The 57,671-nt window shown below is 61.6% G+C and carries 50 protein-coding genes and 1 pseudogene (1 of these 51 running past the window's edge); 29 read left to right on the forward strand and 22 right to left on the reverse strand.

The window, feature by feature from the left end:
• Both ACZYTC_RS27000 and ACZYTC_RS27005 read right to left on the reverse strand, forming a co-directional pair.
• On the reverse strand, window positions 1–942 hold the 5' portion of the coding sequence (locus ACZYTC_RS27000; RefSeq protein WP_434954958.1) for a type III PLP-dependent enzyme. It extends 189 nt beyond the left edge of the window; 942 of the gene's 1,131 nt are visible here — the first part of the coding sequence; its start codon is at window positions 940–942; the stop codon falls past the left edge of the window.
• A 672-nt stretch (window positions 943–1,614) separates the two neighbouring features.
• On the reverse strand, window positions 1,615–2,238 hold the full coding sequence (locus ACZYTC_RS27005) for a DUF2239 family protein (protein WP_434954959.1): 624 nt from the start codon (window positions 2,236–2,238) through the stop codon (window positions 1,615–1,617).
• A gap of 187 nt (window positions 2,239–2,425) precedes the next feature.
• On the opposite strand from ACZYTC_RS27005, the gene ACZYTC_RS27010 reads away from it, so the two are divergent.
• The 6 genes from ACZYTC_RS27010 to ACZYTC_RS27035 all read left to right on the forward strand — a co-directional run bounded on the left by ACZYTC_RS27010 (window position 2,426) and on the right by ACZYTC_RS27035 (window position 7,053).
• The gene (locus ACZYTC_RS27010) at window positions 2,426–2,914 is read left to right on the forward strand and encodes a DUF305 domain-containing protein (RefSeq protein WP_488990983.1); all 489 of its coding nucleotides are present in this window, start codon (window positions 2,426–2,428) and stop codon (window positions 2,912–2,914) included.
• Between the two features lie 11 nt (window positions 2,915–2,925).
• Entirely contained in the window at window positions 2,926–4,380 is a 1,455-nt protein-coding gene (locus tag ACZYTC_RS27015; protein ID WP_488990984.1) for a YncE family protein, read from the forward strand.
• A gap of 54 nt (window positions 4,381–4,434) precedes the next feature.
• A complete protein-coding gene (locus ACZYTC_RS27020; protein WP_488990985.1) occupies window positions 4,435–4,962 on the forward strand; it encodes an RNA polymerase sigma factor in 528 nt (175 codons plus the stop codon).
• Complete coding sequence (locus tag ACZYTC_RS27025) at window positions 4,959–5,735, forward strand: anti-sigma factor family protein (RefSeq protein WP_488990986.1); 777 nt, start codon at window positions 4,959–4,961, stop codon at window positions 5,733–5,735. Before ACZYTC_RS27020 ends, ACZYTC_RS27025 begins: the two co-directional genes overlap by 4 nt.
• Before the next feature lie 115 nt (window positions 5,736–5,850).
• Window positions 5,851–6,255, forward strand: coding sequence for an ester cyclase (locus tag ACZYTC_RS27030; protein WP_481273731.1), 405 nt, complete (start codon window positions 5,851–5,853; stop codon window positions 6,253–6,255).
• A 210-nt stretch (window positions 6,256–6,465) separates the two neighbouring features.
• Window positions 6,466–7,053, forward strand: a complete 588-nt coding sequence (locus ACZYTC_RS27035) for a GNAT family N-acetyltransferase (protein WP_434954965.1) — start codon at window positions 6,466–6,468, stop codon at window positions 7,051–7,053.
• A gap of 30 nt (window positions 7,054–7,083) precedes the next feature.
• Here ACZYTC_RS27035 and ACZYTC_RS27040 read toward each other — a convergent pair whose 3' ends face one another.
• The 5 genes from ACZYTC_RS27040 to ACZYTC_RS27060 form a co-directional block, all read right to left on the reverse strand.
• The gene (locus ACZYTC_RS27040) at window positions 7,084–7,770 is read right to left on the reverse strand and encodes a DUF1523 family protein (RefSeq protein ID WP_434954966.1); all 687 of its coding nucleotides are present in this window, start codon (window positions 7,768–7,770) and stop codon (window positions 7,084–7,086) included.
• 119 nt (window positions 7,771–7,889) lie between these two features.
• On the reverse strand, window positions 7,890–9,224 hold the full coding sequence (locus ACZYTC_RS27045) for a DUF6638 family protein (RefSeq protein WP_488990987.1): 1,335 nt from the start codon (window positions 9,222–9,224) through the stop codon (window positions 7,890–7,892).
• 160 nt (window positions 9,225–9,384) lie between these two features.
• Window positions 9,385–11,334, reverse strand: a complete 1,950-nt coding sequence (locus ACZYTC_RS27050; RefSeq protein WP_488990988.1) for an ATP-binding protein — start codon at window positions 11,332–11,334, stop codon at window positions 9,385–9,387.
• A 64-nt stretch (window positions 11,335–11,398) separates the two neighbouring features.
• The gene (locus tag ACZYTC_RS27055; RefSeq protein WP_488990989.1) at window positions 11,399–12,541 is read right to left on the reverse strand and encodes a hypothetical protein; all 1,143 of its coding nucleotides are present in this window, start codon (window positions 12,539–12,541) and stop codon (window positions 11,399–11,401) included.
• 187 nt (window positions 12,542–12,728) lie between these two features.
• Window positions 12,729–13,808, reverse strand: coding sequence for a coiled-coil domain-containing protein (locus ACZYTC_RS27060; protein WP_434954970.1), 1,080 nt, complete (start codon window positions 13,806–13,808; stop codon window positions 12,729–12,731).
• An 848-nt stretch (window positions 13,809–14,656) separates the two neighbouring features.
• On the opposite strand from ACZYTC_RS27060, the gene ACZYTC_RS27065 reads away from it, so the two are divergent.
• From ACZYTC_RS27065 to ACZYTC_RS27075, 3 genes are read left to right on the forward strand one after another with little or no spacing between them, the layout of a single operon-like run.
• Window positions 14,657–15,025: a hypothetical protein gene (locus ACZYTC_RS27065; RefSeq protein ID WP_488990990.1), complete on the forward strand. Its 369-nt coding sequence runs from the start codon at window positions 14,657–14,659 to the stop codon at window positions 15,023–15,025.
• Window positions 15,022–15,306 carry a DUF1488 family protein gene (locus ACZYTC_RS27070; protein ID WP_454812587.1) on the forward strand — a complete coding sequence of 95 codons (285 nt, stop codon included), beginning with the start codon at window positions 15,022–15,024 and terminating at the stop codon, window positions 15,304–15,306. Before ACZYTC_RS27065 ends, ACZYTC_RS27070 begins: the two co-directional genes overlap by 4 nt.
• Window positions 15,306–16,112 (forward strand): transglutaminase-like domain-containing protein, encoded by an 807-nt coding sequence (locus tag ACZYTC_RS27075; RefSeq protein ID WP_441771380.1) that lies wholly within the window; start codon window positions 15,306–15,308, stop codon window positions 16,110–16,112. The genes ACZYTC_RS27070 and ACZYTC_RS27075 overlap by 1 nt, the downstream gene beginning before the upstream one ends.
• Before the next feature lie 109 nt (window positions 16,113–16,221).
• Here the strand turns inward: ACZYTC_RS27075 and ACZYTC_RS27080 are convergent, their stop codons facing one another.
• From ACZYTC_RS27080 to ACZYTC_RS27090, 3 genes are read right to left on the reverse strand one after another with little or no spacing between them, the layout of a single operon-like run.
• Window positions 16,222–16,485: a hypothetical protein gene (locus ACZYTC_RS27080; RefSeq protein WP_434954974.1), complete on the reverse strand. Its 264-nt coding sequence runs from the start codon at window positions 16,483–16,485 to the stop codon at window positions 16,222–16,224.
• Window positions 16,485–16,925: a hypothetical protein gene (locus ACZYTC_RS27085; RefSeq protein WP_441771378.1), complete on the reverse strand. Its 441-nt coding sequence runs from the start codon at window positions 16,923–16,925 to the stop codon at window positions 16,485–16,487. The genes ACZYTC_RS27080 and ACZYTC_RS27085 overlap by 1 nt, the downstream gene beginning before the upstream one ends.
• Window positions 16,922–17,161 (reverse strand): hypothetical protein, encoded by a 240-nt coding sequence (locus ACZYTC_RS27090; RefSeq protein ID WP_488990991.1) that lies wholly within the window; start codon window positions 17,159–17,161, stop codon window positions 16,922–16,924. Before ACZYTC_RS27090 ends, ACZYTC_RS27085 begins: the two co-directional genes overlap by 4 nt.
• A gap of 754 nt (window positions 17,162–17,915) precedes the next feature.
• Between ACZYTC_RS27090 and groL the strand changes: the two genes are divergently transcribed.
• From groL to ACZYTC_RS27105, 3 genes are all read left to right on the forward strand, one after another.
• Window positions 17,916–19,538 carry a chaperonin GroEL gene (gene groL, locus ACZYTC_RS27095; RefSeq protein WP_434954977.1) on the forward strand — a complete coding sequence of 541 codons (1,623 nt, stop codon included), beginning with the start codon at window positions 17,916–17,918 and terminating at the stop codon, window positions 19,536–19,538.
• A 140-nt stretch (window positions 19,539–19,678) separates the two neighbouring features.
• Window positions 19,679–19,906: a hypothetical protein gene (locus tag ACZYTC_RS27100; RefSeq protein WP_481273735.1), complete on the forward strand. Its 228-nt coding sequence runs from the start codon at window positions 19,679–19,681 to the stop codon at window positions 19,904–19,906.
• 128 nt (window positions 19,907–20,034) lie between these two features.
• Complete coding sequence (locus ACZYTC_RS27105) at window positions 20,035–20,169, forward strand: hypothetical protein (RefSeq protein ID WP_488990992.1); 135 nt, start codon at window positions 20,035–20,037, stop codon at window positions 20,167–20,169.
• Window positions 20,170–20,317: 148 nt separating this feature from the next.
• Here ACZYTC_RS27105 and ACZYTC_RS27110 read toward each other — a convergent pair whose 3' ends face one another.
• From ACZYTC_RS27110 to ACZYTC_RS27150, 9 genes and pseudogenes are all read right to left on the reverse strand, one after another.
• On the reverse strand, window positions 20,318–20,539 hold the full coding sequence (locus tag ACZYTC_RS27110; RefSeq protein ID WP_441771374.1) for an agmatine deiminase family protein: 222 nt from the start codon (window positions 20,537–20,539) through the stop codon (window positions 20,318–20,320).
• 28 nt (window positions 20,540–20,567) lie between these two features.
• Window positions 20,568–20,867: pseudogene (locus tag ACZYTC_RS27115) on the reverse strand (agmatine deiminase family protein); the annotation flags it as partial.
• A gap of 164 nt (window positions 20,868–21,031) precedes the next feature.
• Window positions 21,032–21,346 (reverse strand): MocE family 2Fe-2S type ferredoxin, encoded by a 315-nt coding sequence (locus ACZYTC_RS27120; protein WP_434954980.1) that lies wholly within the window; start codon window positions 21,344–21,346, stop codon window positions 21,032–21,034.
• 26 nt (window positions 21,347–21,372) lie between these two features.
• Window positions 21,373–22,386, reverse strand: coding sequence for a sterol desaturase family protein (locus tag ACZYTC_RS27125; RefSeq protein WP_488990993.1), 1,014 nt, complete (start codon window positions 22,384–22,386; stop codon window positions 21,373–21,375).
• Between the two features lie 12 nt (window positions 22,387–22,398).
• Entirely contained in the window at window positions 22,399–23,190 is a 792-nt protein-coding gene (locus ACZYTC_RS27130; RefSeq protein ID WP_488990994.1) for a 3-methyl-2-oxobutanoate hydroxymethyltransferase, read from the reverse strand.
• A gap of 94 nt (window positions 23,191–23,284) precedes the next feature.
• Entirely contained in the window at window positions 23,285–24,292 is a 1,008-nt protein-coding gene (locus ACZYTC_RS27135; RefSeq protein WP_488991105.1) for a LacI family DNA-binding transcriptional regulator, read from the reverse strand.
• A 261-nt stretch (window positions 24,293–24,553) separates the two neighbouring features.
• On the reverse strand, window positions 24,554–25,837 hold the full coding sequence (locus ACZYTC_RS27140) for an HlyC/CorC family transporter (protein WP_434954983.1): 1,284 nt from the start codon (window positions 25,835–25,837) through the stop codon (window positions 24,554–24,556).
• 111 nt (window positions 25,838–25,948) lie between these two features.
• Window positions 25,949–27,067 carry a 3-dehydroquinate synthase gene (gene aroB / locus ACZYTC_RS27145; protein WP_454812599.1) on the reverse strand — a complete coding sequence of 373 codons (1,119 nt, stop codon included), beginning with the start codon at window positions 27,065–27,067 and terminating at the stop codon, window positions 25,949–25,951.
• Window positions 27,064–27,681, reverse strand: a complete 618-nt coding sequence (locus tag ACZYTC_RS27150) for a shikimate kinase (protein ID WP_488990995.1) — start codon at window positions 27,679–27,681, stop codon at window positions 27,064–27,066. The genes aroB and ACZYTC_RS27150 overlap by 4 nt, the downstream gene beginning before the upstream one ends.
• A 132-nt stretch (window positions 27,682–27,813) precedes the next feature.
• Between ACZYTC_RS27150 and ACZYTC_RS27155 the strand changes: the two genes are divergently transcribed.
• The 17 genes from ACZYTC_RS27155 (at window position 27,814) to ACZYTC_RS27235 (ending at window position 51,528) form a co-directional block, all read left to right on the forward strand.
• Window positions 27,814–27,978: a hypothetical protein gene (locus ACZYTC_RS27155; RefSeq protein ID WP_434954986.1), complete on the forward strand. Its 165-nt coding sequence runs from the start codon at window positions 27,814–27,816 to the stop codon at window positions 27,976–27,978.
• 164 nt (window positions 27,979–28,142) lie between these two features.
• Entirely contained in the window at window positions 28,143–28,814 is a 672-nt protein-coding gene (locus tag ACZYTC_RS27160; protein WP_488990996.1) for a methyltransferase family protein, read from the forward strand.
• Window positions 28,815–28,950: 136 nt separating this feature from the next.
• Entirely contained in the window at window positions 28,951–31,008 is a 2,058-nt protein-coding gene (locus ACZYTC_RS27165) for an FUSC family protein (protein WP_488990997.1), read from the forward strand.
• A 76-nt stretch (window positions 31,009–31,084) separates the two neighbouring features.
• Window positions 31,085–31,780 (forward strand): acid phosphatase, encoded by a 696-nt coding sequence (locus tag ACZYTC_RS27170; protein ID WP_434954990.1) that lies wholly within the window; start codon window positions 31,085–31,087, stop codon window positions 31,778–31,780.
• Window positions 31,781–31,839: 59 nt separating this feature from the next.
• The gene (locus ACZYTC_RS27175; RefSeq protein ID WP_434954991.1) at window positions 31,840–32,778 is read left to right on the forward strand and encodes a site-specific tyrosine recombinase XerD; all 939 of its coding nucleotides are present in this window, start codon (window positions 31,840–31,842) and stop codon (window positions 32,776–32,778) included.
• 786 nt (window positions 32,779–33,564) lie between these two features.
• Window positions 33,565–34,146 carry a dTDP-4-dehydrorhamnose 3,5-epimerase gene (gene rfbC / locus ACZYTC_RS27180; RefSeq protein ID WP_434954992.1) on the forward strand — a complete coding sequence of 194 codons (582 nt, stop codon included), beginning with the start codon at window positions 33,565–33,567 and terminating at the stop codon, window positions 34,144–34,146.
• Window positions 34,146–35,198 (forward strand): dTDP-glucose 4,6-dehydratase, encoded by a 1,053-nt coding sequence (gene rfbB / locus ACZYTC_RS27185; RefSeq protein WP_434959582.1) that lies wholly within the window; start codon window positions 34,146–34,148, stop codon window positions 35,196–35,198. The genes rfbC and rfbB overlap by 1 nt, the downstream gene beginning before the upstream one ends.
• A 149-nt stretch (window positions 35,199–35,347) precedes the next feature.
• Window positions 35,348–36,286, forward strand: coding sequence for a dTDP-4-dehydrorhamnose reductase (rfbD, locus tag ACZYTC_RS27190; protein ID WP_488990998.1), 939 nt, complete (start codon window positions 35,348–35,350; stop codon window positions 36,284–36,286).
• Between the two features lie 62 nt (window positions 36,287–36,348).
• A complete protein-coding gene (gene rfbA, locus ACZYTC_RS27195; protein WP_434954994.1) occupies window positions 36,349–37,230 on the forward strand; it encodes a glucose-1-phosphate thymidylyltransferase RfbA in 882 nt (293 codons plus the stop codon).
• A gap of 168 nt (window positions 37,231–37,398) precedes the next feature.
• Window positions 37,399–38,433: a hypothetical protein gene (locus ACZYTC_RS27200; protein WP_488990999.1), complete on the forward strand. Its 1,035-nt coding sequence runs from the start codon at window positions 37,399–37,401 to the stop codon at window positions 38,431–38,433.
• Window positions 38,434–38,605: 172 nt separating this feature from the next.
• Window positions 38,606–40,423 carry a Hint domain-containing protein gene (locus tag ACZYTC_RS27205; RefSeq protein WP_488991000.1) on the forward strand — a complete coding sequence of 606 codons (1,818 nt, stop codon included), beginning with the start codon at window positions 38,606–38,608 and terminating at the stop codon, window positions 40,421–40,423.
• A gap of 47 nt (window positions 40,424–40,470) precedes the next feature.
• Entirely contained in the window at window positions 40,471–41,061 is a 591-nt protein-coding gene (locus ACZYTC_RS27210) for a helix-turn-helix domain-containing protein (RefSeq protein WP_488991001.1), read from the forward strand.
• A 426-nt stretch (window positions 41,062–41,487) separates the two neighbouring features.
• A complete protein-coding gene (locus tag ACZYTC_RS27215) occupies window positions 41,488–41,964 on the forward strand; it encodes a hypothetical protein (protein WP_488991002.1) in 477 nt (158 codons plus the stop codon).
• Between the two features lie 564 nt (window positions 41,965–42,528).
• The gene (locus tag ACZYTC_RS27220) at window positions 42,529–46,410 is read left to right on the forward strand and encodes a glycosyltransferase (protein WP_488991003.1); all 3,882 of its coding nucleotides are present in this window, start codon (window positions 42,529–42,531) and stop codon (window positions 46,408–46,410) included.
• A 119-nt stretch (window positions 46,411–46,529) separates the two neighbouring features.
• Window positions 46,530–49,505 carry a glycosyltransferase gene (locus tag ACZYTC_RS27225; protein WP_488991106.1) on the forward strand — a complete coding sequence of 992 codons (2,976 nt, stop codon included), beginning with the start codon at window positions 46,530–46,532 and terminating at the stop codon, window positions 49,503–49,505.
• 105 nt (window positions 49,506–49,610) lie between these two features.
• Window positions 49,611–50,264: an ABC transporter ATP-binding protein gene (locus tag ACZYTC_RS27230; RefSeq protein ID WP_488991107.1), complete on the forward strand. Its 654-nt coding sequence runs from the start codon at window positions 49,611–49,613 to the stop codon at window positions 50,262–50,264.
• Window positions 50,265–50,271: 7 nt separating this feature from the next.
• Window positions 50,272–51,528, forward strand: a complete 1,257-nt coding sequence (locus tag ACZYTC_RS27235) for a KpsE/RkpR family capsule polysaccharide export protein (RefSeq protein ID WP_488991004.1) — start codon at window positions 50,272–50,274, stop codon at window positions 51,526–51,528.
• 20 nt (window positions 51,529–51,548) lie between these two features.
• Here ACZYTC_RS27235 and ACZYTC_RS27240 read toward each other — a convergent pair whose 3' ends face one another.
• From ACZYTC_RS27240 to ACZYTC_RS27250, 3 genes are all read right to left on the reverse strand, one after another.
• Complete coding sequence (locus ACZYTC_RS27240; protein ID WP_488991005.1) at window positions 51,549–55,166, reverse strand: glycosyltransferase; 3,618 nt, start codon at window positions 55,164–55,166, stop codon at window positions 51,549–51,551.
• Between the two features lie 106 nt (window positions 55,167–55,272).
• Window positions 55,273–56,583 carry a KpsE/RkpR family capsule polysaccharide export protein gene (locus tag ACZYTC_RS27245; protein WP_488991006.1) on the reverse strand — a complete coding sequence of 437 codons (1,311 nt, stop codon included), beginning with the start codon at window positions 56,581–56,583 and terminating at the stop codon, window positions 55,273–55,275.
• 92 nt (window positions 56,584–56,675) lie between these two features.
• Window positions 56,676–57,416, reverse strand: a complete 741-nt coding sequence (locus tag ACZYTC_RS27250) for a class I SAM-dependent methyltransferase (protein ID WP_434955004.1) — start codon at window positions 57,414–57,416, stop codon at window positions 56,676–56,678.
• Window positions 57,417–57,671 lie beyond the last annotated feature (255 nt).

Consider the following 57,671-nt stretch of genomic DNA (forward strand, 5'->3'; position numbering starts at 1 on the left):
CTTGGCATCGCCGTCCCGCTCGGTGCGGATCGGATAGCGGATGGCCTCGTCCATGGTCTCGGCGAGGCCATGGAACTTGCCGATGTCGAGATAGACCCAACGGATCTCGTCCGTTTCGGCCTTCTTGGACACCAGCACCACCTCGGCCTCGATCATGCCGGCATCGCCGACCATGCCGCGGCCTGGCTCGATGATGGTCTCGGGCAGCTGGTTGCCGAAATGGGTACGCAGCGAGTTGAAGATCGCGTCGCCATAGGCGGGAACGCCGGGCATGGCGCGCAGATACTTGGCCGGGAAGCCGCCGCCCATGTTGACCATCGACAGCGTGATGCCGCGCTCGGCCATCTCGCGGAAGATGCCGGCAGCCGTGGCGAGGGCGCTGTCCCAGGCCTGAACATTGCCCTGCTGCGAGCCGACATGGAACGACACGCCATAGGCAGTGAGGCCCAGGATCTGGGCATGCTCGAGCACGTCGGGGGCCATGGACGGGGCGCAGCCGAACTTCTTCGACAGCGGCCATTCGGCGCCGGCGCCATCGCACAGGATGCGGCAGAACACGCGCGAACCAGGGGCGACGCGGGCGATCTTCTCGACCTCGGCCACGCAATCGACGGCAAACAGGCGCACGCCGAGCTGGAAGGCGCGAGCGATGTCACGCTCCTTCTTGATGGTGTTGCCGAAGGAGACGCGATCGGCACCGGCGCCGGTGGCCAGGGCCTGCTCGATCTCCACCACGGAGGCGCAGTCGAAGCTGGAGCCGAGGCCGGCCAGCAGGTTCAGGATCTCAGGAGCCGGGTTGGCCTTGACGGCGTAGAAGACGCGGGTGTCCGGCAGCGCATGCGCGAACGCCCGATAATTCCGCTCCACCACGTCGATGTCGACGACGAGTCGGGGGCCGTCGGCGGGGGTGCGTCGGAGGTAGTCGAGGATGCGGTCGGTCATGGCGGGTCTCCCCAAAATCCAAAAGTCTCAAGGATCGGTGCGTCGCCGCGGCCGCCGCGGGGTGGAGCCGCGGACGATCGATGCTGATGCGCCGCCCACCGCCGGAAAGGCCGGATGCCTCGCCGCGACGGGATGCAAATCGCCACGCAACGGAACAAGCCGCCGCATGGTTCGGAACTGCCTTGGATTGGATCGGGATACCCGGTCCGCACGCCTGGCAAAGAGAAACAAGCCTCTTCAGTCGCTGGATATGGAAACCAGCCGAGACCAAAAAAGCCCGCTTCGTCGTTGCTTCAAGCTGCGTCCCCCGCGGAGTACGGGGTTCACCGGTCGCCTCCGGCTGCCGATCGTTGTTCGGGATTCGATGACTTTGGCACCTCAGTGCTTGATCACCTCAAGAGACCACTGCCGCGATCCCTAGTCCATCCCTGGCGACCGTCCAGCCTCTTGTCTGGATGTCCACCGACCGACACGCGGCCACAGGCACGTGCGAAATTGGGCAAGGCGGGAAATAGGAAGAATGGGCGTCATATGCAAGAAAAAATTTTCGCCCGGGCCGAAATTTTTCTGCGTTGCAAAAAGTGAAAATTCGCGTGGCCGGCAAAGGAGTTACGTCAGGGGCGCCCGGCAGGTTTGTCACGGAGGCTGGCCGGAGCCCGATCTTGGCCTGTTTCAGGCGTGCAGGCTCCCGATTGCGGGCTTGTATCGCTCCTGCCCCTTGCCATTGCCTTGCGGTGCAAGCGTGAAGGCCGCCTCCGCCAGCTTGTGCGCGTGCCTGCTGATGTCATCGGGCCAGCCGGCGATCATGGCGGTGAATTTTTCGTTGTCGCCGGCGAACAGGGCGCGAATCGCTTCCTCGTAATGTGGTTCGTTGCCGGCCATGGCGCTCATGAAACGATAGGCAGCCTCGCGCGCTTCACGCAGCCGATCCGTCGCCTCGGAGGCATGGCGCGCTTCGTCCACCAGCCGGCGCAGCACCACCGAGGCGCCGCCCGGCTGTGAGGCCAGCCAGTCCCAATGACGCGGCAGCAAGGTGATTTCGCGGGCGACGACGCCGAGCTTCGGACGCCCAGGCCCACGTGGCGGTGGCTCGATCAAGGCATAGCGGGCGCGGATGTCATCCGGCGTGCCGCGCAAATCCAGGTCAACAGGCCGACCGGTGGCATCTTCGAACACCTGTACGGGCAACGCCTCACCCGAATCCTGGGCCTGGCGGATGGCCAGGGCAACGGTGGTAGCGTCACCTTCGGCCAGACGCTGGCGCCCGGCAAAGGCGATAAGGGCAAGATGGGTCATGATCCCGGATCCTGTTGGGCGCGCAGGATAGGCTTGGGTCGAATGGATGTCAATATTATCCGGGTGAATATGGGTCCGATAGGGAGCCCGAGACAGCAAAGCAGAAAATTTCCCGCGCGATGGAATAAACGCTGCCCCCGGTTGTCCACCCAGTTGAGCTCGTTCGAAACACCACGGGACACCAAACATGATCGTTCAGCGCAAGGCCGCCCTCGTCGTGCTGGCCTGGATCCTGGCTGCCGGCTTCGTGCCGGCTGCCGCCCACGATACCGAGCACCATGGATACGAGGCCATGCCGGCCTCCGCCGAGGCACCGTTCCTCCGGGAAAACGATGCCGCGATGTCGAAGATGATGAGCGCGATGGCGGTCAAGCCGACCGGCAATGTCGATCGCGACTTCATCGAGATGATGATCCCGCATCACCAGGGCGCGATCGACATGGCCCAAACCTATCTGCGTTACGGCAGCAATGAACAACTCAGGCGCATTGCCCAGGAAATCATCGTCGAACAGCAACAGGAAATCGCCGCCATGCGCCTGGCAGTGGGGGATCCGGTGCCTCCTCCGGCCTCCGCTCCGACGCAGGCCCGGCCCTTTACCGGCGTTCTCCTCAATCCGCCCGCCAACGACAATCCCCCGCCTCCTGCCATGTCGATGACGGGAGCGGGCAAATGAAGGACTCATCCATGCGCCGCACCCTTTTTGCCTTCGGCCTTCTCGCTGGCACCATGCTGGCACCGGTTGCCGGTTTTGCTGGGCAGGTGCCAGGATCGGCGTCGGGTGCCGACATTCCGATCAGCCACAGGGATCGCCTCTATGCGGCCGAGCAGTTCTCGAACACCGTCTCGGTCAGCGATCCCGTGGACAACAAGCTGCTCGGCGTCATCCGGCTCGGTGATCCCCAGCCGGGCAATCTCAGTCCGCTCTACAAGGGTCAGGTGCTGGTCCACGGCATGGGCTTTTCTCCCGACCATAAAACGCTGGCCGTCGTTTCCATCGGCTCCAATTCCGTGACCTTCATCGATACAGCGTCCAACGCGGTCAAGCACACCACCTATGTCGGGCGTTCCCCGCATGAAGCCTTCTTCACACCGGATGGCAGCGAAGTCTGGGTGACGGTGCGGGGTGAGGATTATGTCTCCGTCATCGATGCCGGCACCTTCGAGGAAAAGCTAAGGATCAAGGTTCCCGGTGGGCCGGGCATGCAGATCTTCTCGCCGGACGGCAAATACGGCTATGTCTGCTCGTCATTCAACCCGCAGACGGTCGTCGTGTCCACGGCCGATCACAAGATCGTCGGGAGCGTCAAGCAGGCGAGCCCCTTCTGCCCGAACATTGCGGCCTCGGCCGATGGAAAGCAGGTGTGGTTCATCCTCAAGGACATCGGCAAGACGCAGGTCTTCAAGGCCGAGCCTCCCTTCGATCTCGTCAAGACGCTCGATACGGGGCCGATCACCAATCACGTCAACCTCGTGGTCAACAAGAATGGCAGCTTCGCCTATGTCACCATTGGCGGGTTGAACGAAGTGAAGGTGTTCCGCACCGATGATTTCCGGCAGGTCGCGACCATTCCGGTCGGCAATCTGCCGCATGGCATCTGGCCCTCCGGCGATGGCAGCCGGGTCTATGTCGGCCTCGAGAATGCCGACCAGTTTGCCGTCATCGACACCTTGACCAACAAGGTGATCGCCACCATTCCGATCGGGCAGGCGCCGCAGGCCGTCGCCTATGTCCCCAATGCCGTGCCTGAGGGCGACGGCCTGCAGAACCTGGTGCCGCTCGGCACTTCCGGTGAGGCCGCCCATCTGAAGCTTGCGCCCGGGGGAAGCGGGGACAAGACCGCCCCGACCAGCGTATCCTTGTTCGACCAGGGCCTGACTCAAATCCTCCAGGCCGCCGTCAGTGGACTCGAACCGAAGAAGTCCTATGTCCTCGCGCTTTCGAGCCAGCCGGATGGAGGAGGGCCGTTGCAGCCGCTTTCGGCCTTCACCACGAACCCGGCCGGCTCCGCCATCGTCAATGCCGTCGGACCGATACGCCAGATCGTCGAAGCCAGGCGCAAGGACGAGAGGCGGTTCCTGGTGGTTGCGGCCTCCACGCCGGGAAAGCCCGACGAAGTGGTCCAGGTGCAGGTTCAATGAGCGACCGGCGCGCTCGCTTCGGCCATCCCGGCGAGCGGGAGCAGTGTCAAGGCCATGAGTGACCTGCAAAGGCTTGTCGAGCCGATGATTCCCGCCTTGCGACGGTATGCCCGGGCCTTGCTGAGGGATGCCGTCGCCGCCGATGACCTGGTCCAGGATTGCCTGGAACGGGTGATCGCGCATTGGCAGCAGCGGCGCGGCAAGGATCCGCGCACATGGGCGTTTGCCATCCTGCACAATCTCGCCGTCAACCGGCTTCGACAGAAGGCGCGGCGTGGCGATCATCTGCCGTTCGAGGATGTCGAGGAAGGCGTTCTTGTCCATCGGCCGACCCAGGAGGACGCCCTGGTCCATGCCGACCTCGTCTCGGCGCTTGCGCAGCTTCCGGATGACCAGCGCAGCCTGCTCCTGCTGGTCTGCGTCGAAGATCTTTCCTACGCCCAGGTTTCCGACATATTGGCGATCCCGATCGGAACCGTCATGTCGAGGCTCTCACGCGCCCGCGAACGCCTGCGGCAAATTCTTGAAAACTCTGACCGATCTGCCACCAGGCGCGGCGGCCATCTGCGGAGTGTGAAATGACTGAGAAACCGATTTCCGAAGATGATCTCCACGCCTATATCGACGGCGCCCTCGACGAGGCCCGCCGGGCGGAGATCGCTTCCTATCTCCACGCGCATCCCGACATCGCCGCCCGCTTTGGGTCCTATGCCGGCCAGCGTTCGGATCTGCGTACCGCCTTTGCTGCGATCGCGGACGAACCCATTCCCACCAGGCTCAACCTGGCTCACATGATCGATATGCAGCGGCGGCCCCACGTTTCGCGATGGTGGGCTACGGCCGCCGCCATCCTGCTTCTCGCCATCGGCGGTTCGGGGGGATGGCTTTTGCGCGAGATGACATCCATACCCCAGGAGGGAGTGGGCGCCTTGGCCCGCGAGGCGTCGGCGAATTTCAGTGCCTATGCCTCGGATACCGTCCGGCCGGTCGAAATCCGTGCCGACAAGGCAACCGAGCTCGCCGATTGGGCGGCTGAACGGATGGGGCGCAGGCCTGTCTTGCCGGACCTGTCGAAGGCGGGGTACCGGCTGATGGGCGGGCGGGTCGTGTCAACGCCTCACAGCCCGGCGCTCATGCTGATGTATGACGACGATCGCGGCGGCCGCCTCGTGATGTTGACCAGGCCGATGGCCGTGGACCAGGACAGGGCGATGGCGGCCCATTCGGAAGGCACGGTCGATGGCTGGACCTGGGCAAGCCGTGGCATGGGCTACAGCCTCGTCGGATCAATGCCGGCCGAGACGCTGCATCCGCTGGCCGACGATATCCGCAAGCAGGTTCTGGGAAACATATAGGCGTTGCGCCTGGCCCATCCGGGGTCGATCATCGCTGCTACGACCGGACAATGATTGCCGGGGCGGGCGTCGGTGGGTGGACAGGTCTGGTGATGGATCTTTGGGGAGGTTGAGGATGGCCGAAGAAAACAAGCAGTTGGTTCGTGACTTCGTGGAGCACGTCATCAATGGCCGGAATCTCGATGCTGCTGGCGATTACATGGCGGAGGACATGATCGAGCTGGTTCCCTTCCCAGGGCAAGGGCCTGGTCTTGCCGGGCTGAAGGATGTGCTTCGCGGCATGTTCGCTGCGTTTCCCGACATGCACTGGACCATCGAGGAACAGATCGCCGAGCAGTCCAGCGTGCTGACCCGCTTTACATGGACAGGCACGCATGAGGGGGAATTCTTCGGTGTTCCCGCCTCGGGCCACACTGTGTCGGTTTGGGGCATGGTGATCGATGGCTTGGAGCGCGGCAGAATCAAGCGCTCGCGTATCCTGATGGACGTGTTCGGCCTCATGCAGCAAATCGGAGCCTAGCCTACCCGCCAGTTCCGGCGCTTGCCGTTGGCCGGCCTCCGATTGCCGGTTTCCGCATGGCCTGAAAAAGGAGGAAGGCACCGGCTTTCATTCCCTGCATAGCAGCTTTGAGTGCGGTGCAGCAGAGGTCTCTTGCAATTATTGCTGCGGTGCACAATATTTGGCGCACAGGGAGGTGACGACTCGAGGGTAAGCCACGAGGACTGCGAGATGAACCAGGTCACCACCATAGCCCCCAGGGGCATTATCCGGCAGTTGAGACCGTCCGATCTGCCGAAGTTTCGCGATCACCTGCTGCGGCTGGACCGTGAGAGCCGGCATGACCGCTTTAATGGCGGCATCAGTGCCACCTTCATCGCCGACTATGCCGAGCGCAGTTTCCGCGGCGGCGCCACCGTCATCGGCTATGTCGAGGACGATCAGGTTCTCGGCGCGGCCGAACTCCATGAACTGCCCGAATTGTCCGAGCCGACGGCGCAGATCGCCTTCAGCGTCGAGCGTCATCGCCAGCATCAGGGCATTGGCGGACGCTTGTTCGCGCGCCTGCTGCTGCACGCTCTCGGCCTCGGCTATACCCGCCTCGAGGTCACCACCCATGCCGACAATGCCAGTATGAAGGCTCTGGCCCGCCGCTTCAACGCCAAGCTCAGCTTCGCGCAGGGCGAGACCACGGGCGTGATCGAGCTCGATCCGGCTGTGACGCTGGAGCACCCCGCCTTCGAGGCGATCGGCGAAATGCTTCCGGGACCGCTGACCCTGACGATCGTGGGCGATGGTATCGCGCGAGCGGCAGCCTGAGGCATTCAGGCCGGAGACGGGTCTCCAATCCTACTTGTAGCGCCGCTGGTTCTTTGGCTTCCAGCTATCCAGCCAGCGCCGGATCCGTGCCATGAAACCCGTGGCCCGGCTCGAGACGGCGACGGCATGATCGTCGACGGCATCAGCCGCGGCGCTGACATGGTTTTCGATACGGGTCAGCATCGGGTCGAGCCGCTCGCGCTTGAAGCGGCGCAGGCGGAAATAGAGCCAGATCAGGGCGATCGCCAGGCCGCCGAACACGAAGATCCGCATCCAGGGAATGACATACTCGTCCGGCCCGCTGGCGGCGCGGATCGAAAGGACGTTGGGGAACATGGTCAAATAGGTGACGCGCCAGCCATAGCTCTTGATCACCACCCATTTCGGGCTTTCGGTACTGGACTGGAAGGACTGGGCCGCCGCCATCAGGTTGCCGGAGTCGAACTTGTAGTACCAGGGAAAGCCCCAGTCGGTATCCTCGTTGCGATAAACCCTGAGGGTGCCGCTGGGATAGACGGTGTTGATGAAGCGTACGTCGCGCGTATTGGTCGCCTGCACATTGGGCGCTTCACTGTCGAAGAAGCCGGAGCTGTCGAGGCGCTTGGTGTCGGTGCCGACGATGCGCACCACGTCATAGCGCGGCAGCACCTGGTCGAGCCAGCAATAGCCGACCGTGAGCACCAGGACGATCAGGATCCATTTGAACAGACGCAGCATGAACCAACCTTGGAGCGCGGACATCCCGGCGACATGCCTTCATGTCGCGGTGTCCGCTCTTAGCGATTTGAGAGGTAGGGTGTTTTTAAGGGGCGGACAAGATGTCCGCGCTCCATTCCTCACCCCTTCGGGATCGCGCCCCATGGTCCGGCCTGGGGCTGGGGTTCTTCCTCCGGCGTGCCGTCGCCGAACAGATCCTCCCAGGCATCGTCGTTCCTGAGTGCTTCATCCCGGGACAGGAACTCCACCACATAATCCTGCTTGCGCGCGGACCAACCCTGATAGGCCTTGTAGAAGGCCGGCTTGTTGCACAGGAAGAGCTGACGGATGTCGAGCGGCGTGAACTCGCTGAGCAACTGGTTGACGAGGTCGCGGTCCGGCAACTGGGCCGCACGATAGAGATAGAAGCAGCCAGGTTCCGACGGGCCGGGAAGGCGCGGATTCAGGCCCTGTTCGGCGGCACGCAGGGCTGCTTCCACCGCCTCGAATTCCGGCGGCAGGTCGTTGGCATGGCGCATGGCGAAGCGGCGCAGATCCTGCCGATTGAGCCGGGCCAGCTCCGCCGGTGCGTCATCCTTGCCGGCGAGGACGCTGGCCAGCATGAAATCGAGCCGCTGGCGCAGCAGCGCCTTGGCGTTGAGGTCAGCAGCCTCGAAGACCGAGGTGATCAGGCCGTTGAGCTGCAGGAAGTGCCAGACATCCACGGCGCTTTCGAGATCCTTGGTCTCCACGGTGCCGATCTTGGGAAAGCCCGGCGCCACGCCACGATAGAGCATGGCGGGGTAGGACATGTCCCGGAACAGATAGAGCCCGTCGAAATAATTGGTGTAGAAATTGCCCTGGCTGTAGTCGGTCTTGCGGAAGCGCACGGGATTACGGGTGATGTCGCCAACCCGGCCGGCAAGCTTGATCATGCCGTCGATATAGGCGTCGTCCTGCCACAGATCGTCCTTTACGCGGAAGTCCTCGATCAGGCGCGACAATTGTTCGGCTTCGCCGAGCCGGTCGGTCGGCGTGTTGGCCTCGACGGTGACGGTGCGCAGTTCCAACAGGTCGGCCGGGCTCTTGATGCGCCACATCGAATGTACGAGTTCGCCCATCACGGCCTCGCGCACGCTGAGCGCCATCAACTCCTTGGCATTGTCCTGGATGAAGTTGCGCAGCACCGAACGCATGGTCGAAAACTGGGCGTTCAGCAGCGGCGCCTTGAGCTGGTCGAGGCTGAGCAGGATGAACATCCGGTTGCAGCCCTCGGGATTGAGGTAGCGGATGTCGTCGAGCTCGTCTCCGACTTCCGGCGAGAAGCCGGAGAGGTCGATGTGGAAGTCCTCCAACGCAGTGCGCTTGCCGATGAGCTTTTCCAGCGCCGCATTGTAGCGCGCCACCATGGTGGGGGAGGAGACCTCGATGAGGTTTCCGAACATCAGCCCCGCTTCGATCAGGCGCTCCATCATGACGATGACCTCGAAAGACTATCCGTCATTCCCGGCGCCGCCGCAGGCGGCGGGAAGGGAATCCAGGGGCTATGTGAACAACCCTTTGGCCCCTGGATCCCCTTCCCAAGGCCTTCAGCCTTGCCGGGGATGACAGAACGTCCAACGCCGATGATCACTATCATGTGCGCTGCTCCAGATAGCGTTTCTTGGCTTCCTCCATGCGGCCCATGTCGCGCACCGCATTGTCGATGGCCGCCTCGTCCGACTTGTCGGCATAGCGGAATTCGCTATCGGCGTAGCGATTGATCTCCTGGATCACCATTTCGACCGTGATGGGCTTGGCGAGCTCGGAGATCATCGCGAGCTTGGTAGCATAGTCCTTGGTGAGGAAGAGCTCGGGCTTTTCCATCCATTCGTCCGGCAGCTCGAAATCCATCGCCCTGACCTTGATGGCATCGGTGATGTTCTTGATGGCGCGGCCGGTGAAGCGCTCGTCTGCCTCCTGGATCGCCTTGAGATAGGCGCCGAGCCTGGCAACGGTGTCGAGCGCCCCGATCTTGCCCTGCACGCTGTCGAACACCTTTTTCAGGGCTTCCTCCTGCGGGCGCGAATGCGCGTCATAGGAGGCGGCCACCGCTTGCCGGATCTCCTGTGCAGCAAAGAGGTCGTGCTCGCCGAGCGGGATCTGGTGGCGCTTGCCGAGCAGCAAGGACAGGAGGTCGATATAGTCCTCCTTGCTCTGCGGCCCATCCACCAGGAAGCGGGCGCCGGCGCGCTGGCGCAGGGCATCGTCGACATTTTCCGGGAAGTTGGAGAACATGCCGAAGGTGCAATTGCCGCGCACCACGGTATTGGCGCCAGCAAAACTCTCCATCAACACGGCCGTGATCTCGAGCTGGCCGGAGGAGGATTGCCGGTCGCCGCGCTTGCCGGCGAGCTGGTCGATGTCGTCGATGGTGCCGAAGCCGATCACGGCGGGGTCGATGATCTCGCGGATGAAGGCCTTGGCGTTCTGGGCCGACTTGCCCTGGTAGGAATCGATGCTGTCGGTGGAGAGGTTGGCATAGCGGAAGGGATAGCCGGCATTGGCGCAATATTCGTTGAGCAGGCCGGCCATCATCTGGATCAGCGTGGTCTTGCCGGTGCCGGGCTTGCCATCGCCCATGAAGGTGAAGATGAAGCCGCCGAGTTCGGCGAAGGGATTGAGGCGCTTGTCGAAATCATAGGCCATCAGCATCTTGGCCAGCTTCATCGACTGGTATTTGGCGATGTGGTTGCCCACCACCTCGGTCGGTTTCTTGAAGGCCATGGTCAGCGCGGTGGAGCGCTTGTGGGTGGAGGGTGCAAAGCCGTTGATCTGGAAATCGTCCGCCTCGACGCGATAGGCGGCGCTGGTGAAGGCCTCCAGGCGCGGGGCGGTGCCTACGCGCATGGCGACCACCTCCATCAGCCGTTCGCACCAGGCCGTCAGGGTCGGCACCAGCTTGAGGCCGCCATCCATTCGGCTCAGGATGCCGTCGAGTTCCCACAGGGCGCCTTGCAGCGCGATGGATGGGTTGTCGGTGAGGATTTCCTCGAGCTCGCCGACCTCGGCCTGGCCCTCGCTCGCCTGTGCGGCGATGAGGAAGGAGAGCATGTTCGCCGTGACGTGCAGGGCGATCAGGGAGGCCGCGGTGAGGAGCTCGGCGAATTCGGTGCGCCTTGCCGGATCGAGGCGGCCCTCGCGATTGTCGCGCTTGAGCTGGCCGAGAGCGGTGCGCTCCTCATAGAGCTCGCCGACGGCCATGGCGGTGGCCAGCGCCCGGCGCAAAGCCTGCAGCACGCTGGCCTGGGCCGGGCTCATCAGGGCTTCGCCAGGATCGGCCTGGCTGATGCGGGCGATCAGATGGACGCCGTCCTGCGCCGCGCTGGAACGCGCGGTCAGGCCGGGCGTGGTGGCGCGGAACAGCCGGCCGGTGGCGGTGGGAATGCCGGGCGAGCGTTCGGCCGGCGCGGCGCCGGCTGACGCGGCCTTCGCCTTGGCGATGCGCGGCGCATGCTCGAACCCCTCCATCAGGGCCAGGGCCTGGGGATACTGCGCGCGGATCGCCGCTTCGCGGATTTCCATCAGATTGAGGGAAGCGGTCATAGGGTCCTCACGGTCATTCTATGCTCCCCGCAAGGGGAGAAGGTTTTTCGCGCGGCGCTACCCATCACAACCCCGTCAGCAGCGAACCGTCCTCGCCCACCACATATTTACGCACGTCCCGGAAGCCGGGCGGGTCGCGGTCGACGAGAACCTGATAGGGCAGGACCGGCAGGATGAGCGAGCGTTCAAGCCTGGTCACGCCGGCTTCGGCGGCGGCGGGCTGGTACTGGTCGAGGTCGAAGATCTCGCGCTCCACCGTGGACAGGAGGCCGGCGGGCACTCTTTCGCTGCGGGCCGAGACCAGGGTCTCGATGGTCCAGGCCAACGCCCAGTCGCTGTCCTCGGTACGCGAGACCTCGGCGAGGATTTCCCGCAAGGGGCCGGTCTGCTCTGTGAAGGCATGCGAATACATCGGCCCGACATGGATGCGCCTCAACAGCTTGGGGTGCAGATTGTCGAAATCGACGTCGAAGCCGCGGGCGATGGTGAGGAGCTTGAGGCTGGAGAGCGACTGAGCCATCAGGTGGGACTGCACCTGCGGCCAGCGCATCTGATCCTCGTTCAGGATGACGTGCCCGGTATCCTCGACCACCAGGAGATAGATCACCGGCAGGCTGAGGGCGCTGTCATAGACGGCCCAGTGCAGGAGGTAGCGCCGGCGCTGCGCCTTGGCGTCGGACAGCAGCACGAATTGGGGATGGTTCTGGGCGAAGAACAGGCCGCGCGACTTCAGCGTCTCGTAGTAGATGCGCTGGCTCAGGGCATATTGCAGGCTGGTGGGCCTGGCCCGCTCGGAGAGGATGTGCGCGATCATCTCCTCCTTCAGCCGGACCTGGTCGGGCTGGTTGGCGAGGTGGCGGTCGACCTGCACGAGGTCGTTCGCCATCGTCATGATCTCCTGGAACACCGGAAAGCCGCTCTCCGAGCGGTCGATCGCCAAGGTGAGCGGAAACGAGGAGACCCGGCCCGACATCAGATGCTTGAGGCTGAGGGCGGTGAAGGTCTTGGCCAGGCGCTGGAGATAGTTCTCGATCAGGTCGAGCTGGATCCTCCCGAATTCATTGCCGCCATATTTGGTGTCGTCGGCCAGGCCGGTCTGGCCGGTGACCTCGCGCAAGTGGCGGATGATGCGGGAGAATTTGCCGAAATAGCGCCGCATCGCCTGGGGATCCGGCAAGGTGACGTGGTCGTTACCGGGAGGGTTCAAGGGCGGCCTCTAGTTCCTGATGGTGGAAACACCGATCTTGTCATGCCCGGGCCTGACCCGGGCATCCAGTGTTGATCCATCTTTGATGGAAAGGTCGGCTGGATGGCCGGGTCAGGCCCGGCAATGACAAAAGTCGAGCCACGGGAAACATCGTCACACGCACCGTTCCGAGATGGGTAAGCGAGCCTCACGCCCCGCCATAGAGGTTCTTGTCGTGCTTCTCGACGATCTTGGCGAAGCGGCGGGCGAAGCGCTCGTCGGATTTGGCCTTTTCTTCCAGGACCTTGCGGGCAAAGACCATATGGTCCTCGTGCTTTTCCATCATCTCGGCCATGCGCTGGTTGGTGGCCGAGCCGATGGCCGCCATGGCGGCCTGGGCCTCCTGGTCGGTCTTGACGCCGATCTCGTTGATGCGATGGGCGACGTCCTGCTGCTGGGCCGTCTTGAGCGACTTGGTGAGCGCGTCATAGAGCACCACGCGCTGCTTGGTGTCGGTCTGCAGCTTGTTGATCAGCACCATCTGGGTGGCCGCCTGGTTCTGCAGGCTGTCGACCCAGGTCTTGCCCTGCTCGATATAGCGTTCCAGCGTCTGCGACTGGGCGACCTTGACCTGCTCCTGCTGCACCAGCTCGTTGTAGATCCCGTTGGTCTGGGCGAGCTCGCTCTCCAGGCGCGTGCGGGCGGCGGCGTCCTGTTCCATCGAGATCTTGTTCTCGAGGTCGATGATCCTGGGGTCCATCGCCAGCACCTCGGCCCGGATCTTCTCGAGCTCGGCCACGGTGTTCTCGCGGTCGGTGAGGGTGCCGGTCAGGTTCTTCTCGACCCGGCTCTTGTGGTCGTTGAGCACGCCGAGCTGGCTCTGCAGCAGGTTGACGATGATGTCGGACTTGGAGATCAGATCCTGCAGCTTGTCGTCGATGGAGGCGGCGCGCAGGCGCTCCTCGCGCATGGAGTCCGATTTCGCCGAGGAGAACATGCCCACGAAGCTCTCCCAGCCGGACTTCTCCCGCATGGCGTCGAATTCCTTGGAGAAGCCGGCGGTGACGTCGTCTAGGCCCATGATCAGCTCGGCGATGTTGGCGTTCATGGCATTGGAATGGGCATGGACGTCGTCGAGCGTGGCGTTCTGGATGTCGATGGAGATGTCCTCGCCCTGCTCCATCTTGGAATGGGCGCGCTCGATTTTCGAGCTGACCTCGGAAATCTTGGCTTGGGCGGCCTTGATCTCGGATTCGGCGGCTTTGATCGCGGCGTCAAACTCGGCCATGCGGCTCTCCCCTGGGTTGGCACCCCTGGAGCAAACGCGTTCATACCGAACGCTTATTTGTTCCAGGCTGATTGTTTCCAAGCCAATCCATCGGATTGGCTGGAGCGTCTTTGCGATTTCTGGCGGTTCCGCCAAATCGTAAGACGCTTTGAATATTGAGCAACCAGATAGGGGAAATCGAGGCAAGTTTAAAGGGCGTGGCAAAGGGGCGTCGACTGGCGTGTGACGTGGGGCACATGGGAACGGGGGAGAGGATCCGCGGTACCGCCACACCCTTCCCACGGCCGCATGCGAGAGGGCGGTGGTCGGGGGCGATGGCGGCTTGACGGGTGCGTGTCCAAGGCGTGGGAAAAAAGGCGAATGCCTGGCATGTACTGCCGATGCTCGACCGAATAGTATCTGTTTAAGATGAATGGCAACATCCATAATAATTTAATCCGGATACAAAATCGCGTGCCATTCTTTGAAATATTTTAACATTGGGCAGTATTTTTCCTTCACCAAAAAATAAAATCAATTGCGCCTTTTTTGGAGCCCAATCGAAGCGCATATCTATAGAGGTTGTTGACTTGGCTGATTGCCTTTTCGAGAGGCAGAAGCTCAAAATATAGCCACCGCATGGCATATCGGCGTTTGTCTGTCGTTTGGAAGCTCCCGTGCCTACCCTGACGAGGAAACAATCCAGGGGCTCCTGGCTTGTGCTTCGCCGCGTGAGCTCCCTCGCCCACCTGCCTGGATCTGGCATGCAAAGGTCACCGCGGCCGCCGGTACCGATCATTCCCTCCGATTCGGGCGCCGCACTCGAAAAGGGAAGATCCGACAACGATGAAATCGTGCGGAGCGACGAGATGCTGATGAAGGTCGTGATCGAATTCTACCGCGTCCGTCAGGCTGACGATGCGCATGCTGTGATCGGCCGTGAGACCGTGGATGCCGCCGGCGTCGACGATGCGATCGAGATCGCCTGTCAGTTTTGGCGTACCCTCAACATGCCGCAGCAACCCGACGCCGTCACCATCAGTGATAGCGGAGGAAACCGCCTCTATTCGCACAGAGTCTCGGCAGCATCGCGCTTCTGGATGAAAGGGCGCCGCCTGAACATCGACAGCGATGAAAGTTCGTCAAAACAAGAAGTTCGAGCAAAGGATGTTTCCAAAGGGCGTTTTATGGAAATCGTACTTCGCTCGGGACCTGCCAGAACGGGGTACCAATCATGACACTCGCCTTTCCCAACCTAAGCCGTAGCTTCGATGAAGTACGGAACGCCGTCCGTTTCTTCGGGTATGATGGCATGTTCGAAATACGGTTCTTCGTCGAGGCTGGTGCGCTCGCCAAAGCGGCCACGATGTCACGCGGATCGACGGCATCGGAAGCGGAGTGCCTTTCGGCTTTCGATGCTTTGCGGGCATCCATCCATGATGTTGCCCGCGAGGCCTATTCTCACGATCACCTCAGTTCCTACACGCTGACCGTCTCTGATTTCCGATCGGTGGTCTGATGCTGATCCGCTATGGCTACGAAATCACGTTGAACTGCCCACAACCGACCGCCTTGGTCTGCCTGATGTCTGTTCACGACGATCGCGCGGCCGATATTCGGGCCGCAGAAACGATCCTCACCACGCCACCCGCCGAACTGTCGACTTATCACGATCTCTTTGGCAATCGCTGCCGTCGGCTTGTGGCGCCGACGGGCGACCTGACCATCTGGGGCGATGCCACGATCGAGGACGACGGCAAGCCGGACAGGATATTCCCGTCCGCTCGGGAGTTCCCGGTGCCTGAACTGCCAGATGACTGCCTTGCCTACCTCATGGGGAGCCGCTACTGCGAAACGGATCGCCTCAGCCAGATCGCCTGGGATATGTTCGGCAAGATCGCTCCCGGCTGGGGCCGCGTGCAGGCAATCTGCGACTTCGTCAACGGCCACATCCGCTTTGATTACATGCAGGCCCGTTCGACACGAACGGCTTTCGAGGTTTTCCATGAGCGCATCGGCGTTTGTCGCGACTTCGCGCATCTGGCGCTAACGCTCTGCCGCTGCCTCAATATTCCCGCGCGCTACGTCAACGGTCATCTGGGGGACATCGGCGTCCCCATTGTCGACCCAATGGACTTCAGCGCCTGGATAGAGGTGTTCCTAGGCGGGGCATGGCATACGTTCGATCCGCGAAACAATGTTCCCCGGATTGGCCGGATCGTGGTTGCTCGGGGCCGGGACGCAGCCGATGTCCCTCTCATCAACTCGTTCGGCCCGCATGTCTTGAAGTCGTTTCGGGTCTGGACATACGAGGTACCAACGTAAAATGCTTCCCCTGCCGCCATTTGGCTCCGATTTGCAGCACATCGGCTGACCGCGTAAGTCCAGCCCGACGAGACTTGCGGTCGTGTTGCCGAGCCAATTCCGGCAATTGCTAAATCGCCGTGGAATCCTGTTCGAGCATGGCGTCGAACGTGGCAGGCGTGATGCTGGCAACCTGGATCGAGGTTTGTGGCTGTGAGAGCGCCGGCAGGTGGAAAAGAGCCGCTATGCGGCGATAGGCCAGAAACGACACGCCCTCGATCAGCTCTTCGTCGATGTCGACCCTATAATCTCCTGGCGGTTGATTTTCGTTGAAGCCATCGAGGCGGAATGGCTTGGTAAAAGTCACCGTCGAACGCGTCGTGCGGACATTCATCACACCTCTCCTTTGCCGACGGATAATTTCCGCTCTCGGCTCTTGCGAGAACGGGAGGACTTTCGCTCTACCGCCGCGGCGGCAAGGTAGGCTTGGATGGCTGATTGCATATGCTCGCGCCAGAGCGAGATCGGCATCGTACGCGTGACCACGGCATGGTCGGAGAAATAGCCGATTTTGGGCTGAAGCAAGGCGAGAACCGCCTTTTCCAGAAGGACGCCTCCGGGGCTGTTCATGGCTTGGGTCCTCACGTCGTCCCTAGAGCGACTTCCAAAAAGCGACAGATCTTTCGAATAAGAAAGTACGCTAAAACAAAGAGTTAGAGGAATCTCCCCTGCAGGCGGGTCACATTGCTCCAACACCGCCGTTTCCGCCTCTGATGGCACCCGGCTGATCGTCACCTTCGCTGCGACAACCAGATTCCGGGCGGGGGCGTTCATTCGACGACAGTTGCTCGGATTGCCCACGGGAAGGAATGAAATGGGCGAAAGGCCCCTTCGTCGTCCAGGCCTCTTGTCAGAATGGCCTGGAATATTTCCCGTTCGAGCAAATCTCGCTGAACCTGCAAGGAAAGTCTGTCGGGAGCTACCCGCATGGCGCCTCCTTCATTCTCCCAATTGGCGATCGCCTTGTCGAAGCCATCGTCGAATGGTGACTTGAAAAGAACTTGTCGCATCGGGGCCTCCTCACGCGGCGAAGCAAATGTCCAAAACGCGTCCTTCGCCTGGGCTTCGGCGCCACGCCAGAAGCGATATCGCTGTTCGCAAGACGTCTCGGGAAGGGCGTGGACATGCCATCGTGCGTATTGTCGGCCATGTCGCGACGTTCGCTCTGCAGTCGCGAGGTGCGCCAATCAACGCCGTATGGATACTATTTCATGGCAGGTCTGGGCACGGCTTCGCGCTCGTAAAATACAGAGATTCAAATAAAACCTTTTATTAAAGATCCCATTTCTAAATCCGCCATGCGTTTTTTCCATTAAAGAAAAATACTTTACTCCCTATTCGTTTTAATATCGAGAATTATTTTTTAAAGTATACAAAAGTTGTGTTGGAATTTTTCGGTCAAGTGGAATTAAATTTTCTTCAATCTCTGGAATAAGGGTTGATTTTTATTTTCTAGCACTCATGTCCATGGAGTGCCAAAGAGTGTATAAAGAAAGGGGTGGCGTGCCGATGTGCGCCGAGCCTGAAAAGTGCACTTCAAAGACATTCGACCTCAGGCAGACCGAACCGTTGTCGGTCGCCTCGGCGGTGGGACGAGGTCGCTACTTCGAAACGGCAGAGCAGACACGGGGCAAGGTGAGGCGATCCCGATCATGGGAGAGCAGCGTCGCCGCCGTCCCGACAAAACGAAAGCCGTCGCTGAGGCGGCCGTAAACGCCGTGCTTGCCTTTGCCTTTCACACACAACAGAGACCGGAGTTCAACCATGCCCGCCAAAGATGTCAGATTCTCCAGCGATGCCCGTGATCGCATGTTGCGTGGCGTGGAGATCCTCAACAATGCCGTCAAGGTCACGCTTGGGCCCAAAGGGCGCAATGTGATCATCGACCGTGCCTACGGTGCGCCTCGTATCACCAAGGATGGCGTGACCGTCGCCAAGGAAATCGATCTCGTCGACAAATTCGAGAACATGGGCGCCCAGCTCGTGCGTGAGGTCGCCTCAAAGACCAATGACCTTGCCGGCGACGGAACGACGACTGCGACGGTGCTGGCCGCCTCCATTTTCCGGGAAGGTACGAAATTCGTCGCCGCCGGCATGAATCCGATGGATCTCAAGCGTGGCATCGATCTCGCCGTGCTTGCCGTGGTGAAAGATATCGAGACGAGGGCCCAGAAGGTGCGATCCTCGGATGAAATCGCTCAAGTCGGCACCATCGCGGCCAATGGCGACGCCTCGATCGGCAAGATGATCGCCAAGGCGATGAAGAAGGTCGGCAATGAAGGCGTCGTCACGGTGGAGGAGGCCAAGAGCGCCGAAACCGCACTTGATGTCGTCGAGGGCATGCAGTTCGACAGGGGCTATCTCTCCCCTTATTTCATCACGAATGCCGAGAAGATGTCGGTGGATCTGGAGGATGCCTATCTCCTGATCCACGAGAAGAAGCTGACGAGCGTCCAGGTCCTCCTGCCGCTCCTGGAAGCGGTGGTGCAGACCGGCAAGCCTCTCCTGATCATCTGCGAGGATGTCGAGGGGGAAGCTCTTGCAACGCTCGTCGTCAACAAGCTGCGTGGCGGCCTCAAGGTCGCCGCGGTGAAAGCGCCGGGTTTCGGGGATCGGCGCAAGGCCATCCTTGCCGATATTGCCACGCTGACGGGCGGACAACTCATCTCCGACGATCTTGGTGTGAAGCTCGAGAATGTCACGATCGACATGCTCGGCCGTGCCAAGCGCCTGCACATCGACAAGGAGAGCACCACCGTTATCGATGGTGCCGGCGACAAGAAGGAGATCACGGCCCGCATCCGGCAGATCAAGAACCAGATCGGAGAGACCAGCTCCGAATACGACAAGGAGAAGCTGCAGGAGCGCCTCGCCAAGCTCTCGGGCGGCGTGGCTGTTATTCGCGTCGGTGGCGCAACCGAGGTCGAGGTCAAGGAAAAGAAGGATCGTATCGAGGACGCGCTCAACGCCACCCGCGCGGCGATCCAGGAGGGCATTGTCCCCGGGGGCGGTGTCGCTTTGCTGCGGGCAAAGGCTGCCCTCCACAAGATCGTCTCGGACAATCCCGATGTCCGGGCAGGCATTGCCATCGTCATGCGTGCGCTCGAAGCGCCAATCCGGCAGATCGTCGAGAATTCCGGCGTCGAGGGGTCGACGGTTGTTGGCAAGCTTCTGGAAGCAAACAATCCCAATCTCGGCTTCGATGCCCAGACCGAGCGCTATGTCGACATGCTCGAGGCCGGCATCATCGACCCGGCCAAGGTGGTCCGGGCAGCATTGCAGGATGCAGGCTCCGTTGCGGCCCTGATGATCACCACCGAAGCGATTATCGTGTCGACCGAATCGGACGCTGCCGGCGCCATGCCAAATGGAGGAATGGGGTATTGATGGGGCATCCCGCCCCGCGATTACTCGTCGTCATTCGAAGTTGAAATATAACTCAGATAATAAACTCAAATATTCGGATTAATTCTCTAAATTCGGGCTTCGAAAATGGGGGGGCGGTTTTTTCATTACAGGAGAGTAAAATGACAAATGTCGAATTGATGAAAGTCGAAGTACAGGGGAGCGGTCGCCTTCTGTTCAGCGTTCGCGTGCCTACTGCTGTGGGCAAGATGGAATTTCCGATCGCGATCGACGATCAGGGATCACAGGCCTTGAATGAGATTGCGGTCCTGCGCTCCACCATCGTCTTTGCCGAGGAATTGGAAGCCTCGGTTCGGCGTCGTCTCGGAGCGACGACTCACAAGCTCTGAACTCGAGGAGCCGCGACCTCCACCCGGATTTTCAGCCAGTGGCAGTTGGACTCTCGGCGAGATTTAGGGCTTTCCAATTTCGAACGGTCCGGCTGGTGAACGAGCCGGCAGCAGGGCGGGAATGTGGGATGCGTAGCCTGCGTCTCGTCATTTCCGGCCTTTCGCCGCATGCTTGCACCGCTCGGATGACCAGCGCGACCGCCGGACCGAGCAAGGCCAGCAGGAAGCCCAACACGATGCCGGTCGAGGTCACCATCGGCTGACGGAACGGGGCAGTTTCAGTCTCGAACGTCTTTTCTTCGCTCATCGGAACGCCTTTGCCTTTGGCATGGTCGAAGCCCTATTTCGGCTGCTGCTGCGTCCTGCAATGGATGCCGCCACCCGCTGCTGCATACCGGCGATGCCGGGCAGTCAGATGATCTTTTCCAGCCCCAGGAGACGGAAGAGTTCCTTCTCGCAAGCCGCCTTGCTCACGCCGGGATTGCGGCTCGGATTGAGCACGCAGCTCTGCGTAATGATGGCTGTTCCTTCGCCATCCACCTCGATGCCGCCACCTTCCATCCCGAGGTCGGTCTCGATGAACGCGCATCGACCTTGCCCGCCACGAAGGCGGCAACTTGGCGTCTCTGGCATGGCTTTGCTTGTCGCCCCAGCCATTGAAGTTGAAGCCGACACCGCCTCGTTCGCCGGAGGCGTTCTTGACGAAGACGGGACCGGTGTCACGCATCCACAGATCGTCGATCGGTTGGACGAGCAGATTGACCGCCGGGCCGCACAGGCGCGCTGCGAGGTCATGCTCCTCCTCCCGCACGAGCATGTTCACCGTTTCATGCGCGGCAATGGCCTTGGCGATCTCCGCCAGGTTTTCCTGGGCGACGGAGCGTAGCCTTTTGCCCCAGATCTTCGTGCTCGGGCCGAAGGCCATCCAGGTGGCGGCGTGAGGCTCACCTTCCTCGGGCATAGGCTCGCTCCGAGCACGCTACCGGCCGCCAGGACGCCTCGTGCCAGAATGGCTCTACGTGTCGGCATGTTACCCCAGGCGCAGCGAGTTCCGCACCCTTGCCCAAGGATTGGAGCATTTCATAGGGACTGCAATGAAGGGGGAGGGCGAGCGGGGAACCGCTGTCAGCCGGGCAGTTTGACCATGACGGTGCCATCGGCAATCCGCGCTGCGTAGACATTCAGATTCTTACAGGCTGGCAGTCTCTTCGCCTCGCCGGTGCGATAGTCGAAAATACCGGAATGCTTGGGGCATTCGATCTCGTAATCCATGACCAGGCCGTCGGCGAGATGAATGGCCTCGTGGGTGCACAGGCCGTCCGTACAGAAGACTTCGTCGGCAGGCGAACGGTAGAGCGCATAGGTCCGGCCGGCATGATCGAAGCGGCGCGCGCCTTCCTGTTCGATATCGTCGAGATGACAGGCGGAAATCCAGTTCATTTCAGTGATCCCCTCGCTTGATCTGGCTATTGGGCGGTGTTTTCGGCGTTGGCCCGCGCCCTGCGTTTCTCGTAGCGAGCCTGCATGCGGGCATCGCCGTCGGCGGTGCCGTCGTGCCAGGTGCCGAACCATTTGTCGAAAGGCACGAGGCCGTCGCCATAGTTCACCTCGAAGAATTTGTGATGCAGGTAATGGGTATAGGCATGGCTATCGATCGCAGCCTCCTCGCCCAGCTCGATCTTGTCGAAGCCGAGATGGCCGACCACGGCGCCGAAGCCTGCATAATGCAGCTGGTAGATCGCCAAGATCGGATTTGAGGGGATGATCAGATGGACCAGGGCCGAGGAGAAATAGAGCAACTGCTCCACCGGGTGCATCGAAAGCGAGGACCAGGGCGAGGGATTGACCGAGTTGTGATGCACGGAATGGATTAAGCGGTAGAGCGGGCCCCAATGAATCAGCCGGTGGATCGCAAAGAAATGCGCCTCGTGAAAGAGCGGCACGATCAGTGCCAGGCAGAACAGGTACCAGGGATGCTCTGCAAGGCGTACCCAGGGCCCCCAGCCATTGGCGGAGACATGGAGAAGGCCGACCTCGATCGCCGTCCAGATCGGAACGCCCGAGGCGAAGGTACGGATGATGCCGTCGAGGTTCTGGCTATTGAACAGGAAAGCCGGATTGCTGGCGTCGCCCGGGAATTTGCCGTTGTATTTGAAGCGATTGCCCTGCCGGCGCAGGATATAGAGACGCAGCTCGAAGGCGCCGTAGAACAAGAAGACCGCCAGGCAGTTGATGGCGAAGAGCTGCAGTACCCAACCCCAGTGCAGCGTCTTCAAAGCTTCCGTCTCAGGCACGGCAAAATACCAGTAGGCCACGGCCGAAGCGGCGAACAGCAGGTTCCACGGCAGGAAATAATGGGGAAGCCATTTGAGGAAGGCGAATGGCTGGGGTGGCAGCACGAAGACCGGTGCGATCTCTATGCGGTTGGCGGGCGCCCAGTCACCGCGCTTGTTGCGCTTGCCGAAGGTCAAATCATCCATGGAGGTGCTCCGTCAGATTGATCGTGCAAGCGCGTGGAAGCGCTCGTAAGTGGCATCGTCCATGTCCACCTGGTGCTTGCGCTCGGGATAGGTGCCGTCGGCGACGTCCGTGGCGAAGGCGCTGAAGGCTTCGACGCGTTTGTGCTGCAGCTCCGACATCAGCGCCCTGAAATCCGCATAGCGCTTGGCATGGCGGGGATAATGGCCGGCGTGCGTACCGAGCACGTCGCTGGAGAAGAGGTATTGGGTATCGCAGGCGGAGCCGCAGCCCATCCCCATGGTGATCATCGGCGTATTGCGGGTGATGTATTCGGCCAGCCGCACCGGCACCACTTCGACCTCGATCGCGGCTGCACCAGCGTTTTCGAGATCCTTGACCGCCCGGAAGACGCGCACCGCTTCCTCCGGTGTTTTGCCGACGGCGCGAAAGCCCGTCCAGGTCCCACGGTTGGGCACGAGACCAACATGGCCGGTGACCGGAATGCCCTCCTGGGCCATGGCCTCGATGAAAAGCGGCGAATGGGAACAATAGATCGCATCCGCCCCACGTCTCAGCATCTGGAAACCAAGACGGATGGCTTCTTCGGGGGAGGCGACGGTGCCGTGCGGCATGCCGACCGAAAGAAAAGCCGCAGGTGCGGCCTGGCGGATGCCTTCAAGATGATGATCGGGCTCGCAGGAGAGGACGACGATGCCGCATTCCACCGCTGCAGCGGCTTCCTCCGCATTGTCGACATGCAGCTGCAGCCATTTTCTCTGACCCTTCCGGCTCTGCAGGTCATAGACCGTAATGCGTTTTCCCATGGTGCTCTTCCCGAAACTGGCGGGAGAACCATAGGCGGGGGCGGCAGGCCACGCCGCTGCTTTCCTGATCAAATCAGATCAAGAACCTCAAGCGTCACAGGTTTTCGGAAGTGATCGTCACGAAGCGGATGGGGTCGTTTGCAAGGGGCGCGCCGACCAGGCCCAGGCGCGCCAGCATCAGGTCGAGCGCGCGCCGCGCCTGGGCCTCGGGTGCCTGATCGATTACCATCGACATGACCCCTTCTCGTAGCGCAACGGCGCTGCGCTCGGTAAGTTCATGGCCGATGAAGAAAATCTCGCCGCCGCGCGGATGGCCGCGCAAAGCCGACGACAGCGAGGCGTTGGCGCCGCCTGCGTTGTAGAGACCGACCATATCGGGCCAGGCCCGCAAGGCCTCGACGAGCCTATTCGCACTGTGGTCGGCGTCATCCAGGCCGAACAGGACGGCAACGAAGAACAGGCCGTCGCGAGGCCGCTCCTGAAGATAATCGGAGAACCCCCGGATACGTTCGCGGTGCACCTGATAGGCTTGGCTGTGGCAGAGGGCGATGACAGAGCCCCGGCTCGGCTGCATCCGGGACAGGAAATGCGCGGCCGTACGACCGGCGGCGTAGTTGTCGATGCCGACATAAATAGCGTCGGTCCCCTCCGAACGTGTCACGATCTGGATGACCGGGATGCCTTCGGCTCTGACCTTCGCCAGGGCGGCTCGGATCAGTGGATGGTCAGGTACGGCGAGGATGAGGCCTGCCCGCCTCGTTTCGGGCTCTGCGATGCGCTTGGCGATCGCGGCAGCATCATGCTCGTCCATGAAGGTGCGATGCACGGCGAGCGATGCATCCAGGCCGGCGGCAATGCGTCCGAAGGCCTGTGACAGGCGCGAAAAGAAGGTGGTTTCAGGCCGCACGAGGATCACGTCGATCCGCAAAATACCCCGGTGCAGCTCCGGCAGCCGGCGCGGATAGTCGAGCGCCCGCGCGGCTGCGATGACCTTTTCGGTCAAGCGTGGCCGCACACCACCGCGGCCGTTCAGCACACGTTCGACCGTCGCCGTACCAACGCCCGCGAGGCGTGCAATCGCGTGGAAAGTCGGCTTGGGAATGGACCATCAACCTCGCTGGCAGGATCGCCAATACGCCATACCGCAAATCCTGAATGTCACCAAACGGGAGGCTGGGGCGGAGGATGAGGGGCAGTGAAGCGCGCCTGTCCCATTCGGAACCGCCTGATTTCGAGGGAGAATGCGCACTTCCCGGATCGTGATTGTTCCAGCCAGGTGATCGGCACGGCCGCAAGTCCTCGGCTATGCGGCGGGCATCGCACCCAGCGAGCCCGGATGGCTGGGGCGCGCCACGCCCTGCTCTCACCCCTCTGGCGTCTCTGCCACGATCGGGGTGATCCGTAGCGAGGCAATGCGGTTCTTCTGCTTCCTCAACACCTGGAAGCGATAGCCGTGGAAGGTGAAGGTCTGGCCGGCCTCGGGGATGGTACGGGCTTCGTGGATGACCAGACCGGCGATGGTGGTGGCCTCCTCGTCCGGCAGGTTCCAGTCCATGGCGCGGTTGAGGTCGCGGATCGGCACCGAACCGTCGACATTGACGGCACCGTCGGCCTGCGGGCGCACGCCCGTCACCACCAGGTCGTGCTCGTCGGAGATGTCGCCGACGATCTCCTCGATGATGTCCTCCAGCGTGACGATGCCGAGCACCGAGCCATATTCGTCGACCACGAAGGCGAAATGCTGCTTGCGGCGGCGGAAGGAGCGTAGCTGATCGACCAGCGAGGTGGTGTCGGGCACGAACCAGGCCGGCAGGGCGATCTCCTCGATGTCGAGCTTGAGGGGATCGTTGCCGGCGGCATCGAGGGCCCGCAACAGGTCCTTGGCATGCAGCACGCCGATGATGTTCTCGGGGCTGTCCTTCCATACCGGGATACGGGTATAGGGGGCGGCCAGCACGCTCTGCACGATCTGGGCAGGCCCCTCGTCGAGGTCGACCGAGAACATCTTGGTGCGGTGGACCATGACGTCGTCGACGGTGAGTTCCTGCAGGTCGAGCAGGCCGCCGAACATGTCGCGATCGGTCTTCTCCACCGAGCCTTCCTTATGCAGGAGATCGACGGTGCCGCGCAATTCGTCGGTGGCCGAGAGCAGGGAAGGATGCCTGCCGACTTCGAGCCCGAAGAGGCGCAGGATGGCACGCACCAGCCAGCCGAGCAGGCCGGTGACGGGAGAGAACACCACGACTACCAGCCTGACAGGCCAGGCCACGGCCAGGGAGAACCGCTCGGGGTAGTTGATCGCCAGCGTCTTGGGCAGGATCTCGACGAAGACGATGGTCAGCACCGAGATGACGATGGTGGCGTAGAAGATTCCGACATCGCCGAAGATGTCGAGCAGGATGCCCGTCGTCAGAGCCGCCGCGGCCGTGTTGACGATACTGGTGCCGACCAGGAGCGAGCCGATCATCGCCTCGCGGATGTCGAGCAGCTTGTTGACGATCTTGGCGCGCTGGCTGCCGTTCTTCTCCAGCGAGTGCAGCCGCGCCCGTGAGGCGGCGGTGAGGGCGGTTTCCGAGCCCGCGAAGAAGAAGCCCGCCAGCAGGAGCAGGAAGACGATGAAGAGCGAGTACCAGGCCTCGGGATGCATGGTCAGCGCCTATGGGATCGAGGAGGGAGCGCTGCGAGAGGCCTGCTCTTCGTCATCCCGTGCTGCGCCGCGTCCGGGATGACCCGGCGGCAGTGGCTTCGTATGGAGCCTCTAAACATCGGCGAGCTTCTCTGCCAGGAAGCCCGTCACGGCACTGGGATCGACATCATTGGCGATGAAGCTCTCGCCGATGCCGCGGGTGAGAATGAAGGTGAGCTTGCCGCGCTTGACCTTCTTGTCCTGCAGGATGGCGTTCATCAGATCATCAGCCGTGCCGACCCCGCCCCGCACCTGGTCGATGCGGGTGGGCAGGCCCGCGACGGAGAGATGAGCCGCGACGCGCGATGGTGTTTCCTGCGAGCAGAGGCCAAGCCGCGCCGAGAATTCATGCGCCAGCACCATGCCGATCGAGACGCCCTCACCATGCACGAGGCGGGCGGAATCATACCCTGTGACCGCTTCCAGGGCGTGGCCGAAAGTGTGGCCGAGATTGAGCAGGGCCCGCTCGCCAGTCTCGGTCTCGTCGCGGGCGACGATGCCGGCCTTGGCGCGGCAGGAGGTGGCGATGGCCTTCTCGCGCGCCGGCCCGCCGGCCATCACCTCCTGCCAATGCTCCTCGAGCCAATGGAAGAAGGGGGCGTCGTTGATCAGGCCATATTTGGCGACTTCGGCATAGCCGGCGCGGAACTCGCGCTTGGACAGGGTGTCGAGCACTTGCGTGTCTGCCAGCACCAGGCTGGGCTGGTGGAAGGCGCCGACCAGGTTCTTGCCGTGGCGGGAATTGATGCCGGTCTTGCCGCCCACCGAGGAATCGACCTGCGCCAGCAGGCTGGTGGGGATCTGCACGAAGCGCATGCCGCGCCGGACTGCCGCCGCCGCAAAGCCGGCCAGATCCCCGACCACGCCGCCGCCGAAGGCGACGACGAGATCGCCGCGCTCGACCCGGGTGGCGATCAGGCCCTCGCAGACCTCGGCGAAGGTGGCGAAGCTCTTGGACGCCTCGCCGGGTGTGACCGTAATGGTCTGGTGCGCGATCCCGGCGGCATCGAGGCTGTCAGCCAATGTCTTCAGGTGCAGGGCCGCGACATTGGCATCGGTGACGATGGCGAGGCGCGCCTTGGGTGCGAGGGCGGCGATACGTCGGCCGGCCTCGGCGAGCAGGCCCGGGCCGATGGCGATCTCATAGGAGCGCGCGCCCAGCGCGACGGGAACTACGATGGGCTGGCTCATGCGGATCTATCCGATCTTTCGGTCGACAAATGGTGTTCGAGGGCGGTGACGACATCTTCCAGCACCGCCTCCTGGGCAACGTCGCGCGAGAGCACGGTGATATCGGCCCCGGCATAGACGGGGTAGCGCGCTTCGATCAGCGTCCTCAGCGTGCCTTCCGGATCGGGCGTCTGCAGGAGTGGGCGGGTCGGCTTGCGACGGACGCGCCGCATCAAAACATCGAGTTCCGCCTTCAGCCAGATCGAAACACCGCAATTGGCGATGAGGGCGCGGGTTTCCTCATTCATATAGGCGCCGCCGCCGGTCGCCAGCACGATCGGCGTTTCGCAGGCCAGCAGCCGGGCGATGACCCGCCGCTCCTTGTCACGGAAGAAGGTCTCGCCATCCGCAGCGAAGATCTCCGAAATGGTCTTCTGGGCGGCTTCTTCGATCTCGGTGTCGGCGTCGCGGAATTCAAGGCCGAGCCGCCCCGCCAGGCGCCGGCCGACGGCGCTCTTGCCTGCTCCCATCATACCCACCAGCACGACCGACCGCCCCGCGAGGGCCTCCGCCACTTTCCTCTCGCGTTCGGCCGGGACAGGAGGTGTCGCAAAGCCGCTCATATCGTCCTGCATCAACAAGTTCATCGTTCTAATGAACCGGAGAGGGGCCTCGATGCAAGAGCCTCACGGGCGCGCGGACGGCACAACGCCATGGCGCTGCCCTGAATCGCGCATTATCCTGGCACCGTTGCGTTCAGGATCCTCATGCCCAGCCTCTTCCGCTTCCTTCTCATTCTCTTGTTGCTGGGGTTGACCGGTTTCGGCCTCGTCTATGTGCTGGGCACCTATGTGAAGCCAGCGACACGGCCGATGAGCCAGGATGTGCCGCTCAAGAACCTGGAGCCTCCGAAGGAGCCGGCCAAGCCCTAGCATAGGCAGCAAGCCGTAGGCATAGGCAGGCGGAAGGCAGTCCCGCACAAAGGCGGCGCCGGTGTTCGGCGGCCAGGCTTTCCCGTTCAGGCTTCGTGTTCGGACAACTACATTTTTGCCTAAGACGTGCGGGATGATGGCGCCACCCAATGGAGACGGTGCCCATGATCGTCAAACTGGTCCTGCACAATCTGGTGTTCGTCGGCATCATGGCCCTGGTGTTGTTCCTCTCGGCCGGCACGCTGCACTGGGCTTCGGCCTGGTTTTACCTGGTCGTTTCCCTCATTGTCGGCCTCGCCTCCGGCCTGTGGCTTGCCAGGACCGATCCCGGTCTGCTGGCCGAACGCATGCGGCTGAAAGCGCCCGAGCAGCCCAGCGCAGACAAATGGTTCATGCGGGTTTTCCTCGTGGTCGCCATGACCTGGTTCGTGGTCATCGGGCTCGACCGGCGCCTGCAGGCCTCCACCATGCCCGTCCTGCTCCAGGGCATCGGGCTGGTGCTCTATCTGGCCTCGACGCTCTTCATCATGTGGGTGTTTCGCGAAAATTCCTTCGCCGCACCAGTGGTCAAGGTACAGGCCGAGCGTCACCATCACGTGATCTCGACGGGCCCCTACGCCGTCATCCGCCATCCCATGTATGCCGGCGTCATGCTCTATTTCATCGGCACGCCGCTGCTGATCGGCTCCTGGTGGGGCCTTGCCATGATGCCGGTTTTCTTCCTGGCGTTCGCGATCCGCTCCCGCATCGAGGAGCACACGCTGATGGGCGGCCTGCCAGGCTATGCCGACTACGCCGAGCGCGTGCGCTATCGCATGCTGCCCGGGATCTGGTGAGGCGAGGAGGGATTCGGAAACGATCGTTTCCTATGCTGCCGCGCCGAGCATAGCCGCCTCGGCGGTAGGATGCCCTTCATGATCTCGCGTCATGATCCGGTACCAAATCAGCGACAAACCCTGTATGGCCGGTCTGATGTCTCGCCCGACCTTGCTTCCCGCGCGCCTGTCGTCCCGCCTGCCGCATCTGGTCCTGCCACCGCGGGCCGACTGGATCTTTGCATTCCGTACCACCGCCATCGGGCTCCTCGCCCTGGCGATCGCCTATGCGCTCGGGCTGGAGCAACCGCAATGGGCGATGATGACGGTCTATATCGTCAGCCAGCCCGTCGCGGGCATGGTGCTCGCCAAGGGCCTGTTCCGGCTGGCCGGCACGCTGATCGGCGCGCTCGCCTCGGTGGCGATGGTCAAGCTCACCGGCAGCGAGCATCTGCTTTTCCTGGCCATGCTGGCGGTGTGGATCGGCCTGTGCACCTTCGTAGCCTCCATGCTGCGCAATCCCGAATCCTACGGGGCGGTGTTGGCCGGCTACACCGCCGCCATCATCGGACTGCCGGCTTTCGACAATCCCCATCTCGTTGGTGAACTGGCCGCGGCCCGCTGCATCGAGATCATGCTCGGCATCGTTTGCGCGGGGCTGGCGAGCCGCCTGCTGCTGCCTCAGCTTGCCCGCGACCTGCTGGTCGAACGGGCGGGAGCAAGCCTGAGGGAGATCGCGCTCTATGGTGCGGGCGCCATCGGCGGCACGGCCAAGGCTGAACTCGACGCCCGCTACCAGCGTCTGATCGTCGATATCGAGGCGCTGGCCGGCATGCGTGCCTATGCGCGCCTGGAGGCACCGAGCCTGGTGACGCATGGCCGCATGGCGCGGCACACGATCGGCCACATGCTCTCGGCCATTTCGGCCGTGCACACGCTGCTTGCCCACGCCAGCGCCCCGGATTCGAGCTGGCGCCCGCTGCTCAACCGCATCAGGACCATGCTGGACGGCATCGCCCAGGGCGACTGGCTCACCCAGGACGTCCGCCCCTGGCGGCGGCAGATCGAGGAATTCTGCCGGGAGGCCGAGGCGATGCGCGGCGCGCCGCTGCAGCCGCATGAGGACCGTGCGGCGGCAGCGGCACGCATCACCCTGCTGATCGAGTTCCTTACGGCCATCCGCCTGGTGCTGGAGGGGCTGGCCGCCCTGCGGCTGCGCGCGCCCGATCCACCCGGTCAGTGGAAGCTGCCGGCCCTCACCATCGATCGCGACACCGAGGTGGCGGTCGTCAATGCCGTCAGGGCGGCGATTGCCACCACTATCGTCACAGCCTATTGGATCGCCACGCGCTGGGCCGATCTTGCCGGCGCGGCTGTGATGGTGGCGGTGATGTCGAGCCTGTTCGCCACCATGCCCAATCCGCTGCGCTCGGCCTGGGACTTCCTCAAGGGTACTGCCTATTCGGTGCCGGCCGCCTTCCTGGTCGGTCAGCTCGTGCTGCCGCATCTGCCGGGGCTCCCCTGGCTGCTGGCGCTGATCGGTCTGGTGCTGTTGCCGGCGGCGCTGGGCATGGCCAATCCGCGCTTCACCCCGATCGCCACTGCCTTCGCCATCAATTTCCTGCTCTTTCTCAATCCGCGCCAGCCGATGGTGGCCGAGCCCTGGCTTTTCCTGAATGCGGCGGTCGCGGTTCTCGGCGGCGGGCTGCTCAGCCTTGCCGTGTTCGCGGTGGTGCTGCCCCGCCGGCCGCAAAGCGTGGTCGAGCGGGTGGTGGAGGCCTTCCGGGCCGATCTCACCCGGCTTTGCCTGCATGAGCGCCTGCCCAAGCCCTCGGCTTTCGAGAGTCTGGCCTATGACCGCATCAACCAGCTGATGGCGCCGCTGGAGCGGGTGGGCAGCAAGGGCCAATATGTGCTGGACGGGAGCTTGGCCGCCGTGACCATGGGGCTGGAAATCCTGCGTCTGCGCCGCTTTCTGCGCGAGGGCCAGATCGAGCCCGACCATGCCGCCGCCGTCTCGGAGATGCTGGTGCGGCTCGCCCGCCTCCTGGCCATCCGCATCCCGCATGCCAAGCTGCTGCGCGACATGATCGGGGCACTGAGGGAACTTGCCGCCGTCATCGTCAAGGAAACCAGCCCGAATGCCCACCTGCAGGCCGCGGCCTCGCTTCGGGTGATCGCCTTGGCTCTCGAAGACCACCCGCTCTATTTCTGAATGGCGCAAAGCAGCGTCATCCTGCTGTCATCGGCGGCTGCCATGCGGGCGCGGCCCCCATGCACAGGAGTGCTCCATGCGCACGATTCTCGCTGCCGCCGCCATGTTGGCGCTGGCCGCTTTCGCTCCCGCGAATGCCGAAGATGCCAGGCCCTTCACCGATGCCAAGACCATCGATCTCGTCACCATCCTGCCGCCGCCGCCGGCCAAGGATTCGGCGAAGACCAAGGCCGAGCTCGCCGAGATCCTCACTCTCCAGGTCGAGCGTACGCCGGAGATGGTCGCCCATGCCAAGGCCGATGACGAGGAGACCGTCTGGCGCTTTGCCGGCGAGCTGTTCGGGCCCAAATTCGACAAGGCCAAGCTGCCGAAATTCACCGCTTTCTTCGATCGCGTGGTCGAAACCGAAGCCGCCGTCGTCGATCCGGCCAAGAAGATCCTCAACCGGCCGCGCCCGCATATGGTGAGCGACATCGTAAAGCCGGTGGTGAAGATGTCGAGTTCGGGCGCCTATCCCTCGGGCCACACCACCCTCGGCACGCTGATGGGCATCGTCCTCGCCGACATGGTTCCCGAGAAGCGTGCCGAGATCATGGCGCGGGCCTGGGACTACGGCCATAGCCGCCTGGTCGCCGGCATCCATTACCCCTCTGACATCGAGATGGGGCGCATATCCGGCTCGGTGATCGCCGTCACCATCATGCGCCAGGACGATTTCAAGGCCGAGTTCGCGCCGGCCAAGGCGGAACTGCGCGCGGCACTGGGCTATTGAGCTGCCGATAGCCGGCGCGGTTTTCCGGCTGTTAACCTCGGCGGGCTTAGGCTGACGCCATGCCCAAGCCCGCCAGCGATAGCCGCCTGATCAATGCCTTCCTCGACATGGTGTCCGCCGAGCGTGGCGGCGCCGACAATACGCTGCAGGCCTATCGGCGCGATCTCACCGACTACAGCGATTTCCTGCGGGGCCGGGGCGGGGCGATCGCCACCGCCGGCGCCGACGAGGCGCGGGCGCATCTTGCCGCCCTGACGGACCTCGGCTTCAAGGCGACAACCCTGGCCCGTCATTTGTCGGCGATCCGGCAATTGCACAAATTCCTCTATGCCGAAGGTTTTCGTACCGACGATCCGACCGGTGTGCTCGACGGCCCCAAGCGGGGGCGTAGCCTGCCCAAGGTGCTGGATGAGGCGGAGGTCGATCGCCTGCTGGCGGCGGCGGCCGAGGGGATCGAGGATGCCGCCCGTCCTTTGTCGGAGCGTCTGCGGGCAGCGCGGATGAGCGCCTTGCTCGAGACGCTCTATGCTTCCGGGCTGCGCGTCTCGGAACTGGTCAGCCTCAAGCGTACCGCGGCCCGGCCCGGGCTCGACATGCTGAGCGTGGTGGGCAAGGGCTCCAAGGAGAGGCTGGTACCGCTCACCGAGGCTGCCCGGCGGGCCATGCGGGCCTATCTTGCCCTGCTCGCGGAGGCGGGCAGGGACGGCGCCTCTCCTTGGCTGTTCCCGTCTTTCGGCGAGAGCGGCCATCTCACGCGCCAGCATTTCGCGCGGGAATTGAAGCTGCTGGCGGCGAGCGCTGGCATTCGCGCCGACCGCATCAGCCCGCATGTATTGCGCCATGCCTTTGCCAGCCACCTCCTGCAGAACGGCGCCGATCTTCGCTCCGTACAGATGATGCTCGGCCATGCCGATATCGCCACCACGCAGATCTACACCCATGTCCTCGACGAGCGTGTGAAGTCGATGGTGCGCGACCTGCATCCGCTGGCGGATTGAGATTGCCGCGGCGGACCGCTTCGTCTGCCAGGCCTTGCGGTTCGGGCGCTACGTGAACCGGTGATGGCGTTATCCGGCTCCTCCGCTGTGCTCTTGCGAAGGCAATCGTCTTCGGACGGGCAGAAGAGTTGGCCGATTTCCGAACGCGATTTCCGCGGTTCATTCATTCTATTCCTCACGGGTGATCAGGGCCTGTTTCGGTCGACGCGCGGCCTAAGGCCTTGAATTGAAAACGGAAACAGAAAGACCCATTTCTTCAATATACTTGATTAATTGGCGAAGTTTGTCGGAAGGCCGCGGGATTGAAGAGGTATCCACCGGCGGTGACTTGAGCAATTGCAGGGCGGAGTGTGCATATATTCGGATTATCGCAAATTTCCCTAAAGGTTTATTTGATTAACGCGATGTTTTTTTCTATATATTGTACATGTTAGTAACATTTTTGCATTGCGTAGAGATTTTTTGTAAAAATCATATATTAATTTTTATGAATCTGACCTAAAAAATAGCGAAGTCAAAATATAACTCTGAAGATTACAATTTTATATTTTAATTATTGATTTTTACAAAGAAATATACTTAAGTTAAGTCATAACATTATGAAGTCATATATATTTATTTATATTGTACGTAATATTGTGTCTTATTTAGATTTGCATTTAATACGGCGCCGTTCGATAATGTAATTATATTCTACTTTATTTTTCACATTAACGAGAAATATAAACTTGACACCTGCAATGAATTTCAAATAAATCATTATAAATTCTGACGAGTGCCAGTTTGATGATCATTGAGCGTTTGTCCATTTCCGAAGTGGTGCGGGTCCGCCCGAGGCGCTTCGGCGATGCGCGTGGGTATTTCTCGGAAGTCTTCAATGCACGCGCGTTTCGTCAGCAGGTGGCTGATGTCGAGTTCGTTCAGGACAATGAGGCTCTATCCGGGGCAGTCGGTACGCTGAGGGGCTTGCATTTCCAGCGCTCCCCGATGGCGCAGGGCAAGTTGATCCGGGTCATTCGGGGCGCGATACTCGATGTTGCCGTCGATATTCGCAAGGGCTCGCCTAGCTATGGCAAGCATGTTTCGGCTCGTCTCGATGGCACTGACGGTGACCAGCTCTGGGTGCCCGTCGGTTTCGCGCATGGCTATTGCACGCTGGAGCCGGATACGCTGGTTGCCTACAAGGTGACCAATTACTACAGCCCCGCCGACGACGGCGGCATTTTGTGGAGCGATCCGGCCATTGCCATCGATTGGCCTGTGCCGGCGCAGGGGCCGGTCCTTTCGGCAAAGGACCTCGAACTGCCGGCCCTGAAGGATTTGCCGGATTGCTTTTTCTACGATCATGAACGGGAAGGCGTCGCATGATGCGTGTTCTGGTGACAGGCGGTGCAGGCTTCATTGGTTCGGCTGTGGTGCGCCTGCTGGCGGGCGAAGGGGATGTCGAGGTTCTCAACTTCGACAAGCTCACTTATGCGGGCAATCCCCATTCGCTGCGTTCGATAGCCGGCTCACGAAACTATCGCTTCATGCGCGGCGATATCACCGATAGGCTGAAGCTGGATGCGGTCATGGCGTCTTTCCGCCCGAACGCTGTGATGCATCTGGCCGCCGAAAGTCATGTCGACCGCTCGATCGCCGGAGCCGACGACTTCATCCAGACCAATATCGTGGGAACTTATACCCTGCTGGAAGCGGCCCGTGCCTATTGGCGCACGCTTTCGGGTCGGGACCGCGACGCGTTCCGCTTCCTGCATGTCTCCACCGATGAGGTCTATGGCTCGCTCGGCAGCGACGGCCTATTTACCGAGACCACGCGCTATGATCCGAGCTCGCCCTATTCGGCCAGCAAGGCGGCGTCCGATCACCTCGCACGGGCCTGGATGCGCACCTATGGCTTGCCGGTCCTGATCTCCAATTGCTCGAACAATTACGGGCCGTACCACTTTCCCGAAAAGCTCATCCCGCTCGTCATTCTCAACGCGCTGGAGGGCCGCACTTTGCCGGTCTATGGCGATGGCAGCAATGTGCGTGACTGGCTTTTCGTGGAGGATCACGCCCGTGCCCTGTGGACGATCGTGCGGACGGGCCGGCCCGGGGAGACCTATAATGTCGGCGGGCGTAGCGAGCGTAGCAATCTGAGTGTCGTCGAAACCATCTGCGATGTCCTGGATGGCCTTGTCGGCGGCTCGCGTCCGCGACGGGATTTGATCGCCTTCGTGCCCGACCGTCCGGGCCATGACCAGCGCTACGCCATCGATGCCGACAAGCTCGAGACGGATCTGGGCTGGCGAGCCGTCGAGACCTTCGAATCCGGCATTCGGCATACGGTGCAATGGTATCTCGATAATGATTGGTGGTGGCGCCCGATCCGCTCGGGGGTTTATGCCGGCGAACGGCTGGGGCTCGTCAGCGCCTGAGCCTGCTGGCTGTCGGATCCAAGCAGGATTTCTCGATGAGGCCTGCGGATGAGCCTCATCGAGAAACCCTGCAAATGTTCAATATCCTGCGGCTTCCTCTCGATTGTGCCATGGCCCGGTCAAGAGGAAGCGGCTTAGGAGGTTTCGCGATGCGTATTGTGGTGACGGGCAGGGAGGGGCAGCTCGCTCACTCCCTGCGGGCCGTCGGCGCGTCTTCGGGCGTGGATATCGTCTGTCTCGGCCGTCCCCAACTTGATCTGAGCGAGGCGGCGACGGTTTCGGCCGCGCTGCTTGGCACGGGCGCGGACGTGATCATCAACGCCGCCGCCTATACGGCAGTCGACCGGGCCGAGAGCGAGCCGGAGAAGGCGCATGCGGTCAATGCCGCCGGTGCGGGGCTTGTGGCGCAGGCCGCGCAGCGGCTCGGCGTGCCGATTGTGCATATCTCGACCGATTATGTCTTCGATGGCGGTTGGCAGCATCCCTATCGCGAGGAGGATCGGGTTTGTCCGCTCGGCGCCTATGGCGCGTCCAAGCATGACGGTGAGCTGCGTGTTGCCGCCGCCAATCCGCGCCATGTCATCTGCCGCACCTCATGGGTCTATTCGCCCTATGGGCAGAATTTCGTGAAGACCATGTTGCGGCTCGCCGGCGAGCGCGACGAGGTCGGCGTCGTGGCCGACCAACTCGGCAGCCCGACTTATGCCCTCGATCTCGCCGAGGCCTTGCTGCGGATCGCCCGGCGGGTCTTGGACGAGAAAGTCGTGGACGAGAAGGCGGCTGACACCCCCTTGTTCGGCGTGTTCCATGTCGCTGGCGGCGGACAGGCAAGTTGGGCCGACCTCGCCGAGGCGGTGTTTGCGGCATCGGCATCCTCCGGCGGCCCCTCGGCCCGCGTCCGGCGGATCGACACCAAGGATTACCCCACGCCGGCCCGCCGCCCCGCCGATTCCAGGCTGGATACGGGCAAGCTGCAGGAGCGCTACGGCATTGTCTTGCCCGACTGGCGCGCCTCGGTCGGCGACTGCGTATCCCGCCTGCTGGGCGCGCGCGCCGGCACCGGCTCATCCTCTTCTGCTTCGCCCTGATGCCAGGGCGTGTTTATCGCAATCGGCCGTCCGTGAGGCCTTGATCAAGGAATTTGTTGAGCATGCGTGGTATCATTCTGGCCGGCGGCAGCGGCACCCGGCTCTATCCGATGACCAGCATCACGTCCAAGCAATTGCTGCCGATCTACGACAAGCCGATGATCTATTACCCGCTCAGCACCTTCATGCAGGCGGGTATTCGTGAAATCCTGCTGATCTCCACGCCGCATGATCTGCCGCTGTTCCGCAAAATGCTCGGCGATGGCACGCAGTGGGGCCTGAAGCTGAGCTATGCCGAACAGCCGCGTCCGGACGGCCTGGCCCAGGCCTTCGTCATCGGGGCCGACTTCGTCGACGGGCAGCCCTCGGCGCTGATCCTGGGCGACAACCTGTTCTATGGTGCCGGCCTGCCCGGCCTGATGCGCTCGGCCGTCTCCCGCCAGAAGGGCGCCACGGTGTTCGCCTATCACGTCACCGATCCCGAGCGCTATGGCGTAGTCGGCTTCGACGAGAATGCGGTGGCGACCTCGATCGAGGAGAAGCCCAAGCAGCCCAGATCCAACTGGGCAGTGACGGGGCTCTATTTCTACGATGCCGAGGTGGTCGACATCGCCCGGACCATCAAGCCTTCGGCGCGCGGCGAATACGAGATCACCGACATCAACCGCATCTATATGGAGCGCGGCAACCTGCATGTGGAGCGCATGCGGCGAGGCTATGCCTGGCTCGATACCGGCACGCCCGACAGCCTGCTGCAGGCCGCCGAATTCGTGCGCGTTCTCGAGCACAGGCAAGGCGTGCGGCTGGCCTGCCCGGAGGAGATCGCCTTTTCGAGCGGCTGGATCGACGCCGATCAGATGCGCCACCTCGCCAAGAAAGTCGAGAATAGCAGCTACGGCAAATATCTGCTGCGTGTGCTCGAGGAGGAGTCGCTGCTGTGGTGAAGCCAATGCGGCCGAAAAACCCAGCTTAAAGCGTTTCGCGATTTGGCGTAATCGCCAAGAATCGCAAAGAGACTCCAGCCAATCCGTAGGATTGGCTTGGAACCAAAGAGTGAGAGCAAACAAGCGTTTCCGTCTAAGCGCACTTTGCTCCAGGAATCGGGCAAGGTCATGCTGTTCAATATCGAATCGGACGAGGGCGGTGAGATCACCGGCTATGTCGTTCCGGACGATTACGAAAAGACGCCGATCCTGCATGTTCTCGTTGCCGGGCAGGTGGTGGCGCGAATCCGCTGCAGCGAGCCGCGTCCGGCCCTGGTGACGGCGGGCCGCCACCTCAACGGCCTGTGCGGTTTCCTGCTCAACGACGCCAATGTCCCCGGCCTCGGCGCCCTGCGCTATGTCGAGGTGGTGGACGAGGAAAGCGGTATCCTGATCTATCGCCGCAATCTCGATGACGAGGGCCTGCCCAACCGGTTGTTCAGGCTGGAGACCCACCTGTTTCCGCTCTGGGGGCTCGATGCCGCGCTCAAGCAGCATTTCAACTATTTCCACCGCGGCATCGAGCGGCTGGGGGCCGAGACGGCAACCCAGATCTTCCATCTGCAGCACGCGCATTCGCTCTATGTGAGCGGGCGGCTCACCCTCAAGCAATATGACGCGCTGATCTATGAACGCTTTACCTGGGTGACCCTGCTGCACGATCCCTATTACGAATTGGCCGAGCGGCTGATGGCGCTCAAGCTGGTGCCGAAATATGGCGATGCCCTGCTGGGACAGCGTGATCTCTCCGTCTTCAAGCCCGCCATCGATTTCGTTGCCACTCTGGAGACGGACGCGGAAGGATTGGTCCGAGCCTTCGCCGAGATGCCGGGGGAGGTGATTACCATCCTATCCAATCCGCTCGCCCGCCAACTCGCGGCCGAGAGCTTCGAGGGGCTGCTGCCGCGCGGCGCCGTGGCGACGGCGCTCGCCAATCTCGCCACTGCCGGAGTCGTCGGTATCCGCGAACGTCCCCATGCCTTCGCCGAGGATCTCGAACAGATCATGCGCATGCCGCAGGGCGCCGTGCAGATCGCGCCCCTGTTGCCACCGGTGCAGGCCCTGTCGGAACGGTTGCGCGGGCTGCCGGAGACGGAGGTGCTGCTCGAGGCCGACCTCGATATTTACGGGCAGGTCAAAGCGGCTGTCGAACAAGGCGGCTGAGCAGGCCAAGCGCGATTTAGGCCTCGTCATGTTGATATGTCGGCGTCGAAAAATTTATGTTTGCAAAAAACAAACTTTCTGTGTTATTCCAAAAGGCGTACGCAATACCTAATCGGAAGTACGGGTGGCCGTGGGGGTCAGGCTGAAATTCCGAGGGATGCAGGAGGAATGAATGCCTATTTTTGGACCTAACGCTGGCGGCGTCAGCTATAACATTACCCAAGGCGCATTTACTTCAACCGTAAACATTAGCGGTGGCCAGAACGGTACGACCAACCTTACTGGCGTTCCTAATGGTAATGTTGCAACGACCAACGGCACGACACTTAACCTTGTCAGTTTGCTCGGCACGTCGAATTATGCCGTCGCCCCGGGCGTTAATGCGAATGTCGTTCTGGTTGCGAATGCTCTCGGGACCACTAATGTCTATATTGGCGGTACGGCTACACTCTCCACCGCTGTCAGCCTGCTGAGCAACACCAATATTAATGTTACCGGCGGCAGCGCCACATTGGCTAATAACCTCAATGTGAGCGCCTTGAATGGAACGAACGTCACGCTGACCGATGGCGGCTCGTTCACCAACGGCAATAACCTCACCAGCATTTTGAATGGCACGACCATCAACTATGGTCCTGGTGGGGGCACCTTCACCGTTAATGGCGGTAATACCCTCATCAATCTCTCCGGCACCACAATCAACGGCTTCGCCACGAACAATGGTCTAAACCATCTAGAGTTTATTAATACCGCTGGTACGGCAGCCACTTACACAGTTACCAATTCGGGTGGCAATCAGGTCATCACCGTTTTGAACGGCAGCAATGGAACGATTGCAACTGTCACCATTGCAGGTCAGACTCTCAATGCAGGTACCTATACCGTCGGCCAGAACGGCCCTCTCACGGTTGGTCAGAACGGCAGTACTCTGACGGTCACCGACCAGGCCATCGTCTGCTTCCTCGCCGGCACGCTGATCCGTACGGCTACCGGCGAAGTTGCGATCGAAGATATCCGTGTCGGCGACGAAGTCTTCGTTTCCATCAACGGCAAGGATGAACTGCGTCCGGTCACCTGGATCGGCTCGGGCCATGTTCTGAGCAACCCGGTGTATCCCATGGACATGGGCGGCTACCCCGTCCGCATCCTCAAGGATGCCATTGCCGAGGGCGTGCCCTATCAGGATCTGCTAGTCACGGCCGAGCACAGCTTCTTCTTCGAAGGTAAGCTGGTGCCGATCCGCATGCTGGTCAATGGCCGGAGCATCTTCTATGACCGCTCCTTCCAGACCTACACCTACTACCATGTCGAGCTGGCCCAGCATGGCATCATCCATGCCAACGGCATGCTCTCCGAGAGCTATCTCGACACCGGCAACCGCAAGAACTTCGTTGCCCAGCACGGCGTGGTGCCGTTCCCCGGCAAGGTCAGGGATTGGGCTGTTGATGCCGCGGCGCCGCTCTGCGTCGACCGCGCTTTCGTCGAGCCGATCTTCCGTGCCATCGAGGCCCGGGCTGCCCTGCGCAACGATCCGCTGAAGTCGCAGCCAGCCGTGCTGACGCGCGAAGCCGATCTGCATCTGGTCACCGAGAGCGGACGCATCATCCGCCAGGCTCGCGAAGCCGATGGCATGGCGCTGTTCATGATCCCCTCGAATGTGCGTTCGGTGCGCATCGTCTCGCGTGCCAGCCGTCCGGCCGACACGATCGGACCCTATGTTGATGACCGCCGTTTCCTCGGCGTGCTCGTGGGTGGCGTCACGCTGCAGGACGGCAATGTCCGCCGCGAGATCGATGCCCATCTTGTGGACGGCTATCTGCCGGGGTGGTCCGTGCAGGAAGGCGCACGCCGCTGGACCGACGGCGATGCCGTACTTCCGCTCGGCGAGCGCGCTCCCAACGCCATCGCCATGCTGGGTCTCCAGATCCTGGCGGCAGGTCCCTATGCGGTCGACGGTGACGCCTCTGCGGATGTCGCACTGAACGGCTAACAATTTCGACGACAAGAACAGCCAGCCCTTGAACAGGGCTGGCTGGCATGCTTTTCAGGGGCATGCGCTATGCCACGATCCTGCAGCCTGGCCAGGTTTGGATGTCTCCTGATCGCGAGAATCCCGGACGGGTCGTTGTCGACGTCTTCAAGGGCAAGGTGCTCTACCGCATGACGCCCCAGTCTGCCGATGATACGCCGCAAGAGGCCTCCCGCAGTGAATTCCGGCGCTGGATCGCTGACAACAACGCTGACTTGACAGATCAGGATGACGAGGCCGGGCAGAAGGTTTCGCCCAGCGCCGAGCTCGGGAAGCGTATCCGGGCACTGCGACAGGCCGTCGGCATGACGCAGCAGCAACTCGCCGATGCCGTCGAGGTTTCGCGCGCGGCGGTTGCCTTCTGGGAAACCGGTAGAGAAGGCAGTGTCAACAAGCATCTGGCCGGTCTGTGCCAGGCCCTGGGTGTCGGTGAAGACACCTTGCTGAACGGGCTCGCCGAGGAGCGTATCGAGACCACCCTGTCGCCGGACGAGGCCGATCTCATTGCGCTCTACCGCATGCTCAGCCCAAGCCGGAAGCTGAGTGCGCAGAAATGGCTGGAACGCCAGACGAATCAGCACGAACCTGATGACAGATGAGCCATCCACGCCAGCAGGAATCTGCTTGCATCGGAATTCGTCCCTAGATCTTGATTTTTCAAATTCTATCTTGGCTGAAAGCGCCTGCCAGCCTTTCTGGACAAAGCCTCCGCTATCAGGCTGGTCATCGTCGGCTGCCGTCCAGGAAAGGGTCTGGATTAGCCGAAAGCGCAATTGTATAGTCAAAAGAGGTATTCGCGCCACGGCGTCGACGGCGCCTCGCCAGGGACGGAATGGCACTTGTCATCGAAAGGGATCGCTTGGTGTCGGTCAGTCTCGCGAAGCTGTTGCATTCGCTCCCGCCTTCTTGCCTGTCTCGCACGGCGACATTCGAGATTTGGCGTGAGTCCGGCCCGGACGCGTTGATATCGCCGCCGCCGCCCGCCGCACCCTGCCTGTTGCGTCCCGGCCATGGAAAGTAAACCCATGCTGGACTCCCTGCCGCAAGCCGATATGGCGGATCACAGGATGGTGGGCGATCCGGCTCTACGCCTGCGGTTCGACGAGCGAGAATACAGGCCCGTGTCGATCGAGGGCGCTATCCACACCTTTGTCGTGCCGCCGGGTTTCAAACAGGCACGGTTCGTCTCGCGATCCGGCTGTGCCGAACCCCCCGGAGATGACGAGCGTCTGCTCGGCGTGGCCATAGGGCGCCTATGCCTGCGTGGCGCGCATGGCCTCCGCGAGATCGCGCTCGATCATCCCAGGCTGGAGCAAGGGTTTTATGCCTGCGAGCGTCAAGGTGAGGTCATGTGGCGCTGGTCGAACGGGGACGCCCTGATACCAGCCGACCTGCTGGACCATGACGGCTCTCCCCCGATCCTGCTCGAGATCCACCTTCACGCAAAATTGCCAGTCTACCGGGTCGAATCGAGCGGGAACGGCAGCGTCACTAACGGATGAGTCCACAAGAGAGCGGCCACGTAGCGGGTCATTCCTAGTTGGAATAGGTTTTGCCGGGATGCGGTGGAAGTGCAGGAATGACACATTCATTCCTGTATTGGAGATATACGGCGTTTTTCTTCCACAGTTTTTACCTCGCGATCCAATCCTTGGGACCGCTTGATGTTTGTTTTCAATCCGGTGAAGATCAGCAACTGAACGAGGAAAACAGGAAAGATTCATATCTCCTACAGTTTTTTTCGCGCTGATGATTTCCTGTGAAACTATATCCACAAACCACATGTCGTGTTGGATCGAAATATCATTGTCATGGCGACGCCGATCGTCAACAGATAGTAATCTGTTCGACGTATCGACGAAGATGCCAATCAGGAGCCAGCAGCCCAGGGATGATTGTTTTGCCGTTTGGCCAAGTTCCGCCGTTTGGCGGGGCGTCTTTACCGCCCGAGACCCGGCTGCAGGACGAGAACTGACCTGCCTCCGCGATCGGAACTGAAAGCGTGTTACGAATACCGGTGTAGTATGGGCAAGAGCTCTCGTTTCTGGACAAAATTGGCGCCGATCATGAAGGCGCCCCATTTCGTGCCGTCAGGGCAACAAGCCAACCCGGACCTCAATCTACCCGCCGGTTTCGACTGGCAGGTCTATGTCGGCGCCCATACCGATCTGCAATCCTTCTCGCAGGCCAGGGCCGAAAAACACTATGCCAGTCATGGAGCGGCGGAAGGCCGTCTCTATAGCGAGGAAGGCATCGGCCTGTTCATTGCCGAGCTCGAAGCCGAACATGGCAAGCTGCCGGAATTGTTCGACTGGAAGGAATATCTCGACCGCTATCCGGATCTCGCCTCCCTCGGCTCGTCCTATGCGGCGGCCAAGCATTTCCTGTTGCATGGCCGCAAGGAAGGGCGGGTTCCCTATCACTTCGATGCCGACCTCTACCGCGCCCTCTATTTCAAGGGCGTTCAGATGCCGAACGACGCCCTGCTCGAGCATTATCAGTCCATCGGCAAACCGGTCGGCGCGGTTGCCACCCTGGATCAACTCGCGCAACGCGAGGGGCTGCAGGATGGATATTGGCTGCGTTTTCTCAATCTGGAGGAGTTCAACCTCCTGAACTCGCGCTGGGTCGGGGAGGTCGCCAACAAGCAGGAGGCCCTGCAGGCGATGATCCGTGAAGGGTTCGAGCGCCTGGCGCCGATCTCCTTCGCACATGCCTTCGATCCGGTCTATTTTGCCGATGCCAATCCGGCCCAGACCGGCAAGACGCCAGCCGAACTCTATCAATATTGGCTGTTTACCGGACTGAAAGCGAAGGTGCCCGGCAATGCTGCCGAACATCTCAAGCTGCATGGCCTGGCGCTGCTCGAATATCCTGCCGGGTTCGACTGGCGGGCCTATGGCAGCCGGCCTGGCGTGACGCCCAGGCATCGCTGGGACCTGCTCTATCATCTCACCGTCAACGATGCGATCCCGGCCCACGAGATTCCCCTCGGGCCGAGCGGCGGGCCGGACTTCCTGCTGGCATTGGCGGGTGCCTTGAAGACGCGAAATCCCGACCGCGCGGCGAGCCTATATGCCTTCGTCGACCGCAAGAACCCGCTCGGCCTGGCGGAGCGGGAGCGTTGGGCCGATTGCCTGGCCGCGCGGGAAAATTGGCAAGAGGCGCTGACCCTCTATCGCCAGGCCATCGATGCTGGCTCGATCCAGGTCAAGACCGCCGTCAAGGCCATCGAGGCCGCCCTGAAGATTCGCGAGCCGGAGCAGGCTGTGGAGGTGCTTCTCCAGACCAGGACGGCTTCCGGCGGTGACATTCGGTGGCGCGAGGCATTGCGCCTGACCATCGACGCCGCATTCCGGGAAGCCTGGATGGCGGCCGAGGAGCTCTATGCCAAGGAGCGTCGTCAGGAGGCTGACGATGTCATGGCCAAGGTGGTCGCCGATATCGCAAGCTGGTGGAACACCTTCGATCCGCCCGGCCCGCCGCTGCCGGCGACGCCCGATCAGCGTATCGTCATGCTGGCCAATGTCGATTTACGGCAATGCACGCAATATCGCGTCACCCAGAAGATCGAGATCGCCAAGGTGGCCGGCCTCAAGCTGGAGGTCTACACCCAGGCGGAAGTCGACGAGTTCATCACGGCCATGCCGGGCGCCAGTGCGGCCATCTTCTATCGCTTGCCCGCCCTGCCGTCGAACATCCGCGCCATCTCGATCTGCCGGGCACTCGGCATTCCCAGCTATTACGACATCGATGACCTGATTTTCGACGGCACCCATTATCCCGAGCCGATCGAGACCTATGGCGCTTCGGTCAGCAAGAATTTCTATCATTCGCTGCAGATGGGAGTGCCCTTGTTCCGGGCGGCCCTTGCCATGTGCGATTACGGCATCGCCTCGACGACCCTGCTCGCTGGCTACATGGAAAAGCTGGTGCGCACCGGCCGTTGCTTCGTGCTGCCCAACGGCATCGACAGTCATGACGCCGACCATTTCCAGCAACACATTCCACGCGTGCGCCGCAATGACGATGTCGTGCTGTTCTACGGCTCGGGCACCAAGGCCCACAACAGCGACTTCCTCGATCTCGTCGGGGGACCATTGCTGCACCTCATGGAACGCCACGCCAATGTGCGTCTGATGGTGGTGGGCTATCTTTCGCTCGACCAGCGTTTCGATGCGATGCGGGACCGCATCACCCAGCTCGAATGGACCAGGGATGTGCAGTCCTATTGGTCGCTGCTGGCCGAGGCCGACATCAACATGGCCGTGCTCGTGCCCGCGCCGACCACGAACTGCAAGAGCGAGATCAAATGGCTGGAGGCGGCCGCCTTCAACGTGCCTTCGGTGGTCAGTGCCACCCATCGCTACGAGGAAGTGCTCGAAGACGGTGTCGACGCCTTTCTCGCCCATACATCGGAGGATTGGGAGACAGCGCTCGAGACGCTGATCCGCTCCCCCGAACGCCGCCAGGCCATGGCCGAGGCCGCGCGCGCCAAGGCCGTGAATTTCCACAGCCTCGAACGCAACGCCGAGCGCTTCAAGGAGTTGCTGGCACCAGCCTTCACGCGCAGCGATACCAGGCTGCAGGTCTCCAGGCGCAAGAAACGGATCTTGTTCTTCAACATCTTCTTCCCGCCGCAGACCATTGGCGGTTCGACGCGTGTCATTCGCGACAATATCGACAGCTTCATTGGCTCGAACTTCGCCACCGAATGCGATTTTGCGGTGATGACGTCGGACAATGACAATCGCAAGGCCTATCAGCTCCGGGTCGAGAACTATAAGGGCATCCCGGTCTTCCGAGCCAATTCCCCGATCGAGGACATCCAGGAATGGCGCCCCTTCAACGAGCGCTATGGCGAGCTTTTTGCCCGTGTGCTGGAGTTCTGGCGACCCGATCTGGTGCACATCCATTCCCCCCAGCGAGGGAGTGCCTCCCTGATGACGGCCTGCATCCGGGCGGGAGTGCCCTATATCAACACCATCCACGACGGTTGGTGGGTGTCGGATTACAATTTCCTGACCGATGTCACCGGCGCGCCCGTCGAGCCGGAAGAGGCGCTGCCCTCGAGGCCCCCTTTCGGCAAGTCGATCGGGCGCTCGCTCGAACGCCGCCGCCGCCTGCGTATCCTGCTCGAGCGCTCCGCCGCCATTCTGGGGGTCTCGGATGCCTTCACCGAGATCATGCATCGCTCCGGTTATCCGGCGACGCGCTCGGTACCCAATGGTGTGCCGGCGATGGAGCGCGTCAGGAAGACCCGCTCCCCCAATGGCAAGATACGCCTGGTCCAGGTCAGTGGCGAAACCCATCATAAGGGGTTTCATCTCGTGCAGGCTGTCTTCAAACAGGGCCGTTTTGCCAATCTCGAACTGACGATCGTCGATCATCAGCGTTTCGGAGGTCCGGTGCTGGAAACCCGCTGGGGCGAGACGCTGGTGCGCTTCGTCGGCAAGACCAAGCAGGAGGACATGCACACGCTCTACGCCCAGCAGGATGTCCTGCTCGTGCCCTCGGTCTGGCCCGAAAGCTTCGGCCTGGTCTCGCGCGAGGCCACGGCCGCCGGCCTGTGGGTGATCGCCTCCGATCGCGGTGCGATCGGAGAAGGCATCGAGCATGGCATCAATGGCTGGGTGCTCGACGTCGCCACGATAGAACCGTTGTTGAGTACGCTCGAGGAGATCAACGCTTCTCCCGAGCGCTATCTCGATTCGCCGCCGGCTCTGGCCGTGAAGCCCCGGAGTGCCGCGGACCAAGCGCGCGATCTGATCGCGATCTATCGCGATATTCTCAAGCGCCCGCCCGAAGAGCAGCCCTGGCCCTATTTCATGACCGGAGACTTCGTGGAAGACGAGGATGCCAGCCAGGAGGATCGCGATTGGCTGAAGGGCAAGCGCAAGACCTTCTTTGCCGACTTTGGCAACACCAAGGGAGGTGGCACCCGATGATGTCGCGAGAAGCAGAAAATACAAGTAAAAACAAAGAGTTGTAGAAGAATGGCGTTTTTCCGGGATGCGTTGTGCTCTAGCGCGGTCGGGTATTGGGGGAGTGGAAGGCGTTGGAAGGGGTGGTTCTGGAGACGCTCACGGGTTCGGCTGACGGAGGCGGGCCGCTATGGGGCCGGTTCGACCCGGATTGGTATCGGCGAACCTATCCCATTGCGGCCGAAGAAGCGGATCCGCTGGAGTTCTATCTCACCCAGGGTATGAAGCTCGGGCATTCGCCCAATCGTTACTTCGACGAGGCTTTCTACGTTTCCGAGTACGATCAGGTGGCCCAGGAGATCGCCGAGGGGCGGATCACTTGTGGTTTCGAGCATTATTGCCAGAGCGGGCGCAGCGAGCGCTCGGCCCATTGGCTGTTCGAACCAGGCTTTTACCGTCAGCTTCACGCGGATTTGACCGATGCCGCCCTGATCAAGGGGGGCTTCACCAATCTCTATGACCATTATCTGAAGAGGGGAGCGCAGGAAGGCCGACAGGCCCATCTGCTGTTCTCGCCACAAATCTATCGCCGTCACATGGCCGACAATGTCGGCCATCCTGTGCCGCATGGCGTGGCAGCGTTTCAGCATTATCTGGCGTGGATCGACGAGGGCAGGGGGGATGTCACCACGTCCCCCTATTTCGACGCCGCCTGGTATTATCTGCATTATCCCGACGTCGAACAGGCCGTTGCAGAGCTGCGGTTCAAATGCGCGCTGCATCACTATTTGTCGAACCCAGATCCTTCCGCCTTCGATCCGCTCGAACATTTCCGCGAACGGTTTTACATCGAACGCTACGGGGATATCGAGAAGGTCATCGGCAGGGGCAAGTGGTTCCGTAACGCCTATCTGCATTTCCTGCGTTATGGGCAACATGAGCTGCGCAATCCCACCAACTATATCAATCTGCAATATTACTGGGCCCGCCGCTCCAGCGTGGTTGTGAATGCCGAGCTTGCCAAGGTCGTCGATCCCTTCGCCCATCTCCTTACCGTCGGCCTCCTGAAAGGGCTGCCCTTCGCGCCGACCGGAGCCCCCATTGACGTGCCGGAGAAGCAGGCCCGCGCTCTGTTCCTCAGCCATGCCGAGAACATGGCCCCCCAACATGCGCGCCGGCCGATCGACTTCACCGTCGACGGCCGCGCCGATGTCTGTGTCATCGTGGTGGTGCACAACCATCTGGCCATGACATTGATGACGCTGGCTTCGCTGCGCGACAATTATGCCGGCGCCCTGCAGCTCATTCTGGTGGATTCAGGCTCGACCGACGAGGTCAAACAGATTCAGCGCTATGTCACGGGCATGGTGCATATGCGTTTCGAGACCAATGTCGGCTTCATTCACGCGTGCAACAGCGCGCTGCTGCACGCGAATGCCCCCTTCATCCTGTTCCTGAACAATGATGTGAAGCTGTCGACCGGGGCGATCGCCGCAGCCATGGCGCGGCTGGAGGCCGATCCGCAGATCGGCGTGGTCGGCGCTAAGGTGATCCGCACCAATGAAAAGTTGCAGGAAGCCGGCTGCATCATCTGGCGGGACGGCAAGACGAACGGCTATATGCGGGACTGGGCCCCGCTCAGCCCGGAAGCGAATTTCGTGCGCGACGTGGATTTCGTCTCCGGGGTCTTCCTGATGACGCGTGCCGATCTAATTGCAGAGATCGGAGGCTTCGATCCGCAATTCGCTCCGGCCTATTACGAGGATGCCGACCTCTGTCTGCAGGTGTGGAAGGAAGGCTACCGCGTCGTCTACGATCCGAATGTGGTGGTCTACCATTACGAATATGGCAGCTCGCGCGACTCGGGCGCGGCGTTCGGGCTGATGCACAGGAACCAGAAGGCCTTCCACGCCAAGCATTTCCAGGCTTTGAAGCATCGCTTTCCGAACACGCCGGAGGCGCTGCTGGAAGCACGTTTCGCCGGCAGGATCCAGCCGAAGATCCTCTATATCGAAGACTATATACCCTTGCGCAGCCTCGGGGCCGGTGCTGTCCGCAGCAATGACCTCATCCGCGTGATGGCGGAGGCGGGTTATCAGGTCACGGTATTCCCGGTGCATGGCACGGCAGCGCCACTTACCGAAATCTATGCGGATTTTCCTGACAACGTCGAGATAATCCACGATCTCAATCATCATGATTTCAATAAATTCATTCATGATAGAAAGAGTTATTTCGATTGCATCTGGATTTGTCGGGCACACAATCTGAATTTTCTTTACGGATATCTTGAGGATCTCAATTTGAATCCGAACAAGACGAGCGTCATCCTCGATACGGAGGCGATATTTTCGCTTCGAGAGGAATTGCAGGCCAAGCGGGAAAACAGACCCTTCGATCTCGGCGAGGCCATGGCGCGTGAATTCCAGCATGGGCATTTCTGCCAGGAGATCATCACGGTCAGCCCGTCCGAAGCCGAAGTATTGCACAAATTCGGCTTCCCCCATGCCAGGGTCGTGGGGACCTATCGGCCCGTGACCCCGACCCCCCGCAACTTCCAGGATCGGGCTGGCCTGGTCTTCGTCGGCAGCCTCTATGCCGAGAACACACCCAACTATGATTCATTGACCTGGTTTATCGAAGAAATCCTGCCGCGCGTTGAGGCGGAACTCGGCTGGGAAACCCGGCTCAATCTGGTCGGATACGTCGCTCCAGGCTTGGCTCTTGACCGTTTCCTGGCGCATAGCCGGGTCACCTGGCATGGACCTGTGGCCGATCTCACTCCGATCTACGATGCCTGCCGCATCGCCATCGCACCGACGCGCTTTGCCGCGGGAACGCCCTACAAGGTCTACGAAGCAGCTTCCTTCGGTGTACCCACGGTGATCACCGATCTGCTGGCAGCTCAGCTCGGCTGGAAGCATGAACAGGAAGTGCTCGCCGTGCCGGTGGACGATGCTGAGGGCTTCGCCGCAGCGATCGTCCGGCTCTACCGTTCCGAAGACCTGTGGCAACGTCTCCGGCAAGGCAGCTGCGATAGGCTGCAATCCGAGCATAACAAGGAAAGGTACAAAGAAGCTTTGTCGCATGTCCTGCCGGCCCTCGAACGGTCGCGTTGATACTGTGCCTGGCCATTTGAATAGTGAATTGAGCGTGAACCTGATATGGTGCCGTCGTCCGCGAGGGATGGGGCGTCAATCCAGGATGGCAGTTCTTCGGTCGACATGATTCAACTCAACAATGTGACGAAGTATTACAAGGTCGAGAAGCATCGAAAGATGATCCTCGACCGCGTCTCCATGATCTTCGATACGTCCTATTCCTATGGCCTGATGGGAGTGAATGGGGCCGGGAAATCCACTTTGTTGCGTTTGATCTCCGGTACGGAAATGCCTAATGGCGGCAAGATCCGTCGATCCGTCCGAATATCCTGGCCGATCGGGTTTGGGGGAGGCTTTCATCCTGCTATGTCGGGCCGCGAGAACGTACATTTCGTCGCCAGGGCTTATGGCGCCGATATCGCCAAAGCGGCTCGCTTCGTGGAGGATTTCTCCGAACTCGGCGACTATCTTGACGTGCCCATCAAGACCTATTCCTCGGGGATGTCGGCCCGCTTGGCCTTCGCCCTGTCGATGGCGATCGAGTTCGATGTCTATTTGATCGATGAGATCATCGCTGTTGGTGATGCCAAGTTCCAACTGCGCTGTCGCCAGGCCTTCGACGAGAGGCGCAAGAATGCCGGCCTGATCGTAGTTTCCCATTCGATGGGTACGATCGCGACCTTTTGCGACCGTGGCGGTGTGCTGGCGGATGGACGGCTGACCATGTACCCGAACGTGCCCGATGCCATTGCCATGTATAACCGCTTGAACCGCTGACGGATCGATGAACGATATCCAGACTGAAATCGATGATCGGCAAAGCAGATCGATCGAACGCACGCGGTCCGTCTCCAGGGCGCTGTCAGATGCTTCGCGTCGCGCCCGCTTCTCCAGCCGGTCCAAGCAGGCCTTCTATGGGGCACAGGGCCTGCGCCGGCGTGCGCGCGAGCGCATCATCCGTCTTGTTCTGCTGGTTCTTGTCGTGGTTCTGCCGAATATCGCTTCGATAGGCTATTTCGGTTTCATCGCTTCCGACCAGTATGAATCGATCGCCAAATTCACGGTCTCCAGTGGCGCTCTGCCCAAGATGGATGATCTCGGCTCGGCCACGGGCCTGCCGCCGATGGCGATCGTGCAGGATACGATGATTGTCGTATCCTATGCCGAGAGTCAGACTTTAGTATCAAAGCTGCAGGAATCCCTGGATCTGCGCAAATATTACAGCTCGGACAAGATCGATCATTTCTCCCGCTTCAATGCTGCGTTGCCGATCGAGAAATTTACCGCTTACTGGACACGACATTCCTCGGCTGCAGTCTCCATGCCATCCGGCATCGTCACGTTGCGGGTGAGGGCGTTCAGTGCAGCCGATGCGAAAACAATTGCAACCGCGGTGATCGAGCAGTGCGAGGCGATGATCAACCAGCTTAATGAGCGCATGTTCAAGGACACCGTCGCGGCGTCGGAGCGGGATTTGACGCTGGCTGGGGAGGCTCTCAAGAGTACGAGGGTCGCCTATGAGAAGGCCCGCAACGCCGAGGGGGTCTTCGACATCAAGGAGGAGAGCAAGAATCTGGGCACGCTTCTGACCCAGATCGAGGGCCAACTGTTGAAGATGCAGTCGGAATATGCGACCCGTTCGGCCTATATCGCCGCCGACGCGCCCCAGATGCGCCTGGCCGCCCAGCGGATCGCCTCGCTCAAGGAGCAGGTGAAGGGCATGCAGGGCCGCATCACCACGATGCAGCAACAGGGCGACGAGGGTGCCTTGTCCCAGAAGCTCAGCCGCTTCGCCAATCTCGAGCTCGAGCAGAAGATCGCGGAAAGACGCTATGCCCAGGCCTCGATCAGCCTGAACATGGCGCGCATCTACAGCGAACGGAAGATGCTGTATCTGCATCCCGTCGAAATGCCGGCCGAGGCCGAGGAACCCCGCTATCCGCGCCGCTGGCTCAATATTGGCCTGGTCTTGCTGGGCTCGATCCTCGCTTGGTTCACCTGTATCGGCCTGGTGGGTGTCATTCGTCGCCGTGTGGCCTGAGCGGGCCCGATCCGCTGCGCTCAGCGCTGCGCGATGGTACGATAGAGATCAGCCAATTCCCGGCCCTGGTCAGCGGACTGACGCAGGGGGGCCTGCGCTGGGGAGGATCCGGCGCGCCACGCCTCGGGATTGGCGTTCATGGCACCCAGAATATCGCTGAGCGCCGCATCGCTGGAGACGTCGATGATCGCGCCTCGCTCGGGCACCTGGATGCACTCGCCGATCGCTCCCCTGTCGGAACCCACCACACGCAGGCCCAGTGAAAGCGCCTCTCGGGCCACCAGGCCGAAGCTCTCCGGCCAAATCGAAGGCGCCAGCACCGCGTCGAGTTCCCCATAGAGTGTCGCGACCTCGGCGGAGCGACAAGGCCCGCGCAGCAGAACCGGCGTGGCGCCCCAGCAGGTGGACTGGCGTTCATCCGGCGCGAGAGCATGGTCGATCATGGTTAGAGCCAGCCACTCGAAACGGCCTTTGCGCAGGGCGGCCTCGACCAGGATGGCGCCCTTCTGGATCGAGCGGCCGCCCAGATGTCCGAGAGCGAGGCGACCGTCCGTTCTGGGGCGGCGCGTATGGAGCTGGAGGGGGGGGACGCCATTTTCGAGCACGCTCACTGCGGCGATGCCGGCATGACGATGGAGGGCGGCGAAGGACTGTGACACGGCGAGGACGGCAGCAGCCTTGCCCAGCAGCGCGGCCAGAGCCTGGCGGCGCGCGACCGACTGGGAGAGACTGACGCCTTCGACCGGGCAGATGTTGAACGGATCCTGATCGGGCAGTCGCAGAACGCCGTCGCGATCGATGAAGAACTGGGAGTCGCTGATCCACCAGCCATCGTGCAGGGTAATGAGATATGGAATCCCGGCTTGTTCTGTGGCTTCGACGATGGAGGCGCCCAGGCGCTGGATGCAATGAAAATGCACGATGTCCGGCCGGACGAGATCGAGCACTCGGCGGAATTCCCGGCCATGGCTCTGGTTGAAGGGACGCCAGTCGCGGAGCCGGTCCGGCGGGACGGAAACCCGAAAGACCGGACAGCCTCTGTAACTGTCGCAGCTCAGGGCCTCATAAGGCTGGCGCCCTTCGTCGCTGGCGAAGACGCTGACCTCGATGTCCGGGCAATGGTCGATGAGATAATCGACATTGTCCTCTACCACCCGCGTGGCGCCGCCATAACTTTGCGGTGCGAAGAAGACGTTGCAGATCAGTACTTTAAGCCGTGGCGGGGATGGCTGGGCGAGGGGCTCCCGTTGTGAAGGCGTGAAGGTCGCCGCCAGAATTTCGGCGCCCCTGCAGATGGCATAGAGCTGCAGCGCTTTCTCGCGGGCGCGGTTTCCCATCTCCAGGCGCAGCTTCGGGGCGCCGATCAGAGCCGTCAGGCCGTCTCGCCATTCCTGTTCGTTTCCGGCCAAAAAGCCGTCGACGCCATGCGACAGTATCTCGCGATAGGTGGCTGTGGCACTGACCACGGACGGAATGGCGCAGGCCGCCGCCTCCAGCCATTTGATCTCGCTTTTGCAATCGGCGATCTCCCCGGGCGAGAGCACGGCGAGATTGACGTCGCAGGCCTGCAGCACACTCCAATATTCGTTGATGTCGTCGACGAAGCCGATCTGGGTGATCCGGGAGGCATGGGCGGCGAATTCCGGCCCGAGTCGCAGATGGCCGGCGACCACCAGGCGCAACCGCGGATATTCGTGCAGGAGGTCGAGGAGGACTGGGGCCAGCGCCCGGGTGAAGTCGAGATTGTGCGCTCTGGTGCCAGATCCGTAGAACAGGGTCACCGGTGTATCGGCGGGCTGCACTTCGCGCCTGTGCGCGAGGAAGGCGTCGTTGCGCGCGTCGAGGCCGTTGGGCAGCACAAGGGACCGGCCCAGGCGAACCACTGGCTGCATGTGCTGGGCGAGAGCGGATGTGGAGGCGATCGCCATGTCGCATAGCGCCATGGCAAAGCGATGGAGCGGCACGCCGAGCTGGAGATGGAGATGCTCCTGCGGCGTGATCTGGCCCTCATAGGTTGCCAGATCCTGTGGGAAATAACGGCTGTTGAACACGAGATCGTCGATCTCGTAATAGGTCGGCAAGCCGAGGGCGCGGGCATGGAGAATGGCACGCAGCACGGTGGGCGAGGCTGTGACCCGATAGAAGAGCGCTGCCTTGGCGCCCGTGAGGGCGGCGATGAAAGCTTCGGCTTGTGTCTCGGCAAAGGCCTGGGCTTGCAAGCCGGCTTGTTCGAACTGGCGCAGTTTCTGCTCAACCCGGTAATGCCGGCATTGGCGCAGTTCCTGGTTGGCCAGGATGACGACGGCGCCTTCGGCTTGGGACGGTAGCGTGGGCGGCAGGCGGTCGAGCGCGACGAGTGCCTCCTGGATCCCACCCAGCGCTGCCTCGATCACGCCATCGGCCTTCTCGCGCACCCCGCGACCGTAGAGCTCGAGAGCGCTGGCCTTGGCATGATCGAACCAAGCCTCCAGGGTGCGATGGACACAGGCGAGGAAATCGGCACGCTCGCTCCAGCGTTCCCGCTGCTCGCGCAGGATGTGCAGGGCTTGCTCGAAGGCTTTCTCGCCGATCAGCAGTGTGACTGCTGCTTCCACGGCATCCCAGGGATGGCTATCCCGTGCGATTGCCAAGCGGAAATCGGACAGAGCTTCGCCGGCGGATCGAGCTTGGCGGGCTTTGCCGCGCCGATAGAGCAGGGAGGCATCGAACCTGGCCGGATCGTGCCGCTCGGCTAGGTCATAGGCTCGGGCTGCCAGCCCGAGGCGGCCTCGCCGCAGTTGAAAGTCGCCGATCGCCGCAAGGAGATCGAAATCGGTGCTGTCCGCGACTTCCTCGTTTGCCTCGAAGCCCCGCTCGAACAAATGCGCCAGGGCCCCGGCGCGATTGGCGATCCCGGCCCTATCGGCCGGCGGCAATCCCGTCCGATAGGCCTGCCAGGCGAAATCCGTGGGATAGCAGCGCTCACCGAGATAAGGCTGCAGGAAGGCGGTTTCGTTGGGGGCACGACCGGCCGAAACACCTTCGGTGAGCCAGTTCCGGTAAAGGTCGACCGTGTCGGCCGGATCGGTCAGATCATAGGTCTGGCGATAAAACTGCGGATCGAAACCGTGCTTGAAGCTGATCGGAGCGAGACGCTCGATTCCCTGCTCCACGAAGACGCGCAACGCTTCGGTACGCGACAGGGTGATCGAGGGCAGCCAATCCTGCGCCATGGCCGTGAATTCGGCCGTGCGGAACAGAGCAGGCCAGGCACCAGCGGGAACACCATTCGATCCGCCGATGGGCATGTCTACAAGGAAAGGCCGGCCTTCCTGTCTGCCATGTTCCAGAAAATGACGGATGAATTGATGGTCATGCACGTAAGCGCGGCCGAGATCCTCGTTGAGGAGGCGATAGGCGGTGACGTCGAAGGCGGGCGGCAGTGAGCCGAAGCGTTCTTCCCAAGCGGCGATCGCCTCGTCGAGATTACGCGGACGCCCTTCTCGCCGGCCGTGCTCGACATAGTGCGCCCACAGGCGCTCGGCACTGGGCAGATCCTGCAGATCGGGGTGGTGCGCGGCATAGAAAACGGGGTCGAAATCCCGCGCGATCACGGGGCGTTCCCGGAACGATTTCAGCAGGGACCTGAGCCGTTTCACCGGCCGCGACCTCCCATCTGCCTCACCGAACTGGAATACCGGTCATGCCGCGGGGCTGGGTGCGTTCGGGCCATCGCTCCGATTGACCGATGTCGATCTGCGTTTCTCACAGCCGATGATCTTCCACGGAAGCGTAGGTGAGGGCGCCGATCGACCAGATGATCAGCAGGGACAAAAAGCACATCAGCGGGTAGAGGAGACGGTAGGGATATTTGGCGAATTCGGGCAGGCTCGGCGGCACGAACATGCTCAGATAGGTGGCCTGCCGCCGTGCCCTGATTTCGGCGCGATCCAGCGCCGCCTGAGCCCGGGCATATTTGCGTTCGTTGAGCAGGCGGTCCACGTCGAGTTCCTCGTACTTGGCAAGTGAGGCTGCCAGGGTCTGGGAGTCGCTGCCCGTCAACTGTCCACGCAACGTGGCGATCTGCTCGTCCAGGGAGGCGATGCGATTGCGCAGGACGCGCAGACTGGGGGCGTCGGACTGAAGCTCGGCGGCCATCACAGCCTCGTCATTCTTCAGCTTCAGCCGTTCCGTCATCAAGGGCATCAGCAAAGTGGTGATCTGGGTGCCGGATTGACTCGGATCGATCAGGGCGTCCTTGTTGCGGAAGTCCTGCAACGCCTTGAGGCTGTCCTGCAACTGCTTGAAGACCTGGCGCGTTTCGATCTCGGCGGCCTGCGTCGCATCCCGCCGCGCCCGCTCCGACAGACGATTGATCAGCGTCTCGCTTTCGGCGAGTACGGCCTGGTTGAGCCGCAGGGCATCCTCGGCCCGAAAGGCGGTGACATCCACAGTGACAATGCTGGAGACCGGATCGACATAGGCATCCACCTTGCGCTGCCAATAGTCGGTGAGTTCGTCGATCGTCGAATGCTCGGACAAGCGGGCAATTCGATCCACCTCGGGGCGCTGGAAGATCTCGCGGATATTCAATTGCGCGCCGATGTCGTCGATGATGGCGCGGCTGCGAATGTAATTGGCAACGATATGGGCGTTCTGGGCGGTGGACACCGGTATCATTGAGCCGCTCGTCGGAGTGGCCGCAGTTTCCGACTCGCCGCCCTTCTCCGACAGTTCCGGCTCCATGGCCCGCACGGTGAAACGGGCTTCGGACTGGAACTGGTCCGATGCGATGGCGAAGAAATAGACGAAGGCAGCGATGCTCGGAATGAGCACCAGCAGGAGGAAGCTCCACAGATAAGGTCTCGACCGCCGCGAACCGAGGTCAGGGATGACTTCGGGAGAGGGAGCTTCATCGACGACCGTGACGTCGGTGCTCCGCCCGCGGAATACCTTGGTGGCATTGGCAAACTGGCGCAAGGCAAGCCCGGTGCGCCGGCGCTTGTCCTCCTTGACGGGGGGCGGCAGAAGCTCCTCGGCTTCGCCGTCCTTTTGCTGCTTCAGATCCGTTCTCATATCCAGATCGCGCTCATCCGTATCGCTGTTTCTGTCCAATCGAGCCTGCCGCGGCGGGCGCCGGCTTGCTCGAGGATCTTGGGGCGACCGTTCTATTTTCGTGCATAGATCGACATCGCCGGCCCGTAACGATGGTCGGGTTGCTCGTCCTCCAAGGTGATGTGCGTGAAGCCGACCGCCCTGAGGGCCGCCAGCATGTCGTCGCGATTGAGCCAGCGGTGCTGATCCATGGGACCGCCGCAGAACTCGGCATGCTTGGCGGCGCCGCGATAGGTGCGCAGATAGGTTCGCACGGCGATGCCATGAAAATCCTGGATTTGTGGCTTGCTGGCGAAGACGGCCCGTCGCGGGTCGGATGGCGGCATGAGCTCGTCGTCCACGAAATGGGTCCAGAAATAGGTGGCGTCGGTTCGCTTGGCGATCAGTTCGATCAAATGCAGAGGATCGTTGGCATGGTAGAGCACGCCGGAAGCCACGATGAGATCGTAGGTCTTCTCGGTGCCCTCGAGCCATTTGACAAAATCGCCGAGCCAGATGCGAGAGCGTGACAGACCAAAGATCTCCTTGGTAATCAGGCAGCGCAGAAAAGCCGACTGATTGGCCTCGATGGCATCGACGATGGCGCCGGCGCGTTCGAGCATGACCGTATGGCCGCCCTCCAGCGGCCCGAGCTCCAGAACGACCTTGCCCTCGAGCGGACCATGCTGGTTCATCATCCAGGCGATCCGGGAATCCGTATAGGTGGCCAGCGGTCCGGCCGTAATACCCAGTTCCGGCGGAAAAGCACTGCTCCAACCTTGAATGACATCAACGGCGTTCTGATGGCTGGGCATCGAAATTACATAGCGGTCAAATATCTTTGTCGGTTTCTGTGCGGATTGGAATGCGGCAACCGATCGGCGCCTCTGCTTGCCAAGCCATTTCGATAACATTTACTTTTCCACTCGGCGGTGTTTCTAGATGCCCCACTATGATGGCCCAGCCTCCATCTCTTCATAGCGCAATTTGGCATGGATGAGACCTTAAAATCGCTGCGCCGCAATATGTAGCCCTAAATTTATGTCCAAATGATCTATCCCGGGACGAAT

It is taken from the genome of Labrys sp. F242, from assembly GCF_057813875.1.

Bases quoted from the DNA above. Each gene is read 5' to 3' on its own strand.
- ACZYTC_RS27005 (WP_434954959.1), bottom strand. From the start codon at position 2,238: ATGACCCATCTTGCCCTTATCGCCTTTGCCGGGCGCCAGCGTCTGGCC.
- ACZYTC_RS27010 (WP_488990983.1), top strand. From the start codon at position 2,426: ATGATCGTTCAGCGCAAGGCCGCCCTCGTCGTGCTGGCCTGGATCCTG.
- ACZYTC_RS27015 (WP_488990984.1), top strand. From the start codon at position 2,926: ATGCGCCGCACCCTTTTTGCCTTCGGCCTTCTCGCTGGCACCATGCTG.
- ACZYTC_RS27020 (WP_488990985.1), top strand. From the start codon at position 4,435: ATGAGTGACCTGCAAAGGCTTGTCGAGCCGATGATTCCCGCCTTGCGA.
- ACZYTC_RS27025 (WP_488990986.1), top strand. From the start codon at position 4,959: ATGACTGAGAAACCGATTTCCGAAGATGATCTCCACGCCTATATCGAC.
- ACZYTC_RS27030 (WP_481273731.1), top strand. From the start codon at position 5,851: ATGGCCGAAGAAAACAAGCAGTTGGTTCGTGACTTCGTGGAGCACGTC.
- ACZYTC_RS27035 (WP_434954965.1), top strand. From the start codon at position 6,466: ATGAACCAGGTCACCACCATAGCCCCCAGGGGCATTATCCGGCAGTTG.
- ACZYTC_RS27040 (WP_434954966.1), bottom strand. From the start codon at position 7,770: ATGCTGCGTCTGTTCAAATGGATCCTGATCGTCCTGGTGCTCACGGTC.
- ACZYTC_RS27045 (WP_488990987.1), bottom strand. From the start codon at position 9,224: ATGATGGAGCGCCTGATCGAAGCGGGGCTGATGTTCGGAAACCTCATC.
- ACZYTC_RS27050 (WP_488990988.1), bottom strand. From the start codon at position 11,334: ATGACCGCTTCCCTCAATCTGATGGAAATCCGCGAAGCGGCGATCCGC.
- ACZYTC_RS27060 (WP_434954970.1), bottom strand. From the start codon at position 13,808: ATGGCCGAGTTTGACGCCGCGATCAAAGCCGCCGAATCCGAGATCAAG.
- ACZYTC_RS27065 (WP_488990990.1), top strand. From the start codon at position 14,657: ATGCTGATGAAGGTCGTGATCGAATTCTACCGCGTCCGTCAGGCTGAC.
- ACZYTC_RS27070 (WP_454812587.1), top strand. From the start codon at position 15,022: ATGACACTCGCCTTTCCCAACCTAAGCCGTAGCTTCGATGAAGTACGG.
- ACZYTC_RS27075 (WP_441771380.1), top strand. From the start codon at position 15,306: ATGCTGATCCGCTATGGCTACGAAATCACGTTGAACTGCCCACAACCG.
- ACZYTC_RS27080 (WP_434954974.1), bottom strand. From the start codon at position 16,485: ATGAATGTCCGCACGACGCGTTCGACGGTGACTTTTACCAAGCCATTC.
- ACZYTC_RS27085 (WP_441771378.1), bottom strand. From the start codon at position 16,925: ATGAACGCCCCCGCCCGGAATCTGGTTGTCGCAGCGAAGGTGACGATC.
- ACZYTC_RS27090 (WP_488990991.1), bottom strand. From the start codon at position 17,161: ATGCGACAAGTTCTTTTCAAGTCACCATTCGACGATGGCTTCGACAAG.
- groL (WP_434954977.1), top strand. From the start codon at position 17,916: ATGCCCGCCAAAGATGTCAGATTCTCCAGCGATGCCCGTGATCGCATG.
- ACZYTC_RS27100 (WP_481273735.1), top strand. From the start codon at position 19,679: ATGACAAATGTCGAATTGATGAAAGTCGAAGTACAGGGGAGCGGTCGC.
- ACZYTC_RS27105 (WP_488990992.1), top strand. From the start codon at position 20,035: ATGCGTAGCCTGCGTCTCGTCATTTCCGGCCTTTCGCCGCATGCTTGC.
- ACZYTC_RS27110 (WP_441771374.1), bottom strand. From the start codon at position 20,539: ATGCCAGAGACGCCAAGTTGCCGCCTTCGTGGCGGGCAAGGTCGATGC.
- ACZYTC_RS27120 (WP_434954980.1), bottom strand. From the start codon at position 21,346: ATGAACTGGATTTCCGCCTGTCATCTCGACGATATCGAACAGGAAGGC.
- ACZYTC_RS27125 (WP_488990993.1), bottom strand. From the start codon at position 22,386: ATGGATGATTTGACCTTCGGCAAGCGCAACAAGCGCGGTGACTGGGCG.
- ACZYTC_RS27130 (WP_488990994.1), bottom strand. From the start codon at position 23,190: ATGGGAAAACGCATTACGGTCTATGACCTGCAGAGCCGGAAGGGTCAG.
- ACZYTC_RS27140 (WP_434954983.1), bottom strand. From the start codon at position 25,837: ATGCATCCCGAGGCCTGGTACTCGCTCTTCATCGTCTTCCTGCTCCTG.
- aroB (WP_454812599.1), bottom strand. From the start codon at position 27,067: ATGAGCCAGCCCATCGTAGTTCCCGTCGCGCTGGGCGCGCGCTCCTAT.
- ACZYTC_RS27150 (WP_488990995.1), bottom strand. From the start codon at position 27,681: ATGCAGGACGATATGAGCGGCTTTGCGACACCTCCTGTCCCGGCCGAA.
- ACZYTC_RS27155 (WP_434954986.1), top strand. From the start codon at position 27,814: ATGCCCAGCCTCTTCCGCTTCCTTCTCATTCTCTTGTTGCTGGGGTTG.
- ACZYTC_RS27160 (WP_488990996.1), top strand. From the start codon at position 28,143: ATGATCGTCAAACTGGTCCTGCACAATCTGGTGTTCGTCGGCATCATG.
- ACZYTC_RS27165 (WP_488990997.1), top strand. From the start codon at position 28,951: ATGTCTCGCCCGACCTTGCTTCCCGCGCGCCTGTCGTCCCGCCTGCCG.
- ACZYTC_RS27170 (WP_434954990.1), top strand. From the start codon at position 31,085: ATGCGCACGATTCTCGCTGCCGCCGCCATGTTGGCGCTGGCCGCTTTC.
- ACZYTC_RS27175 (WP_434954991.1), top strand. From the start codon at position 31,840: ATGCCCAAGCCCGCCAGCGATAGCCGCCTGATCAATGCCTTCCTCGAC.
- rfbC (WP_434954992.1), top strand. From the start codon at position 33,565: ATGATCATTGAGCGTTTGTCCATTTCCGAAGTGGTGCGGGTCCGCCCG.
- rfbB (WP_434959582.1), top strand. From the start codon at position 34,146: ATGCGTGTTCTGGTGACAGGCGGTGCAGGCTTCATTGGTTCGGCTGTG.
- rfbD (WP_488990998.1), top strand. From the start codon at position 35,348: ATGCGTATTGTGGTGACGGGCAGGGAGGGGCAGCTCGCTCACTCCCTG.
- rfbA (WP_434954994.1), top strand. From the start codon at position 36,349: ATGCGTGGTATCATTCTGGCCGGCGGCAGCGGCACCCGGCTCTATCCG.
- ACZYTC_RS27200 (WP_488990999.1), top strand. From the start codon at position 37,399: ATGCTGTTCAATATCGAATCGGACGAGGGCGGTGAGATCACCGGCTAT.
- ACZYTC_RS27205 (WP_488991000.1), top strand. From the start codon at position 38,606: ATGCCTATTTTTGGACCTAACGCTGGCGGCGTCAGCTATAACATTACC.
- ACZYTC_RS27210 (WP_488991001.1), top strand. From the start codon at position 40,471: ATGCTTTTCAGGGGCATGCGCTATGCCACGATCCTGCAGCCTGGCCAG.
- ACZYTC_RS27215 (WP_488991002.1), top strand. From the start codon at position 41,488: ATGCTGGACTCCCTGCCGCAAGCCGATATGGCGGATCACAGGATGGTG.
- ACZYTC_RS27220 (WP_488991003.1), top strand. From the start codon at position 42,529: ATGAAGGCGCCCCATTTCGTGCCGTCAGGGCAACAAGCCAACCCGGAC.
- ACZYTC_RS27230 (WP_488991107.1), top strand. From the start codon at position 49,611: ATGATTCAACTCAACAATGTGACGAAGTATTACAAGGTCGAGAAGCAT.
- ACZYTC_RS27235 (WP_488991004.1), top strand. From the start codon at position 50,272: ATGAACGATATCCAGACTGAAATCGATGATCGGCAAAGCAGATCGATC.
- ACZYTC_RS27245 (WP_488991006.1), bottom strand. From the start codon at position 56,583: ATGAGAACGGATCTGAAGCAGCAAAAGGACGGCGAAGCCGAGGAGCTT.
- ACZYTC_RS27250 (WP_434955004.1), bottom strand. From the start codon at position 57,416: ATGCCCAGCCATCAGAACGCCGTTGATGTCATTCAAGGTTGGAGCAGT.